The organism is Burkholderia oklahomensis C6786 (genome assembly GCF_000959365.1).
GTDB lineage: Bacteria > Pseudomonadota > Gammaproteobacteria > Burkholderiales > Burkholderiaceae > Burkholderia > Burkholderia oklahomensis.
This window is the reverse complement of the sequence record NZ_CP009555.1, coordinates 3,301,283-3,358,953: the sequence shown is the minus strand read 5'-3', so window position 1 is coordinate 3,358,953 and position 57,671 is coordinate 3,301,283. Positions and strand designations below refer to the sequence as shown.

The window sequence follows — 57,671 nt, the reverse complement described above, 5'->3', positions numbered from 1 at the left end:
ATCGGCGCGTGGTCCGCGCAGCTGCGCCGGCTGTACGCCGGCATCGCGCGCGCGCCCGACGCGCCGCTCGCGCGCATCTCGCTTCTCGACGATGCCGCGCGCGCGCAGCTCCTCGGCTTCGGCGACCGCCGCGCGACGCGGCTCGACGAGACGCTCGTCCACGACGCGATCGCGCGGCGCGCGCTCGCCGCGCCCGAGCATCCCGCGCTCGTCGCAGGCGGCCGCACGCTGCGCTACGCGGAGCTCGACGCCGCCGCGAACCGGCTTGCCCGCCAGTTGCGGGCGACGGGCGTCGGCGTCGAAACGGTGGTCGCCGTCGCGCTCGAGCGCTCGATCGACGCGGTCGTCGCGCTGCTCGCGATTCTGAAGGCGGGAGGCGTCTATGTGCCGATCGATCCGGAGCAGCCGCCCGCGCGCGTCGCGACGATCGTCGGCGAAGCACGGCCCGCGCTCGTGATCACGCGCGCCGAGCTCGCGCCGCGCTTCGCGGCAGCGGCCCGCGCGCTGCTGCTCGTCGATCGCGACGCGGCCGACATCGCCGCGCGCGACGCGTCGCCCGTCGATTCGCCCGCGCATCCGGACGCGCTCGCGTATGCGATCTTCACATCCGGTTCCACCGGCGTGCCGAAAGGCGTCGCGATCAGCCATCGCAGCCTCGCCGCATCGACGTCGGCGCGCATCCGCGCGTATCCGCCGGTGGCAAGCATGCTGCTCGTCCCGTCGCTCGCGTTCGACAGCTCGATCGCGACCCTCTTCTGGATGCTCGCGAGCGGCGGCACGCTGCATATCCCGGCCGCCGCCGATGCGCGCGATCCGCGCGCGCTCGCCGCCGCGGTCGAACGCGGCCGCATCGCCGGCTGGCTCGGCGTGCCGTCGCTGTACAAGCTCGCGGCGGACCTGAGCGGAGCATCGCTCGCGCCGCTCGAAGTCGTCGTGCTCGCGGGCGAGACGCTGACCGCGAACGTCGTCGACGCGCACTACCGGCGCGCCCCCGCTTGCCTGCTCGCAAACGAATACGGCCCGACCGAGGCCACCGTCTGGGCGAGCATGCAATTCGTCGACCGCACGCCGTCCGCGGGCGCCGCGGCGCCGATCGGCGCGCCGATCGCCGGCAGCCGCCTGCTCGTGCTCGACCGCCGCGGCGAGCTCGCGCCGATCGGCGTCGAAGGCGAGCTGTACATCGGCGGCAGCGGCGTCGCGCGCGGCTATCTGCATCGCCCGGCGCTCACGGCCGCGCGCTTCGTGCCGGACCCGTTCGCGCGCGGCGAGCGCCTCTATCGGACGGGCGACCGGGTTCGCTGGCGGCGCGACGGCGCGCTCGAGTTCATCGGCCGGCGCGACGCGCAGGTCAAGCTGCGCGGCAGCCGGATCGAGCTGACCGAGATCGACGCGTGCCTCGCGTCGCATCCGTGGGTGCGGCAGGCCGCCGCGCGCGTCGTGTCGCATGCGGACGAACGGCAGGAGCTGATCGCGTACGCCGTGCTCGGCGGCGGCGTCGACTCCGACGCGCGCGCGCACGATGTCGGACGGACGCTGCGCGCGCATCTCGCCGCGCATCTGCCCGCCGCCGTCGTGCCGGCGCGCGTGCTCGCGATCGACGCGCTGCCGCTCAACGCGAACGGCAAGCTCGACCGCGACCGCCTGCCCGCGCCCGTGCCGGAGCGCGCGGCCGCGCGCCGCGCCGCCGGCGGCCCGACCGAGGACGCGATGCGCGCACTGTGGGAAGACACGCTCGGCCGGCCGGTCGATTCGCTGCAAGCGGGCTTCTTCGAGCTCGGCGGCGACTCGCTGCTCGCCGTCAAGCTGATCGCGCGGATCGAGCGCCGCTTCGGCGTCGCGCTGCCGCTCGCCGCGCTCGTCGCCCACACGGGCATCGACGCGCTGAGCGCGGCCGTCGACGCGGCCGCGCGTGCGGCGGCCGGCCGCCCGCCGCACGCGGAATGCGCGTGCGGCGACGCGGTGATTCCACTCGCGGGCGACTCGCACGCGCACCGCGCGACGGTCGCGCTGCTGCCCGACATCTCCGGGTTCGTCGTGCCGCTCGTGCCGCTCGCCGCGGCGCTCGGCGAGCGCTACCGCGTGCTCGGCCTGCAAGCGGCCGGCCTCGACGGACACGCGACGCCCCTCGCCGACGTCGAGGCGATCGCCGACGCGCACGCGCGTGCGCTGCATGCGGCGGGCGCGGCCGACGCGCCGCTCGTTGTCGTCGGCTACTCATGGGGCGCGCCCGTCGCCGCGTGGGTCGCGCGCGCGCTCGAGCGCCGCGGCGCCGCGCCATGCCTCGTCGTCGCGCTCGACGCGCCGCCCGTGAGCGACGCCGGCTTCGCCGCGCGGATTCCCGCCGACGAGCCTCGCCTCCTCGAATACATGACGACCGCGCTCGCGCAGTCGCTCGGCCGCGACGTGCGGATCGACGCGGCCGAGCTCGCGCCGCTCGCGCACGCGCAGCGGATCGACGCGCTCGCCGAGCGGCTGCGAACGAGCGGCGTCGTGCCGCCCGAGGTGCCGGCGAGCCGGATCGCGCGCATGGTCGACGTGTACCGCGCGAATCTCGCGGCGGACAAGGCGCTCGCGAGCCGCCCGGCTCCCGCGGCGATCGGCTCGCCCGTCGCCGTGTGGGTGAGCGGCGACGGCGCGCGCCGGGCGGACGGCGGCGCCGACCTCGGCTGGTCCGCGCGCACGTCGGCGGGCGTGTCGGTGCATCGCGCGCCGGGCGACCACCTGAGCATGCTGCGCGGGCCGCATCTGCAGCCGCTCGCCGACGCGATCGCCGCGCGCATCGACGCGGCGATCGGCGTTCGAAACGCGGCGGCCGCGCACCGCGACGCGCTCTCCCGACAGGACGGCCGATCATGAAAGCGCCGTTCGTCAACGTCGCCTCGACCGGCCTGCGGCCCCGGCGGGCCGCAGCGGCACGTGCGGCAGGATTTCGACTCGTCCGCATCGGGGAGCGGCCCGTCGTCTACACGAGCTTCGGCGCCGCTCACGATCCGGGCCGCGCGTTCCACGCGCGGCCCGCACGCGCGATGCGCGACGTCGATGCGATGCTCGTCGCATCGCGAGCCCGTCGATGACGCGGCCCGAGCCGATCGCGTGGCCCGCCGACGCGCGCCGATCCGCGACGCATTCGCCTACGACCCACGACAAGGAGAAACGACCGTGTTCTATCCGCCCGAGCTGTTCACCGCCATCCCCGCCGTCGCACGCGGCTGGGAAACCATCCTGCACGAGCTCGACAACCTCGCGCAAACCGCGTTCACCAAGTGGCCCGAGACCAGCATCTACGACGGCAACTGGACGGTCTTTCCGCTCGTCAAAGCGGAGCGGCGCATCGAGCAGAACTGCCTGCTGTGCCCGCAGACGACGCGCCTGCTCGAATCCGTGCCGGGACTCGTCAACGCCGGCTTCTCGTCGCTCGCCCCCGGCACCTACATCGGCCCGCACTACGGCTACACGAACGAAGTGCTTCGCTGCCACGTCGGCCTCAAGCCCTCCGAGAACTGCGCGATCCGCGTGGGCCCGGAAGTGCGGAGCTGGAGCGCGGGCTCGTGTCTCGTGTTCGACGACACCACCGAGCACGAAGCATGGAATCGCGGCACGAAGACGCGGGTCGTGCTGCTGTTCGACTTCAAGCGCGACCCGTCGCGCGCCGTGACGTTCCCCGCCGAGTTCTACACCTACTGAGCGCGCGATCATGTCCGCGCGGCTCGTCACCGGCTCGGGCGGCCCGATCGGCTTCGAAGTCGTCGACACGCTCGCACCCGGCTTCATCCGCGCGTGCTCCGACGCGCCGCGCGCCGCCGAGGTCCACAACCTCGGCGGCGGCGCGGACAACAGCCTCTCGGCGATCGACGCGCTCGGCCGCGCGAGCGGGCGCAAGCCGGCCGTCATGTCCGTCGCCTGCGCGCGCATCGGCGACCACATCTGCTACCTCGGCGATCCAACGAGGGGCCGCACGCACACTCCGGACGGGCGCACGACGACGACGCCGTACGCGCTGATCGACGAAATGACCGACGGCCTGCGCGTCGCCGAAGGCGTTAGCCGACCGTCGTATCACGCGGGCGCTTCGCACGCGCGCGGCGCACGGCCCGCGCTCATGCGCGCTTGCCGCGCAGCTTCGCGCACGCCGCGAAAACCGATCGCGAAAGCCTCGACAGCAGCCGCGCGGACAGCGACTGCCAGTTGAGATCCATGTCGTGCCGGCCGTACGCGGCGAGCGCGCCGACGCTCGCCGCCTGCGCCGCATCCGGCTCGAAATAATGGCCGGGGCAGCGCAGCGTCGTATGCGACGCCGTCACGCCGCTTCGCTCGACGCACATCGTGAAGAAGCGCGGCCCGGTCGTCGCCGCGATCCGCACCGACGCGCTCGTGCGCAGACGCGCCGGCATGTCGTCGAGCGGCGCCGTCGCGCCGTCGCGAAGCGCGTCGAGCACCGTCCGCCACAGCGGATGTCCGGGCGCGCTGCCGATCAGCGCGTTGTTGTAGCCGCGCGTCGCCGACAGCACGAGCTCGTGACCGTCGAGCAGCGCATCGACGGGCCGCAGGCTCTCGATGTCGACGTCGGCGTACAGGCCGCCGAACGTGGCGAGCACGCAGTAGCGCGCGCTGTCGATGCGCTGGATGTCGTGCGCGAACGCGTCGTAGCGCGGCAGGAACCAGCGATGATGCGCGGCGACGTGCTCGCGCAGCGCGCGCGCATCCCAGAGGCGCAGCGTCCAGTCCGGATGGTTGCGCCGCCACGACGCCCGGTAGCGCCGATATTTCTCCGGCAGCGCATGCTCGCCTTGATACCAGATCTGATGAAGCGTCTTCGGGATCGGCCGGATCACGGTGTCCTCGTCGATGGTCGATTCATTGCGGCCCGCCGTCCGCCGGGCCGCAACCGCGCCGTCGATCGGGTCGCGTCGATCGGTACGTGCATCGTAGACGTCGCCGCGGTGCGCGTCTGCCGATGAATTGCGGGACATCGGCCGGGTCGCCGGCGCACAGGCGTCGCGTCGGGTGGCCGGGGCTACGCGCTGCGGACAGGCGCCTCGTCGATGCGCTGGCGCGCGGCGATCTCGCGCGCGCCGCTGCCATCGTCGCCGACGCCAACGCCTTCGCGGCCTCGGCCCTCGCCGTCACTGCCGTCGCCGCCGTCGTCACCATCGCCGCCGTCAAGCCCGCCGTCGCCGCGCGCCGGTTCGCCGACGCGCGGCGCGAACCGCTTCGACAGCCCCGCCTGCACCCCGTCCAGCACGACGAACGCGACGGGCACGAGCAGCAGGCTCAGCGCGGTCGACGTGACGAGGCCGCCGATCACGGTGATCGCCATCGCCGAGCGGAACACGTCGCCCTGCGCATCGAACGCGAGCGGCAGCAGGCCGGCCATCATCGCGAACGTCGTCATCGCGATTGGCCGCGCGCGCTTGCGGCATGCGTCGACGATCGCGTCGACGCGCGACAGCCGCCGCCGCTCGCGCGCGACGATCACGTACTGCACGAGCAGGATCGAGTTCTTCGTGCACAGGCCCATCAACATCAGCAAGCCGACGAGCGACGCGAGCGACAGGCTGAGCCCGCACAGCGCGAGCAGCGCGGCCGCCCCGCCGAGCGACAGCGGCAGCGCGACGAGCACCGTCGCCGGCAGCACGAAGCCGCCGAACAGCAGGACGAGGATCGCGTACACGCACGCGAGCCCGAACAGCATCGCGTAATAGAAGCCGCCGAACAGCTCGTCGAGCGATTCGGCGTCGCCGCTCGCGATTCGGCGCACGCCGGCCGGCAGATCGCGCACCTCGGGCAGCCGGTCGACCTGCGCGATCACATCGCCGAGCGGCCGGCCGGCGAGCCCGATATCGAGCGTCACATAGCGCTCGCCGTCGCGCCGGTCGATCTGCGCGGGCTCGCTGTCTTCCGTCAGACGCGCGACGCTCGACAGCGGCACGCTGCCGTCGCGGCCCGGCACGAAGAGCCGCGACAACCCATCGTCCGCGCCGGGCGCGCCGGGCGCGCCGGGCGCCGCATGCACGCGAACCGGCACCTGGCGACTCCCGACGTCGAGCCGCGGCAGACGCTCGGGCGCGTCGCCCATCGTCGCGATCCGCAGCGCGTCGCCCGCGGCCTCGCGCGTGACGCCGAGCGCCGCGGCCCGCGGCCCGTCGATCGCGATGCCGATCGCCGGCCGGCGCGCGCCCGCCGTCGAGCCGACCGCGCCGAGCCCGGGCGCCGCGCGCAGCGCCCGCTCGACGCCGCGCGCGGTCCGCTCGAGCAGAGCGCCGTCGCGGCTCGACAGCACCATCGACGCCACCTTGTCCGTCTGCTTGTCGCCGACCGTGAAGCGCACGCCCGGCACCGCGGCGAAGCGGCGCGCGAGCTCGGCCTCGACCTGCGCCTGCGACCGCGTGCGCGTGCCGGGCGGCGTCAGCGCGACGGTCAGCACGGCCGAATCGGCGGCGCCGCCGCCGGACGCCGAGCCGTCGCCGATCGTCGCGTAGATCGACGCGATTCCCGCGACGCCCGCCGCCGCGCGTCGCGCGGCCTCGACCGCCGCGCGCGTCGCATCGAGATCGCTGCCGGGCGGCGCCCGCACGCCGACGACGATCTCGGCGCGATCCTGCGCCGGCAGAAAGGCCTTCGGCAGCGACGCAAGCGCGGCGACCGACGCGCAGACGAACGCCGCGCCGAAGAACAGGCACCGCCATGGCCGCGCGACGCACCAACGCACGCACGCGAGATAGCCGCGCATCGTCCGGCTCTCGCCGCGCGGCGGCGGCGCGCGGCGCAGGCAATATGCGGACATCATCGGCGTGAGCAGACGCGCGACGACGAGCGACGCGAGCACGGCCGCCGCCGCGGTCCAGCCGAACTGCTTGAAATAGCGGCCGATCGCGCCGTTCATGAACGCGGTCGGCAGGAACACCGCGACGAGCGTGAGCGAGGTCGCGATGACGGCCACGCCGATTTCCCGCGCGCCGTCGAGCGCGGCGGCGAACGGCGGCTTGCCGTCGCCGAGGTGACGCGCGATGTTCTCGACCTCGACGATCGCGTCGTCGACGAGCACGCCGATCACGAGGATCAGCGCGAGCATCGTCAGCTGGTTCAGCGAGAAGCCGAGCCACGCCATCGCGAGGAACGCGGGCAGGATCGACAGCGGCAATGCCGACGCCGACACGAGCGTCGCGCGCCAGTCGCGCAGGAACAGCCACACGATCAAGACGGCGAGCACGCAGCCCTCGTACAGCGCGGACATCGCGCCGTCGAACACGCGCTGGATCGGCGCGACGTAGTCCGCGACGCCGCGCACGTCGATGCCGGGATGCGCGCGCCGCAGCGTCTCGATCGCGTCGCGCACGCCCTGCGCGACGCGAACCTCGTCCGCGCCCGGCGCCTGCATCACCTGCACGCCGACGACGGGCCGCCCGTCGAGCAGCGCGATCTGCTTCGGCGGCGCGAACGCGTCGTCGATCGCGGCGATGTCGGCGAGCGTCACGCGCCGGCCGTCGCCGAGCGACAGATCGAGCGCGCCGAGTTCCGCGACGCTCGTCTGCGCGTTCTCCATCCGCACCGACTGCGCGCGGCCGCCGACGTCGATGCGCGCGGCCGGCGTGTCCGCGAGCCGCGCGCGCACCTGCTGCGCGACGTCGCCCGCGTCGATGCGCAGCGCCTGCAGCGCGACCGGATTCAACGCGACATCGATCTGCCGGTCCACGCCGCCTTGCCGCTCGACCCGCGCGACGCCCGGCACCGCGAGCAGCGCCTTGCTGAGCGTCGAATCGACGAACCACGACAGATCGACGGGATCGAGCCGGGCGGACGACGCCGCGTAGGTCAGCAGCACGCGCTCGATGCGCTCCTGCGCGACGACGGGCTCCGGCATGTCCGGCGGCAGGCTGCCGCGCAGACGGCCGACGGCCGCGCGCACGCGTTCGAGCGCGTCGCGCGGGTCGGCCTCGAGCGCGAACTGGATCGTCGTATGCGAGCGGCCGTCGGTCACGCGCGACAGCACGCGCCGCGCCGCGCCGATCCCGGCGACGCCCTGCTCGATCGGCCGCGTGATCTCGCGCTCGACCTGCGACGGCGTCGCTCCCGGCAGGCTCGCGTCGATGGTGACGACGGGCGCGTCGACGCTCGGCAGCTCGGCGACGGGCAACGCGCGAAATCCGACCGCGCCGCCGACGCACAGCAGCGCGAACAGCAGAATCGTCGGCAGCGGCCGGCGGATCGACCACGCGAGGAAGTTCACGGACGGCCCCCGTTCGGCGCGACGCGCGCGGGCGCGTCCGCCGGGCCGGCCGTGGCGACGATCGTCACCGTGTCGCCGTCGTCGAGGAGCCCCGCGCCGGACGCGACGACGCGCTCGCCCGCGCGCAGCCCGGCGAGCACCTCGACGCGCCGGCCCTGCGCCCTGCCACGCACGAGCTTCACGGGATGCACGCGATCGTGCGCGTCGATCGTCCACGCGTAATGGAAGCCGTCGCGCGCGAGCACCGCCGAATCGGGCAGCGTGAGCGCGCGCGTGCGTCCCGTCACGATCGCGCCCGACACGAAACTGCCCGCCCGCAGCCCCGAATCGGCCGGCAGGTCGACGTAGACGATGCCCGTCAGCGTCGTCTTGTCGAGCACGGGCGACACCTGCCGCACGGTGCCGAGCGTCGTGCCGCCGTCGGCGCGCACGATCTCGGCCGGCTGCCCCGGGCGGATCGCGGCGAGCGCGCCCGCGCCCATCTGCGCACGCCATTCGAGGCGGCCGCCGCGGATCAGCTTGAACAGCGTCGCGCCGGCGGCGGGCGCCGCGCCTTCGATCGCGGCGCGGCTCGCGATGACGCCGTCGTCCGGCGCGCGCACGACCGCCTGGCGCAGTTGCAGCTCGACGCCCGCGAGACGCGCCCGCGCGCTCGCGAGCTGCGCGACGCCCACCGTCGCCTGCGTCTGCGTCTTGATCAGCTCCTGCCGGCTGATCGAGCCCGTCGCGTCGAGCGTCTTCGCGCCCTCGAGCTGCGCGCTCGCCTGCGCGAGCCTCGCTTTCGCCTCGGCGACGCCCGCCTGCGCCTCGGCGCGCTTCACCGCGAGGCCGGCCGTATCGAAACGCGCGAGCGCCTGCCCCTTGCGAACCCGGTCGCCGACGTGCGCGCTCACGTCCGCGAGCGGCAGGTCGCCGGGCGCCGTCAACTCGATCTCCTCGAACGCGGCGACGCTGCCGCTCGCATGCTCGCGCGTCTCCCAATCCCGCAGCTCGGGCGTGACGACGGTCACGCCGAGCGCGGCCGGCTCGCTCGCCGCGTTCTCGACCGGGTTCGTGGGCCGATGCTCGGGATGATCCGCGGTCTGAATCGCGGTCTGATCCCCGGTCCGATTCGCGACCGGATGCGCCTCCGACTGCCGCGACGGCCCGCAGCCGCCCGCGAGCGCCGCCATTGCCGCGGCGAGCGCCGCGACGAACCCGACGACGGACGATGCGCGCGCGCCCCTCATCGCGTCACCGTGCCGGATGCGCGCGCATCGCGCACGTCCGCCTGCCGCCAGCCGCCGCCGACCGCGCGATACAGCGCGATCCACGCCTGCGCGCGTTCGAGCCGCGCGGACGCGACCGACTGGCGGCTCGTCACGTATTGCCGGCGCGCCGTCTCGACTTCGAGCACGTCGCTCGCGCCCGCGCGAAACCGCCGCTCGACGGTCTGCGCATAGCGCCCGTAATTCTCCTGCGCGACGAGCGCGGCCCGTTGCCGCCCGAGCGACGCATCGATTCTCGCCAACGCGTTTTCGACTTCCATCACCGCCTGCCTGACCTTTCGTTTGTAGTTCGCGAGCGCTTCGTCGTAGCGGCCGCGCGCGCCCTCGACGCGCGCGGCGCCGCTGCCGCCGTCGAAGAGCGGCACGCTGAGCGACGGGCCGAACGACCACGGCCGCAGCGTCAGCGCCTGTCCCGTGACCCGGTACCGGTCGATTTCGATCGATCCGCCGAGCGACAGCGAAGGCAGGCGCGCCGCGATCGCCTCGCCGATCTCCGCGCTCGCCGCGGCGAGCGCACGCTCCGACGAGCGCACGTCGGGACGCTGTTCGATCGCGCGCGCCGGCAGCGCGTCGATCGCGCCGTCGCGCGGCTCCGGCACCGTCGCGCGGCCGGCCGCGAGCCGCGCGTCGAGCTCGCCTCTCGGCAAGCCGGTCAGCGCGACGAGCGCGTTGCGGTCCGCCTCGCATTCGGCGCGCTGGCGCTCGAGCACGTCGTCGCCCTCCGCGATCGACGCCTTCGGCAGCGCCGCGTCGGACGGCGACAGAAAGCCCGCCGCGACGCGCCGCCGCGTCACCGCGTCGGTCGCGATCCGCGAGCGCTGTTCGTCCTCCTGCGCGTCGACGAGCGACTCGCACGCGCGCGTGCGGAAATACGCGTCGGCCACGTCGGCCGCGACGCTCACGCGCGCGTCGTGCCAATCGGCGACGCTCGCGTCGATGCGCGCGTCGCCGGCCTGCATCCTGCGCCGCGTCTTGCCGAACAGATCGATTTCCCACGATGCCTGCAGTCCGCCGCGCGTCGTGTCGAGCTCGCCGCTCTCGATCGACGTCGAATGGCTCACGTCGCTCGACGTCACCGCCTGCGTGTTCGCGTTCGACCGGTTGAACGACGCGACGCCGTCGAGCTTCGGCAGCAGGCCCGCGCCGCTCGTCGCGCGGCTCGCCCGCGCCTGCCTCATGCGCGCGACGGCCGCGTCGATCGTCGGGCTGTCGGCCTGCGCGGCGTCGATCAGCGACGACAGCGCCGGATCGTCGAACTGACGCCACCAGCGGGCGAGCTCGACGACGCTGCCGCCATGCGGCAACGTCGCGTGCCATGCGTCGGGGATCTTCAGCGACGACGCGTCCGGCGGCCGGTACGACGGCCCGACCATGCAGCCCGTCAACGCGCAGAGCAGCGCGCCCGACATCGCAAGTGCGCGCCACCGCGTTTGCGCGCGCTCGACGCCAGGTACGGACGAATGCGAGGCGCGACGCGCGCTCGCCGCGTGCGACGCGCCCGACGCATCCACTTCGCGCGAGAACGCATGCATGACGCGCCCGTGCGACGGCTGCGCGCCGAATGCGTCCGAACGACGCGCGTCGCGGCTCGACGATCGATGTGACGCCCGCACGCGCTAGGCCGCCCGATCGACGACAACGCGCGCGGCGAAGCCCGCGGCGCGGGCGCGCGACGGCGTCGAACGGCGCGCATGCCCGGCGCACCGCCGGGCGGCGGATCGCGGATCGCGACGCGCAACGCGGCTCCGTGCGCGAACGGCCACGGCGCGGCCGACGCCGCGACGACGCACGCCCGTCCCGCCGCATGCGCGCAGCAACGCGCGACGCATGCGCTCGCTCGCGAGACCGCCGCTTCGTCGCGCGCTCATCCGTCAGCAGGCCTGAGCGTGCGCGTCGACGCGCCGCGACCGGATGAAGCCCGCGAGCGCCGCCGCCGTCGCGCCGCTCGCCAGCGCGCCGAGCTCGAACTCGATGCCGTAGCGCGACTTCAGTTCGACGAACGAGCGGATCAGCGCGAGCGACGTGCCGCCGAACGCGAAGAAGTCGTCGTCCGGCCCGATGCCCTTGAGCCCGAGGCGCTCGCGCCACACGCGCAGCACGGCCGCCAGTTCGTCGGACTGCCCGGCGTCGCCGCCCGCCTGCGCGGCCGGCGTCCACGCGGCCGTCTCCGGCGAGGGCAGCGCGTGCTTGTCGATCTTGCCGTGCGCGGTCAGCGGCAGGCCGGCCAGCACGACGTACGCGGACGGCCGCATGTAGTCGGGCAGGTGCGCGAGCGCGCGCGCCTTCAGGTCCGCGATCGCCGCCTCGCTCCAGCGCGACGCGTCGCGCGACGGCACGACGTACGCGACGATCCGTTGATCGCCGTCGCCGTAATCGTGCCCGCGCACGTGGCACGCGGACAGCCGCGCGCTTTGCATCAGCGCCGCCTCGATTTCGGCGGGCTCGATCCGGAAGCCGCGAATCTTCAGCTGATCGTCGGCACGGCCGACGTACACGTATTCGCCGTCGCCGCCGCGCATCGCGAGGTCGCCCGTCTTGTACGCGCGCACGAGCCCGCCGGTTTGCGGGCAGCGCAACTGCACGAAACGCTCGGCCGTCAGCTCCGGCCGGTTCAGATAGCCGCGCGCGACGCCCGCGCCCTCGACATAGATCTCGCCCGCGACGCCGTCCGCGACGGGCCGTCTGCGCTCGTCGAGCAGATGCAGCCGCAGGTGGGGCAGCGGCACGCCGATCGGGCTCGCGTTCGCGTGCGCGTCGCGCCGCGTGACCCGCTTGAACGACACATGCACGGTCGTTTCCGTGATGCCGTACATGTTGACGAGCGCGGGCTTCGCGTCGCCGTGGCGCTCGATCCACGGCGCGACGAGCGACGGCGGCAGCGCCTCGCCGCCGAAGATCACGTAGCGCAGCGCGAGCGGCTGCGGCGCGCCGCGGTCGACCGCGTCGAGATGGCGAAACGCGGAAGGCGTCTGGTTGACGATCGTCACGCCGGTGCGCGCGAGCCAGCGATGAAACGCGGCCGGCTCGCGCGACACCGGATACGGAACGACCGCGACGTGCGCGCCCGACAGCCACGCGCCCCACACCTCCCACACCGAGAAGTCGAAGCCGATCGAATGGAACAGCGACCACACGTCCGACGCGTCGAATTCGAACCATGCGCGCGATTGCTCGACGAGGCGCAGCACGTTGCGATGCTCGACCATCACGCCCTTCGGCTTGCCCGTCGAGCCGGACGTGTAGATCACGTATGCGAGATCGTCCGGGCCCGACGCGGCATCGGCATGTTCGTCGCCGGCCGGACGCCCGGCCGGCACGGGCCGCAGCGCGTCGACGGCGAGCACGCGCACGCGCGCGTCCCGCAGCTCGGCCGCCGTGTCCGACGTGCAGACGACGATCCCGACGCCGCTGTCCGCGACGATGTGCGCGATGCGCTGGCGCGGGTACGCCGGATCGATCGGCAAGTAGGCGCCGCCCGCCTTCAGGATGCCGAGCAGCGCGACCAGCATGTCGACGCCGCGCGCCATGTACAGGCCGACGAGCGCGCCGCGAACGACGCCCTGCTCGTTCAGCTCGCGCGCGAAGGCAGACGACAGGCGATCGAGCTCGGCATAGGTCAGTCGCCGCGTTTCGTCGGACGCCGCGACGCGATCCGGAAATTCGAGCGCGCGCATCCGGAACGCATGGTGAAGCGAACGGACCTCCGGATGACGACGAACGGGAACGCGACGATCATCTCGAACCGATTCGGAAAGTGGCACCGCGAGCCCTCCTGTCAGCGAACGGCGGATCGCCCGTGCGGGCGATCGCTTCATGCATCGGATGCGCCGATTTAAGCATCGGCGCATCGCGCTGTCTGTCGCAGAAATCTGGGACATTCGGCGCGCGCCGCACCGGATGCGTCAAAAATGCGCGCCGGCGATTCGGCCGGTTGTCCCGGCTATCCGTTACAGACGCATCCGCGACCGGGTGTTTAAATCACGCCGGCAGCCTTGCGCGCGCGAGCGCCGGTCCAACGTCACCAGGAATCCCCTCATGGAGTTCTACAGACTGTTTGCGCATGTCGGCGAAGCCATCTCGAGCAGCGGAAGCCGGCGCTTTCCGCGAATGATGTACAGCTTGATCTTCGCGGCGCTCCCGGTCGACGAGATCCGCATTTCGGAATTCGCGGTCGACGAAGCGCCGAACGGCGAACTCAGGGTGCGCAGCATCGGCACGGTCGGCGCGGCGATCGCGCAGTCCGGCGCGACGGCCGCCGCGATCGAGCCGCACGCGTCGCGGCCGTCCGCGAGCGGACGCCATCTGCACGTCGACGACACGCTCGCGTGTCACGGCCAGGTCCACGCGCTGCTCGATCGCTTCGTCCGCGCGCACGCGCCGATCGCGCCGCCCTGTCCGCAGTTTCACCTCGCGACCCGCAAGCGGGGCCGCTACTATCTGATCTCGCTGTATCGCGCGAGCCCGTTCGACGATTTTTCGCCGCAGGAGCGGACCTTCCTGAAAGACTTCGCTCACGTGCTGTTCCCGATCGTCGAGAGCCACGTCGCGGCGCTCGATTCGGACGCGCCGCTCGCGCGCCGCGACACCGCCGCGCCGTCGCCGGCGCCGACGCAAACCGGCCGGGAGCGCCTGCAGCGACGCTTCGCCGAGCGCCTGCTGCAAACCGGCGTGAAGCTCTCGGCGCGGGAGATCGAGGCGTGCACGGCGCTGCTCGCCGGCGACACCGTGCCCGCGATCGCGGATCGGTTCTCGCTGCGCGAAAGCACTGTCGAGACCTATCTGAAGCGCGCGGCGATCAAGCTCGGCGTCGCGGGACGTCATGGTCTCACTCGATGGATGCTCGACGAGCCGGGCGGCGGCGCGATGAGCATGGGCGGCGCGGCCGACGCGGGCGGTGCGCGGCCTGCGCGGCGCGACGGCGCGTCGCCGCGCATCGACGCGTGAGCGTGGGCGTCCGAGCGGGCCGGCGCGCGTCGGCGCGTCGCGGTCACCGCAGGCTCGAGAAGAACCGCAGCGCGAGCGACGTCGACGCGGCCGGCGCGCGGAACAGCCTCGCATGGCTGCCGCCCGCTTCCACTTCGAGCCGCGCGCCGGGCACCCGGCCGGCGACGAACACGGAGCCGCCGCAATGCGTGACGTCGTCGTCGTCGCCCGCGACGACGAGCGTCGGCACGCTCACCCGCGATAGCGACGACAGCACGTCGGCCTTGTTGAGCGCGTCGCTCAGCTTCGCATACCGATACATCAGCTCCGCGTTCGCATACGGATAGAGCGCCGCATGCGCGATCTCCGCGGGAACCGTGACGAGCGTCGATCGATCGGCGAACATCCGCTGCAGATCCCGCGCGGCGTCGCGCCCCTGCGCCGCCGCCTCCATCAGCCACGCATAGTTCTGCTGATGCTTCGTGCGCAGCGCGTCGTCCGACAGGTTGTAGTCGCCATACCAGAGGCTCAGCGACGTCGTCCGCTCGCGCCGCGCGACCGCCGCCCGCAGCGCGACGACAGCGCCGCCGCAGATGCCCATCACGTGCGCCCTTTCGACGCCGAAGCGATCCATCACCGCGAACAGATCGTCGACCTGCGCATCGACGTCGGACGAGACCCGGTCGAACGCGTCGCACGCGCCGAACATCGCACGTGTCTCCCACGTCAGCACGAAATGGCGCTCGGCGAGCGCGTCGAGCCATCGCAGACAGAGATCGAGCGGCATTCCGCACGGCAGCGCGAGCGCGACCGCAGGCCGGTCGCGTCGGCCCGAAGCATAGGCGGACAACGACACGCCCGCTTCGCGCGGAAGCGGTACCCGCTCGACGCCTGCCGGCAGCGCATGGAAGTCGAAGCGCTCCGCTTCGCGCCGCGCGCGGTCCGCATCGTCCGGCGTCCGGAAACGATCGTATCGGTAATCGAATGCCGCGCTGATTCGCCGGCTCATGAGCAATTCGAACGACGACAGTTGCGCCGCCCCGTCCGGCGCGAAGCGTGCGTCGGTCACGCCGATGCGCGCGAACGCGACGGCGACGAGCCGCTGCGCGTCGATCGCATCGGATGCCGAACGAAGCTCGCACGCGTCGTCGAAGAGGCACAGACGGACGGGCCCGGGCAGGCTCGCGGCGAGATGACGGAACGCGCCGATCGTGCGAAGCACGCGCAAGTCGATCGTAGAGTCGTCCGGCACTGCGGCATTCGATTCGTGCATGAAGGGATTCCCGGCGGTAAGTGGCGGAAACGTGCCGCGGCGCGGCGCAACGCGGCGCAGGCGGGGACGGCGGGTGCGCCTGCCGATCCGCGCGACGCGTCGATTGAAGCACCCGTGCGATGGGATGTCTGCAATGGGAAGCCGGGACAGGCACTGTCGGTACTGTCGGCGTTGTCGGTGCTGTCGGCGTTGTCGGTGCTGTCGGCGTTGTCGGCGTTGTCGGCGTTGTCGGCGTTGTCGGCGTTGTCGGCGTTGTCGGCGTTGTCGGTGCTGTCGGTGCTGTCGGCGTTGTCGGCGCTATTGGCGTTGCCCTGACCATCGGCGTCGGCGGACACGCGGCCGCGATGCGATCCGGCGCGCGCGTCGACGTGGTCCGCACGTTTGCGACGGAGCCGTCCGTCAGGCCGCCGAAGCGCACGGCGCGCAATCGTCGATCATCCATCTCGTCAGGCCGTGCCGCCCGCTGATGCCGAGCTTGACCGCCGCGCGCTTGATGTACGTCTCGACCGTGCTCTCCTTCACGCCGAGCTCGCCGGACATCTCGCGCAGCGTCTTGCCGGCGAGCAACCCCAGGCACACCTCGCTTTCACGCGCCGACAGCGCGACCGCCGCGCGCTCGAGCCGCGACTCGAACTCACGCCGCAGCGCATCGAGCCCCGATGCGTTCGCCGCCGGATCGCGGCACGGCACGCGTTCGTGCGCGCCGTGCCGCCGCGCCGCCGCGTGCCACTCGACGAGCGGCAACAGCGTATCCGCGAAGTTCTTGAGGAACGACATCTCCTGCAGCGAGAAGTCGCGATGCGAAAACGTGCGATGCAACGAGATCACGTAGCGGCGATTCGCCTTGCACGACACGAGATGGCACTGGAATCCCGCGCCCGTCCCGCGAAGCGGCACGGCGTCGTTGCCGTCGCCGTCGCCGCGACGCGCGGGCGGATTGATGTGAATCAGTTGCCGATCGCAGGCGGTCAATATCCGGTTCAATAGCGGATGCCCGGCGCAAGCGCGTTCGCCGGGCGCCGCGGGCAGCGCGATCGGCGCGTCGTCGCGGGGCGCACCGAACGCACCGAGCGACTGCACGCGGACGACCTTGCCCGCCGGCTCGTTGAACGTCCATTCGGTGATCTTCGTGATGCCGAGCGGAATCGACTCGGCCAGCAACGCGTGCATGTCGGATGCGAACCGCTCGCTTCCCGCGCTCGAAATCACTTTTCCGAGCTTCGCGAAGATCTCGACCATCTGACTCTCCTTGTTTGCGTGCTTGTCGGCAGCGGCGCGCCGTCCCGACGCGCAGGCGACGCGGATTGGGCCGCGCGCGCTCCGTCGCGCGCGCGACGCCCCGCCCATCGTCGTTTTGCGCCGATGCGTTCGACGAACGCGCTTCCGTTTCAGTCCGGCACGGCACCGAACGCATGCGGGGCCGCGGGCGCGGCGACAGCGACGGCGTCGTCGCGCACCGCGCGCTGCCACCATTGCGCGAACTGGCCGACATGCGGCGGCCGCAGCATCGTGTAGTGATTGCCGGGACAGCGCCATACGGTCATCCGCGGCATAAAGCCACGCCAGCCGGACAGCGCGTCGTCGGACGCGAGACGACGGCCGGCGTCGTCGCAGCCGGCGGCGAGCACGAGCGTCGCACGCCCCGTGTAGACGGCGGACGGACGGTATGCGGTGCGCAACGCCGTCCCATACGTGCGCACGATGCCCCGCAGATCGTGCGGCCCCGAACCGCGGCGGATGATGCGCGCGTCGACCATGCCGCGATGGAGCATCGCCCATTGCGCGGATCGGGGCGCGTCAAGCAGCGCATCGCGCTCGATGCCGAGCGATCGGCCGGTCGCCGCCTCCAGCGCACGCACGAGATTCCAGACGACGCGCTCGAACGTGTACGACTGGCCAAGCCTGCCGTCCGACGCCGGCGCCTCGGTATCGACCACCGTCAGCGATGCTGGCGAGCGGCCGCTCGCCTGCAGCCGGCATGCGATCTCCATCGCCACCCATCCGCCGAACGAATGGCCGATCAGATGCACGGGCTCGCGCGCGTCGGCCGCGAGCCGCTCGACGACCGGCAGGTAGGCCCGCGCCGCCGCCTCGACGCTCGCATGCGGCGCGAGCACGCCGTCGAGGCCCCGCGGCTGCAGACCGTGAATCGGCCAGCCCGGCTCCACCGCGCTCGCGAACGGCACGAACGTCGCGACGTTGTCGCCCGCGCCCGGAATCAGCACGACGGGCGCGCGGCCTGACGTCCCGCGCTGAATCGGCATATGCGGGTGATAGTCCGCCTCCGGCGAGCGCCGCTTCGGGTCGCGCGCGCCGTCGGCCGCCGTGCGCCGCGCGTCCTGTAGCGCACGCGCGATTGCTCGGCCGATCGCCTGCGCGACGTCGCCCGCCGTCGGCGCGAACTGCGCCTGCGCCGGCACGTCGACGAAGCGGATCTCGCCTTGCTGCAGCCGCGCCGTCCAGCCGTCGGCGCGATCGCGCGGCGCGGCGAAGGCCGCGTCGGGACTGCGCAACTCGAACACGTGGACGGGCAGCGACAGCGGAAACGGCTCGTAGTGCGCGAGCGCGTGATCGAGCGCCGTCCAGCGCTCGAGCCATTGCAGCAATTGCGCATCGGTCAGGTCGCGCAACGCGGGCGGCAGCAATCCCGCTGCGCGGCACCGGGACGCGATCTCGTCGAAACCGAGCGTCGCCGACGCGCCGGCGAGCGCGTTGCGCATATCGCGCGCATCGGGCGAGCACATGCGGGCCGCCCGGCCGTCGCCGTCGCCGTCGAACAGCCGCAGCCATTCGGCGTTGCGCATGTCGCGCGGCCGGCCGGTGCCGCAGCCGCTGCGGATCAGTTCGGCGAGACGCGCGCCAGGCGCCGCATCGACGCCGCGAGCGAGCCGGGCGGCCGCCTCCGCCGTCAGCAACGGCGCATCGACGAGGCCGAGAAATTCGACGGCCTCGTCCCGCCCCGTCAGCTGAACCGCGACTTCGTACGCAAGAATGCCGCCGGACGACCAGCCGGCGAGCCGGTACGGCCCGTGCGGCTGGAGCGTGACGATTCGCTCGAGCAGGCGCGCGGCAAGCCGCTCGACGGTCGGCGGCGCGTCGTGCGACGGCTCGCCGTCCAATTCGCACACGCGCCAGTCCGCGCCGAGATGCTCGGCGCCGCGCCGCGCGCCGTCGGACAAGCGAGCGTATCCGGCAATCCAGAACACGCTGCACGCGTGCGATCGATCCTCGGGGGCGGCGACGGCCGTCCCGTCGCCGACGGTCGAAAGGCTCGATGACAAGCATGAAGCAGGCACGCTGTTCCCTCCTTGATCGACGCGCCATGCGGGCGGCGTCGACTTGATTGATCGATCGTTACTGGCGAATGCTGCGCAAGGCCGACGAGACGATTCCGTTCGTCGAGCTTTGCTGAACGAAGTCCGGCCATTGCCGGACTCGATGAAGACTTGGATCGGGAAATGCGGGAAATCCCCGTACTCCCAGCACTTTCGGCGAATCAAACGGAGCGGAATTATCGAAAAACAGCACCACTCGACGCGTTAAATTCAATCCAGGAATACTCTGCCCACACATGATAACGACGAACGAGGACATTTGCATCTGGAAAACAACGCCTACTCAACCCTCTAAACAATGCGCCGTACCAAATCCGACGAATCGGGTAATCCATCGATCCGATCATCGATACGACTGGTAAATTCTCCATTGATATCCAATGGAATTCGGTAATATTCAGCCATGCGCCACGTGCACGATCCTATCCTCGCCAGCGTGCCTCACGCTACCGCCGAAGCAGCCGACTCGCTTGTCACAAGGCGGTCACCGATCAACCTCCGATCATCGGTCGTCGGTCGATTGTTTCGACTCGTTCAACGATCGAATTGTGCGATCGACAAATGCCGGCGTTATTCCCCGACACATTCCAAACAATAATTTTCAATTTATTTTTATTTCCATGATTGATTTTTAAATATGCATTCCGAGCGAATTTAACCAGGCAACGGACCTGCCATCATCTCATGAATTAATTGATTAATTGTTGATATTTATCGAGAAATGCATTTCCTTCTGCTGAATATGCATAAATTCAATAATCGACGCTCGCCACAAAATCACCCCATGGAAATAGCGATCGAGGAAGGAATTTTCGGAAACTGTGAGCGCGGCGCTGAAAATCGCACCCCGAATGATCGGCGCGCGCTTTTTCGCAACGGGTTGTCGCGACGAAGCGCGGGTCGCGATTGCTCAGGCGGCCGGCAACGGATCGCCCTGGCATTTTGCGCAAGCGCTTGTCGGCATCAGGAAAGGACGCGTCGGTGAGTAGCCGGCCGGCGAGATAGGCGGCGTCGGATCGCGCTTCCGTCGCCGCCTCTCAAAGCAAGGCGATCGCAAACGATGGAAGCGCGGCAATGCCGAATGTGTCGGCCCGCCCATGGCGAGACTGGACGTCGTGAACGACGGACTCGGGTGACGACGTCGCCATCGATTCGCAGCACGGTGACGCCAACGATAAAGTCAAAGGGACCCGGCCCGCTTCCTCGGCGTCTCCGTGGCATCCACGGAACTTGATAAGGCCAGGGCCATCTCCTGGGAGGCACGGCGGCCTACGCGTCCTGTGGTGGTATCAGCGACAACCCTTGAGCCTGCAGCGCAACTGGCGGAGCGCTTGGTCGTCCCTGCCGAGGACGATTCGGCCTTTAACGTCGAGGCTGCCGCCAAGCTGGGCTCGAACCTCGAGATCCGCGTCTCCGATGAAAACGAGCGTTGGTCTGCGTATCGGGAGCGCGACGACCAAACGCTGAAGGCTATCCGCGAGCTGGATACGTATGCGACGGAATTCGGCAACGGAAAACTTGGACGGGCACGAGCCGACAAGGTGGCCCTCGAAGAAGACGCTGCCGCGGCGACAGCACGCGCGGAGTCCCTCGAATCGCTCTCGCTTGAGTGGGATGAGAAGGCTCAAGGGCTCGAGCTGCAAACCCAAGCCGCCGATGCGAGAGGCCAGGCTGCACTTCTGTCTTCCTCAGCAGTTCGCACGTTCCAGAACGAACACGAAGCCGGCCATGCGGAGCGCGTCCGCCGACTGGCGGACGTAGCGCAAGGCATCACCGCAGCACAGGAGAGCAAGTCCGCAGCCGATGAGGGCCTTGAGCGACTGCAGGGTGAACGCGACCGCGACCACGGTTTGCGCGTGAGCATTGACCATGAACTCAAGGTTGCGGGCGAAGAGCGTGCGGGCGTTGCTCACTACGACAAGGACTAACCGGCTCACGAACAGCTGTTGCAGAACCCGCGACCGGTAGAGACGTTGCGCCGCATCTACAGCGATGCAGAAGCGGCCTATCTGGCCGAAGAACGGAAGCGACTGGGGCTGTTGGCGCATAAGCTGGAAGATGCTCGAAAGCGCCGCGAGGACAAGGCCAAGGAGTTCACGCGCGAATACAAGGGTGTTCAGATGGCGGACCTTGCCCCCTTCCTGGACGTGAACCATGAAGATGCGTTGGCCAACGTCGAGACCGCGCTGGAGGCGGCCAAGCCAGAGCAGGTGAACGCCGCTTCAAATCCGCAGGTCGTGAACGGCGAGTCAAGAAAGTGGTTGGACTCAAACAAGACGAACCTCGGCCCCGCGGTACCTGCTCACGAGGCTTTGGATCTGGATGCTCTGGCCGCTCTCATGGCTGAGGCCGAGAACCGCGCGAACGCGGCGTTGGAACGGATGCGTGCGGCCAACGAAGCCGCGAACCAGGCCGCGGACCGAGCCAATCGGAAGCGCACGGCCGCGGAGGCCGACGGGAAGGATGCCGTCGGCGCCGCTGACGGTATCAAGCAAGCCCATCCGCATGCTGCCCGCACATACCGTCAGAAATACCGTCAAATGACGGTTGCTCGGCCTCCACGCAGGGCGCAGGCGAAGGTTGACAATCTCCCTAGCGATCAAGGACTTACGGACCTGCGCTCGACAATTTAGAATCGGGCATGCGTGATTTATCGACCATCGCAAGCCATTGATTCAAAAAGGAATTTCAAGCCCCTCTATTCCCACTCGATCGTCGCCGGCGGCTTGCCCGACACATCGTACACGACCCGATTGATCCCGCGCACTTCGTTGATGATCCGATTCGACACGCGGCCGAGCAGCGCATACGGCAGATGCGCCCAGTGCGCGGTCATGAAGTCGGTGGTCTGCACGGCGCGCAGCGCCGTCACGTAGTCGTACGTGCGGCCGTCGCCCATCACGCCGACCGACTTCACCGGCAGGAACACCGCGAACGCCTGGCTCGTCAGGTCGTACCAGCTCTTGCCGACCTGCGACGGCTCGCAGAGGCCCGCCGCCGCGTCCTGCTCGGTCGCATGCGTCGCGCGGAGTTCTTCGATGAAGATCGCATCTGCGCGGCGCAGCAGTTCCGCGTAGTCGCGCTTCACTTCGCCGAGGATCCGCACGCCGAGGCCCGGGCCCGGGAACGGATGGCGGTACACCATCTCCGCCGGCAGGCCGAGCGCGACGCCCAGCTCGCGCACCTCGTCCTTGAACAGGTCGCGCAGCGGCTCGAGCAGCTTCAGGCCAAGCGTCTCAGGCAGGCCGCCGACGTTGTGATGGCTCTTGATCGTCGTCGCCTTCTTCGTCTTCGCGCCGCCCGATTCGATCACGTCCGGGTAGATCGTCCCTTGAGCGAGCCATTTCGCGTTCGTCAGCTTCTTCGCCTCGGCCTGGAACACCTCGACGAACTCGCGGCCGATGATCTTGCGCTTGGCCTCCGGGTCGGTGACGCCCGCGAGATGGCCGAGGAACTGCTCGGACGCGTCGACGTGCACGACCTTCGCATGCAGACGGCCTTCGAACATGTCGAGCACCATCTTGCCTTCGTTCAGGCGCAACAGGCCGTGATCGACGAACACGCAGGTCAACTGATCGCCGATCGCGCGGTGGATCAACGCGGCCGCGACGCTCGAATCGACGCCGCCCGACAGGCCGAGAATCACTTCTTCATCGCCGACCTGCTCGCGAATCAGCGCGACCGCTTCTTCGATGTGATCGCGCATGATCCAGTTGGGCGCGGCTCCTGCGATGTCGAGCACGAAGCGCTCGAGCAGCTTGCGGCCCTGCAGCGTGTGCGTGACTTCCGGATGGAACTGAACCGCGTAGTAGCCGCGCGCCTCGTCGGCCATGCCGGCGATCGGGCAGCTCGGCGTCGACGCCATCAGCGCGAAGCCGGGCGGCATCCCGGTGACCTTGTCGCCGTGGCTCATCCACACCTTCAGCATCCCATGGCCTTCCGGCGTCGCGAAATCCTGGATGCCGTCGAGGAGACGCGTGTGGCCCTGCGCGCGCACTTCCGCGTAGCCGAACTCGCGATGGTCGCTCCACTCGACCTTGCCGCCGAGCTGCACGGCCATCGTCTGCATTCCGTAGCAAATGCCGAGCACCGGCACGCCGAGATCCCACACCGCCTGCGGCGCGCGAAGCTGCTGGTCCTCATAGGTGCTCGCGTGGCTGCCGGACAGGATCACGCCCTTCGGCGCGAATTCGCGAACGAAGTCGTCGGTGACGTCGTTCGGGTGGATCTCGCAGTAGACATGCGCTTCACGGACGCGCCGCGCGATCAGTTGGGTGACTTGCGAACCGAAGTCGAGAATCAGGATTTTGTCGTGCATGGCAGCGGACGGGAACAAGAACAATGGAATAACAAAAGCAGCGCCCGAGGCGCTGCATCGAATACGTATCCGGGCGATCGCGCGGCCGCGACGCGCGGCGGCCTGACAGTCGGGAGAGCCGGGCCGCTCACGGTTGCGACGGCGGTCGCGCCGCGTCGCCGACGCCGCTCGTCGCGGCGCCTTCGCGCTCGGCCGGCGCCGCGCTCGTCGCGCCCGCGCCCACCGGCGGCGTCGCGCCTGCGCCCACCGTCGATGCGGCGCTCGCCGCTCCGGTCGCGACGCCTGCGCGCGACACGCTCGGCTCGATCCGCGCGGCGGCGGGCGGCGTCGCGGCCGGCTCCGCGGCGCGCTTCGACGCGACGCGCGCATCGGCTGCCTGCGCCTTCTCGCGCCGCCGCACCACGGCCGCGAGCCGCACGCCGCCGAAACCGATCACGAGCAGCACGGCGCCTGCGGCCACCGACACGAATTGCCCGAACGACGACAGTTGGGGCGAACGGATCGCGATCAGCCAGACGAGCATCACGACGCCCGTCAGCCAGTTCACGTGCCCGACCGCGCGTGCGACGCCCGCGGTCAGACCGCCGTTGAAGGCCGCGTGCATCGACAGCCACGCGAGCCCGAGGAGCGCGATGCCGAACGCCTGCCCGACCATCGCGGGATCGACGGTGACGAGTTGCAGCGCGTCGTACAGCGCTTTCCACGGCGTCAGCACGAACAGGAGGCCGAAGCCGGCAAGCAGTACGGCATCGATGAGGAGAACGGCGCGCAGCAACGGTTTCATCGGCGATCAGTCCACGTGATAGTTGGGGGCTTCCTTCGTGATCTGCACGTCGTGCACGTGCGACTCGCGCATGCCGGCCGCGGTGATCTGGACGAACTCGGCCTTCTCGTGCAGCTCGGCGATCGTCTTGCAGCCGCAGTAGCCCATGCTCGCGCGCACGCCGCCGATCAGCTGGAAGATGATCGCGTTGACCGAGCCCTTGTACGCGACGCGGCCTTCGATGCCTTCCGGCACGAGCTTGTCGATGTTCGCGGAGTTGTCCTGGAAGTAGCGGTCCGCCGCGCCGTCCTTCATCGCGCCGACGGAGCCCATGCCGCGGTACGACTTGTATTGGCGGCCCTGATACAGGAACACGTCGCCCGGCGATTCTTCGGTGCCGGCGAACATGCTGCCCATCATCACGGCGTTCGCGCCGGCGGCGAGCGCCTTCGACACGTCGCCCGAGAAGCGGACGCCGCCGTCGGCGATGCACGGCACGCCCGTGCCGCGCAGCGCGTCCGACACGTTCGCGATCGCGCTGATCTGCGGCACGCCGACGCCCGCGACGATCCGCGTCGTGCAGATCGAGCCCGGGCCGATGCCGACCTTCACCGCGTCCGCGCCGTATTCGACGAGCGCCTTCGCGGCGGATGCCGTCGCGATGTTGCCGCCGATCACCTCGACCTTCGGGAAGTTCTGCTTGACCCAGCGCACGCGCTCGAGCACGCCCTTGCTGTGGCCGTGCGCGGTATCGACGACGATCACGTCGACGCCCGCCTGCACGAGCAGTTCGACGCGCTCCTCGTTGTCCGGACCGACGCCGACCGCCGCGCCGACGCGCAGCTTGCCGTGTTCGTCCTTGCACGCTGCCGGGTGCTCGGTCTGCTTCGTGATGTCCTTGACCGTCATCAGGCCGCGCAGCTCGAACGCGTCGTTGACGACGAGCACGCGCTCGAGACGGTGGCTGTGCATGAGCGCCTTCGCGTCCGCGAGCGGCGTGCCTTCGGCCACCGTCACGAGACGCTCGCGCGGCGTCATGATCGACTTGACCGGCTCGTCGAGGCGGGTTTCGAAGCGCAGGTCGCGGTTCGTCACGATGCCGACGAGCTTCGGCCCCTCGACGACCGGGAAGCCCGAGATACCGTGCTGGCGCGACAGCGCGATCACGTCGCGCACCTTCATGCTCGGCGGAACCGTGATCGGATCGCGCACGACGCCGGATTCGAAGCGCTTGACCTTCGCGACTTCACGGGCCTGCTCGACGGGGGTGAGATTCTTGTGGACGATGCCGACGCCGCCTTGCTGCGCCATCGCGATCGCGAGGCGACCTTCGGTGACCGTGTCCATCGCGGCGGACACGAGCGGCATGTTCAGGGAGATGTTGCGGGTCAGCTGGGTCTTGAGGCTGGTGTCGCGCGGCAGAACGTCGGAGAACGCCGGGACGAGGAGCACGTCATCGAACGTGAGTGCTTTTTGGATCAGACGCATGGCAAATCCTATAGGCGCAAAAGCGAATTATACGCGAAGCTCGGCTAATTTTCACAACACGAACAACGGCTTAGGCGTTGTCGGGCAATTGGGGCCCCGAATCGTTCGGATCCCGGTTCGAGTCGTTTTCGATCCGGTTTCGTTTCGCGCGGGCGCGCGTCCGTTCGCGCGGGGCCCGGCCGCGCGGGGACGGCGGGACGCGGCGGCGCGCGCGAAGCGGCGCGACAGCCCGTCCCGGCGGGCGGGCGCGCGTCCTCGCGCCGCCGCTGCCGGGCGCTCGCCAGGCCGTCGTCCGGCCCGGCGGTCCTGCAGCCTTCGCAGCCCCTGCCGACTCCAGAGCCTCGAGCGCATCTGCCCCGTCGGCAACGCGCCGGGCGAGCGCCCTGCCCGCCCTTGCCCGGCGCCGCCCGCATCGCATGCGGCGTCATCCGATCCCGACCGCTCGCGCAATCAGGATCATCCCCGCCCCGACAATGACGCCCCCGACGGCTCGCGCGGCGCGCTCGCCGGCCGGCGCAAGACGTTCGACGGCGATGGCGGCCGTCACGGCGGCCATCGCACGCAAATCCATGATCCCGATGACGAGCAGGCTCGCGGTGAGGCCCGCGCTGTTGCAACAGCAGTGCAAACCGAAACGCGCGCCTTGTCGCCAAGCTGCGCCGGCGCTCCCGGGCAGCGCGCCGAAGCACCCCGGCGCCGCGCGGCAACACGCCAGACGGCGCGCCTTCCACGCAGTGAACTGAAGCGCGCCGGCGCTCAGCACGACCGCACCGGCCGCGACCGGGACGGCGCGCGAAAGCGCCGGCGCGCGCATCACGACCGCCGCCAGCGCGGCGCCGACCGCGTAGACGACGATGCCGGCCGCGGCCCACACGAAGGAATACCCGGCCGCGACCGACGCGGCCCGCGGCCAGGCGCGCGCTTCGCGCATCCAGCCGGCCGCCCGTGCGCTGCGCCACAGCATCGGCGCGAACGACGGCAGCATCATTGCCGTCATCATCGCGATCCACATGCCGACGAACGACGCCGACGCGCCCGCCCACGTCCGCCCGCACGTCCGCGTCCAGATCGTCGACATCGCCCAGCCGCCCGGCATCGGCATCTCGCCCATCGCGGGCATCGACGCGAGCCATGCGACCGCCGCCGCGACACCGGCCGCGAAGACGGGCGCCAACGCGCCCCCAACGGCTCGCCGCGCAGCGCGCGCGGAAATCGCGCGCGGCAACATCCCGCGCCGGGGGTCGCGCCGGCGCGGACCGCGCGCGGGCTCAGCGCTCGCCGTACTCGTCATGGCGGCGCCACCAGACACCCGTTTCGTTGCGCCCCTTCGGCGCGCGATCGAGCCACTGATACATGCCCCAGAGACCGTCGAGCCCGCGCGCGTACGTCGAATACGTGTGGTAGACGACGCCGTCCTCGAGCACGAACGCGCTCATGCCCGGCCGATCGCGCGTGTACGTGCGCGCGTCGGTCCCGCAGGTGGCGGCGAACTCGGCGACGGGCGCGGGCGCGGGCGTCGTGTCCATCGCATGGCCGCCGCGCCGGTAGTTGTATTCGACGCTCCCGTCGCGCTGCTGCGCGTCGGTGAACGACACGTTGAAGTCGTAGTTGAAATCGCTGTCGAGCGACGATGCCCACGGAAACGTCCATCCCATGCGCTTCCTGTATGTCTGCAGCTTCGCGAGCGGCGCGCGCGACACCGCCGACAGCGTGACGTCGTGATGCGCGAGATGAACGACGAAGCCGTCGAAGCCGTCCGCGATCGCCGAGCACGACGGGCATCCCGCCGTGTAGTCGGGTCCGAACATGAAGTGGTAGACGAGCAGTTGCGAGCGGCCGCGGAAAAGGTCCGCCAGCGACGCGCCTCCTTCGTCCGTCTCGAATCGATACGTCTTGTCGACGCGCACCCAAGGCAGCGCCTGACGCTGCCGCGCGAGCTCGTCGCCGCGCCGCGTGTGCGCTTTCTCCGCATCGAGCAGTTCGAGCCGCGCGGCGAGCCATTCTTCGCGCGTCCCGGTCATGTGTGTCGCCATCGCTCGTCCCTCCTTTCCGTGTCGCGCGCCGGCCGCTCGATCTCCGATCCGGCGCGCGGGTTGCGTGATCGTGGTGGTAGATTAGTGCCGGGTTTCGAACGGTGGGAGTGACAAGTGTGGCGGGATTCCGATGGACTCGCTGATCACGGCCGCGGCGCGCGCGCTCGCGGCGGGTGATCCGCTCGGCGCGCTGAACCGGGTCGCGCTGCGCGACGACGCACCCGCGCTCGCGCTGCGCGGCATCGCGATGGCGCAGCTCGGCGATTTCGTCCGCGCGAAGGCGCTCGTGAGGAGCGCCGCGCGCGCGTTCGGCGCGAAGCAAGCCGTCGCCCGCGCGCGATGCGTCGTCGCCGAGGCCGAGATCGCGCTCGCGTCGCGCGAGCTCGGCTGGCCCGCGAAGGCGCTCGACGCCGCGCGCATGACGCTCGAAGCGCACGGCGACCGCATCAACGCCGCGCATGCGCGATATCTCGAAGTGCGGCGCCTGCTGCTGATCGGCCGTCTCGACGAAGCCGAGCGCTCGCTCGCCGCGCTCGACCCCGCCGCGCTCCCGCCCGCATTGCAAGCCGCGCACGAGCTGATCGTCGCGGGAATCGCGCTGCGGCGCCTGCGGACGCCGACCGCGCGCGCGTCGCTCGCGCGTGCCGAACGCGCCGCGCGCGCGGCCGGCATCCCCGCGCTGACGGCCGAAGTCGAGCACGCGTCCCGCATCCTCGACACGCCTGCGGCGCGCCTGATTGCGCGCGGCGAAGAACGACTGCTGCGGCTCGACGACGTCGAAGCGTGGCGCGCGTCGGAATCGCTCGTCGTCGATGCGTGCCGCCACGTCGTGCGCGACGCGCGCACGACGGTCTCGCTCGCGAGGCGCCCGGTGCTGTTCGCCCTCGCGCGCACGCTTGGCGAAGCGTGGCCGGACGACGCGCCGCGCGACGCGCTCGTCGCGCGCGCGTTTCGCGCGAAGCATGCCGACGAATCGCATCGCGCGCGCCTGCGCGTCGAAATCGGGCGGCTGCGCGCGATGCTCGGAACGCTTGTCGAGATCCACGCGACGAAGCGCGGTTTCGCGCTGACGCCGCGCCGCGCGCGCGACGTGGCCGTGCTCGCGCGCCCGGTCGAAGACGCGCATGCGGCGGTGCTCGCCCTCCTCGCCGACGGCGAGTCGTGGTCGAGCTCGGCGCTGGCGCTCGCGCTCGGCGCGAGCCAGCGCACCGTGCAGCGCTCGCTCGACGCGCTCGCGACCGCGGGCAAGGCGCAGTCGTTCGGTCGCGGGCGCGCGCGGCGCTGGACGACCCCGCCCGTCCCCGGATTCGCGACAACCTTGTTACTCCCGGCCCCGCTGCCGGGCGATTAGGATGGCGCCATCGAGCGACCGGGAGGCAAAGACATGAAACGAACCGCAGCCGAGATCATTCAGGAATACGGCCCGTTTCCGGGCGTCGACGGCGTGCACGGCGTCACGTACGACGGCCGGCAAGTGTGGTTCGCGTCGGGCGACAAGCTGAACGCGCTCGATCCGGCGAGCGGGGCGACGCTGCGGTCGATCGACGTCGCCGCGCATGCGGGAACCGCCTATGACGGCCGGCACCTGTACCAGATCGCCGAGAACCGCATCCACAAGATCGATCCGGACACGGGCCGCGTGCTGGCAACCATCCCGGCGCCCGGCGGCGGCGCGGACTCCGGGCTCGCGTGGGCCGAGGGCACGCTGTGGGTCGGACAGTATCGCGATCGCAAGATCCATCAGGTCGACCCCGAAACGGGCGCGATTCTTCGGACGATCGAGTCGAATCGCTTCGTCACCGGCGTCACGTGGGTCGACGGCGAACTCTGGCACGGCACCTGGGAAAGCGACGAGAGCGAATTGCGCCGCATCGATCCCCGGACGGGCGACGTGCTGGCAGTGCTCGCGATGCCGGCCGGCGTCGGCGTGTCGGGGCTCGAGTCCGACGGCGGCGACCGGTTCTTCTGCGGCGGCGGAAACAGCGGGACAGTGAGAGCCGTCCGCCGCCCCGCGCGAAGCGCCGCGGCACAAGGCGGCACCGGGCGCGCGGCCGATTCCTCCGGCGAATAGCCGCGGCGGCGGCCCACGCCCGCCGAAAAAGCCTCCGGCACCTTGCGCGAGGGCGCTCCGCGCCGCCTGTCGTCGAATGGCGGCACCGCAACATCGACACGAAACGAGCCCCCGCCCCGCCGGACGACCTCGACGCGCGTGCCGGCCGGGCATCTGCGCCGCCCGCGCATCTTTCCGACCGAGTGCAGGAATGGACAAGACAGACGCGGCCGCGCGCCGCTAAGATGCGCGCTCGTCAGTGAAATGGTCGGAGAATTCGATGCAGCGCGGTGTCGTGTACGGCGTGTTGGCAGGCGCCTTGTGGGGCATGGTGTTTCTCGTGCCGCGGGCCCTGAACGATTTTTCGCCGTTGCTGCTGAGCGTCGGCCGCTACGCGATGTACGGCCTCGTGTCGCTCGCGGCCGCGTTGCCGGCCGCCCGCTCGCTCGCCGCGCGCCTCACGCGCGACGATCTCGTCGCGCTCGTCAAGCTCGCGCTCGTCGGCAACGTCGCCTACTACATGCTGCTGTCGAGCGCGGTGCACCTGATCGGCATCGCGCCCAGCTCGCTGATCGTCGGCGTGCTGCCCGTCACGGTCACGCTCGCCGGCCTCGGCGACCACGGCGCGGTGCCGCTCAAGCGGCTCGCGGGCCCGCTCGCGCTCGTCGTCGCCGGCATCGCGTGCATCAATGTCGATCTGTTCACGTCCGAGGCCGCGCGCGCGACGACGCTCGCCCAGAAGCTCGTCGGCATCGGGTGCGCGACGGCCGCGCTCGCGAGCTGGACGTGGTACGCGGTCGCGAACGCCCGCTACCTGCAGCGCCATCACCGTTTCGACGGCAACGAATGGTCGGTGCTGTGGGGCGTCGTCACGGGCCTGATCGGCGGGCTGTGCTGGATCGGCATCGCCGCGCTCCCGGCCGGCACGCTGCAGCCGGCGCTGCCCGCGTCGCGCTGGCAGTTGTTCTGGCTGCTGAATCTCGGCCTCGCGATCGGCGCGTCGTGGCTCGGCAACGGGCTGTGGAACGCGGCGTCGAAGCGGCTGCCGCTCACGCTGTCGGGCCAGCTGATCGTGTTCGAAACCGTGTTCGCGCTGCTCTACGGCTTCGTCTTCGATCATCGGCTGCCGCGCGCGCTCGAAATCGCGGCACTCGTGCTGCTGCTCGCGGGCGTGTACGGATCGGTGCGCCGGCACGGCGGCGACAAGCGCGCGGCCGACGATCCGCTCAGCGCGAACCTCGGCGCGCACTGAGCGCGGCGTTCGTCGGATGAATCGTGCCGCGGCCCGCGCCGCTCAGCGCGAGTCCTTCGGCTGCCACTTGCGGCCTTCGATCGAGCCCTCGCGGCGGGTCTTGTCGACGCGGCGCTGCCGCGCGACCTTCGGATCGACGATGAGCGGACGGTAGATCTCGACGCGATCGCCGTCCGCGACGGCCGCGTCGAGCGCCGCGAGCTTGCCGAAGATGCCCGTCTTCAGCTTCGCGAGGTCGATGTCGGGATAAAGCGCGAGCACGCCGCTCGCGTCGATCGCGTCGCGCACGGTCGCGCCGGCCGGCACGTCGACGGCGACGAGCGCCTGCCGCTCGGGCAGCGCATAGCAGACCTGGACCTTCGGCACGTGCATCACCCCTTGCCGTAGCGCTGGTCGGCGCGCTTCACGAACGATTCGACGAACGTGTTCGCGATGTGCGTGAATACGGGCCCGATGATCTTCTCGAGGATCACGCTCGAGAACTCGTAGTGCAGCGCGAATTCGATCTTGCACGCGTCCGCGCGCAGCGGCGTGAAGCGCCAGTAGCCGGTGAACTTGCGAAACGGGCCGTCGGTGAACTCCATGTCGATCCGGGTCGGGCGCTGCTGCGTGTTGCGGGTCGCGAAATGCTGCTTGATGCCCTTGAAGTTGATGTCGATCCGCGCCTCCATTCCGGTTTCGTCGCGACGACGAATCTCGACGCCGCCGCACCACGGCAGGAAGTTCGGGTAATCGGCCACGTCGGTGACGAGGTCGAACATCTGTTCCGCCGAGTGGCGGATCAATACGGTTTTCTGGACATCTGCCATAAATCGCGCGGCATCGCAAAGGTAAACGAGCAAGCCGGGCCAACACCGCCCCGCTTTGCTAAAATCGTGATTTTAAACGAGTTGGCCATTTCCCTTCATGAGCATCATCGACAACAGAAAAGCATTCTTCGATTACCACATCGAAGAACGCTACGAAGCGGGGCTCGTGCTCGAGGGGTGGGAGGTCAAGGCGCTGCGCGCCGGGCGCGGACAGATCAAGGAAGGCTACGTCGTCGTGAAGAACGCGGAGATCTTCCTGATCGGCACGCACATCAGCCCGCTGCCCGAGGCCTCGACACACATCAAGCCCGATCCGGTCCGCACCCGCAAGCTGCTGCTGCACCGCGACGAGATCAAGAAACTGATCGGCAAGGTCGAGCAGCGCGGCTATACGCTCGTGCCGCTGAACTTCCACTACAAGGGCGGTCGCGTGAAATGCGAGATCGGTCTCGCGAAAGGCAAGAAACTGCACGACAAGCGCGAAACCGAAAAGAAGCGCGATTGGGAGCGCGAGAAAGCGCGAATCATGCGTTCTGCACCATAACGCGCGGCACTTTGCGGCAAAGTGCCGCACGCCGCCGGCGCATGCGTCGCGCGATGCGCCGAAATCGAAACGGCCCGCCTCGAACGATTCGAGGCGGGCCGTTTCTTCATGGGGCAACGCGCGACGCTCAGCCCTTGCTCGCGCCCGAGGCGGCGACTCCCGGCGCGCCGCGGTTCACGATCGTCAGGGCCGACGCGATCGCGGTGCTCAAGTCCGACATGTTCGACGGCACGATCAGCGTGTTGCCCGCCTTCGCGAGATTGCCGAACGCGCCGACATACTGCTCGGCCACCTTCAGGTTCACCGCATCCATCCCGCCCTGCGACTGGATCGCCTGCGCGATCTTCTGGATTGCCTGCGCGTTCGCCTCGGCCACCGCGAGGATCGCGGCCGCCTCGCCCTGCGCCTGGTTGATCGCCGCCTGCCGTTCGCCTTCCGACTTCTGGATCGCCGCCTCGCGCGCGCCCGACGCGAGGTTGATCTGCTCCTGCTTGCGGCCTTCCGACGCGGCGATGAGCGCCCGCTTCTCCCGCTCCGCGGTGATCTGCGCCTGCATCGCGTGCAGGATTTCCTTCGGCGGCGTCAGGTCCTTGATCTCGTAGCGCAGCACCTTGACGCCCCAGTTCGCAGCCGCTTCGTCGAGCGCCGACACGATGCTGTGATTGATGAAGTCGCGCTCCTCGAAGGTCTTGTCGAGTTCGAGCTTGCCGATCACCGAACGCAGCATCGTCTGCGAGAGCTGGGTAATCGCGAGCACGAAGTTGCTCGAGCCGTACGACGCCTTCATCGGGTCCATCACCTGGAAGTACAGCACGCCGTCCACCTGCAACTGCGTATTGTCACGCGTGATGCAGATCTGGCTGGGCACGTCGAGCGGAATCTCCTTCAGCACGTGCCGGTACGCGATCCGGTCGATGAACGGCAGCACGATGTTCAAGCCCGGCGACAGCGTCGCGTGATAGCGGCCGAACCGCTCGAGCACCCACGCATGCTGCTGCGGCACGATCTTCACGGTCTGCGACACGAGCACGAACACGATGATGAGCAGCACCGCCCAGACGATCAATGAATCCATGAAGCTGGTCCTCCTTGTTGGAATTTGTAAACAAACGAGTCGAGGGCGCTCACTTCGCGGATTTCGCCGCGACGACGAGACAACTGCCGCGCACCGCGCGCACTTCGTACAGATGCGCGTCCTCGCGCTCGCCGGCGGCAAGCTCGACGTCCCACTGCGCGCCGCGATACTGCGCGCGCGCCCGGCGGTCGTGCCAATGCTTGACCGCGATCGTCGCGCCGATGTCGATGTTGATGTCGGGATTCGCCGACGCGTCGCGCTTTTGCTTGCGGCCGAGCCCCGAGCGCCTGAGCGCGATCACGGCGACGAGGGCGACGAGCGCGGCGGCGGCGAACTGCCAGGCGACGGGCGCGCCCGCGAGGTGCACGAGGCCGCCCGCGAGGAAGCCGAGCGCGATCATCAGCAGGTAGAACGTCCCCGTCAGCAGCTCCGCGACGACGAGCACGCCGACGCCGATCCACCAGAAAAACTGCCCTGACACCATCGCCCCTCCCGTTGCACAAAGAAAAACACCCCGGCGTTACCGGGGTGTTTATAGCACGAACCTTGCAATTTGCCTTCATTCGGACGGCGATTCGACGACCGCCGTCCGAACGGGCGATTACCGCCGATTACTGCTTCGACGCGAGCGCCTGCCACGTTGCGATGACCGTGTCCGGGTTCAGCGAGATCGACGCGATGCCTTCGTCGGCGAGCCACTTCGCGAAGTCCGGGTGATCGGACGGGCCCTGGCCGCAGATGCCGACGTACTTGTCGAGCTTGCGGCAGGTGTCGATCGCGCGCTTCAGCATGAACTTCACGGCCGGATCGCGCTCGTCGAAATCGACCGCGAGCAGCTCCATGCCCGAGTCGCGGTCGAGGCCGAGCGTCAGCTGCGTCAGGTCGTTCGAGCCGATCGAGAAGCCGTCGAAGTGCTGCAGGAACTCTTCGGCGAGGATCGCGTTCGACGGCACTTCGCACATCATGATGAGGCGCAGGCCGTTGCCGCCGCGCTTCAGGCCGAACTTCGCGAGCAGGCCGACGACACGCTCCGCCTGCTTCACGGTGCGCACGAACGGCACCATGATCTCGACGTTCGTGAGGCCCATCTCGTCGCGCACGCGCTTGAGCGCGATGCACTCCATCTCGAACGCCTGAGCGAAGTCCTCGGCGATGTAGCGCGACGCGCCGCGGAAGCCGAGCATCGGGTTTTCCTCGTCCGGCTCGTAGCGCGAGCCGCCGATCAGCTTCTTGTACTCATTCGACTTGAAGTCGGACAGACGCACGATCACGGGCTTCGGATAGAACGCCGCCGCGATCGTCGCGATGCCTTCCGTCAGCTTGTCGACGTAGAACGCGCGCGGCGACGCGTGGCCGCGCGCGACGCTCTCGACCGCCTTCTTCAGATCCGGATCGACGTTCGGATACTCGAGGATCGCCTTCGGGTGCACGCCGATGTTGTTATTGATGATGAACTCGAGGCGCGCGAGACCGACGCCCGCGTTCGGCAGTTGCGAGAAGTCGAATGCGAGCTGCGGGTTGCCGACGTTCATCATGATCTTGACCGGCACGGGCGGCAGCTCGCCGCGCTGCACCTCGGACACTTCGGTCTCGAGCAGGCCGTCGTAGATCTTGCCTTCGTCGCCTTCCGCGCACGACACGGTGACGAGCGCGCCGTCCTTCAGCACGTCGGTCGCGTCGCCGCAGCCGACGACGGCCGGCACGCCGAGCTCGCGCGCGATGATCGCCGCGTGGCAGGTCCGGCCGCCGCGGTTCGTGACGATCGCGGACGCGCGCTTCATCACCGGCTCCCAGTTCGGGTCGGTCATGTCGGCGACGAGCACGTCGCCCGGCTGCACGCGCTCCATTTCCGAAGGATCCTGGATCACGCGCACGGGGCCCGCACCGATCTTCTGGCCGATCGCGCGGCCGGTCGCGAGCACCTGCGACTGGCCCTTCAGCTTGAAGCGCTGCTCGACCTTGCCGTGCGCCTGGCTCTTCACCGTTTCGGGGCGCGCCTGCAGGATGAAGATCTTGCCGTCGCGGCCGTCCTTGCCCCACTCGATGTCCATCGGACGCTGGTAGTGCTTCTCGATGATGACCGCGTACTTCGCGAGCTCGATCACGTCTTCGTCGGTGATCGAGTAGCGGTTGCGCTGCTCGTGCGGCACGTCGACCGTCTTCACGCGGCCCGGCTCGCCCGGCTGCGTGAACTCCATCTTGATCAGCTTCGAGCCGATCGAGCGGCGGATGATCGGGTACTTGTCCTGCGCGAGCGTGGTCTTGAACACGTAGAACTCGTCCGGATTCACCGCGCCCTGCACGACGGTTTCGCCGAGGCCGTAGCTCGCGGTGATGAAGACGGCGTCCTTGAAGCCCGATTCGGTGTCGATCGTGAACATCACGCCGGCCGCGCCGACGTCCGAGCGGACCATCCGCTGCACGCCGGCCGACAGCGCGACTTCGGCGTGCGTGAAGCCCTTGTGCACGCGGTACGAGATCGCGCGGTCGTTGTAGAGCGACGCGAACACGTGCTTCATCCGGTCGAGCACGTCTTCGATGCCGACGACGTTCAGATACGACTCCTGCTGGCCGGCGAACGATGCGTCGGGCAGGTCTTCGGCGGTCGCCGACGAGCGCACGGCGAACGACAGCTCGCCGGGCGAGCCGTTCTTCAGGATCTCGAACTGCGCGCGGATCTCCTGCTCGAGACGCGGCTGCATCGGCGCGTCGACGATCCACTGGCGGATCTCGGCGCCGGCTTCGGCGAGCGCCTTCACGTCGTCGATGTCGAGCGACTCGAGACGCTGCGCGATGCGTTCGGTGAGATGGTTGTGCTGGAGGAAGTCGCGGAAGGCGAGCGCAGTCGTCGCGAAACCGGTGGGCACGCGTACGCCTGCCTCAGCCAGCTGACTGATCATTTCGCCAAGCGACGCATTCTTGCCGCCGACGATTTCGACATCGGTCATTCGCAACTGCTCGAACGGAATTACATACGCCTGATCCTTTGCGACGTTTGCTGCGTTAGTCATACAAGCCCCTAAGTGTGAAAAAAATGCTCGATCGTGCAACGGGCTCGAGCGCGGCCGCTTGCAAAAAGCGGGACACGCATTGCACAACCTGTCGGATAAGCCTTCGCGGGAGCCGGACGATTCTGGCGCACTTGCAAAAATCCCGGCAGAAAGGCGAATAAAGCAGACAAATCGCCGAACTTGCCGGGAATCCGTAGCGCATCGCGATCAAAGGCGCGGCCGCGCCGCGCTTCTGCCGCAAGGGCTTATCCAACAGGTTGCCGCTATTCTACCGTGCCGGCCAGCGGATGTGGCGCAACCCGCTCGCAGCGGGGCTCTAGCGCGCGGTTTCGACGCGGCGGGCGGGCCGGGATGCCTTGCCGGCACGGGCTTGTCGATCTGTCGCTTTCTAGCGGGGCGTTCCGGCACTCCGGCGCTTCGCGCTTCCACGGCGGCGCCCCGAGCGCCTCGCGGCCATCCTGCCGCGCGGTCCCGCACCGCCGGCCCGGCGCCTTCGGGAACGCGCGCCGGGACGCGCCAGCCCGGAACGCCGATGCCTCGCGCGTCAGCGTCCTCCCGCCGGCCCGTCGATCAGCACGTAGCCGCGGCTGCGGCCGCCGTTGTCCGCATCGGCCGTGTTCATCGCCGCGTACAGGTCGGCCGTCTTCACCCAGACAGGCGGGTATTTGTAACGGGACACGTCGAGGATCAGGAAGCTGTCGGCCGCGGCATCGTACGCGCCGAGCGGCGAGATGTGGCCGCCCGTCTGCTGGCCGAGCCGGCTGCGCAGGTAGTTGACGAGCACGTAGCGCCCCGAACGGCCGAGATGTGCGGCCGCGTCCGCGCGAAACGCGTCGACCGACACGTCCGAAGCATGGCGCACGTCGCCGCTCGCGCCGAGCGCGTTCGCGAGCGCGCCGAGCTGATCGAGCGTCATTCCGCGCTGCTCGATCTGCAGCCGCGGGCGAATCTGCTCGGTCGCGTCGTTGAGCACGTTGTCCTGCGTGAAATAGTGGAACGGCGGATATTGCGCGGCGGCGGGCGCCGGCACGCGCAGCGCGTTCAACACCATCACGAGCGACGCGACGCCGCAATAGCTCTCGGTCTTCTGCGTGACGAAATGACTGCCGAGCGGCACGTACGCGCTGCGCGCGCCGCTCTCGGCTAGCATGCGCTCGCCGGCGCTGCTGCCGAGATCGATCAGGCTGCCGGGCAACGGCAAGGTTTGCGCGGCCGCGCGGCCGATCAGCGCAAGCGCGACGAGCACGACGCCAACGAATCTTTTTGTCACGATCGATCCTTTGTCGTTTGACGAGCCGAGCGCCGCCTTCGCGGCGCCCGCACGAGCATAGCGCGAAGCCGGCGGCGACGCCGCGCGAGGGGCGCGAGGAGGCGCATCCCGCCCGCGCCGCCGCCCCGCGACGAGCGTCGCGCCGCCCGCGCGCCGAGACTCAACGGGCGAAGTCCGCCGTCTTCTTCGCGAATGCGGCCAGATTCCCGATGTCGAGGCTGCCGAAGCCCGTCACCGGATCCCAGCCGGTGCCCGCCTTGTAGCCGTAGCCGCCCGAGCCGTTGTTGCCGGATCTCACGTCGTGCACCAGCGCGCCATTGGACGGAACGTAGCGATAGAGACTCGCGAGCGGAAAGCCGAGCCGATTGCCGTTGTCGGATTGCACGCGCGCCCAGATGCCGGTGAAGATCGGCGCCGCGAGGCTCGTGCCGCCCCACTGCTCGGTCTGGCCGTTCACGTGGACGTGCGCGCCACTGCGGCCGTCCGCATCGAACGCGATATCGGGCAGCGCGCGCGTCTTGCCCGACGTGCCGAGCACGCCCCGCTGCCAGGCCGGCGCCGCTTCGTTCTTGCTGTAGCCGCCGCCCGTCGCCCACAGGCGCTGCGTGCCGTCGTAGCTGCCGTACGGGTCGTACACGCCGATCGGCTGCAAGCCCTCGTTCCACGCGACTTCGCCGGCGTACGCGCCCGTCGACGTGTCGGTCGACAGCGTCGTGCCGCCGACCGCGACGACGTACGGCGACGTCGCGGGCTCGCTCACCGAATAGTCCGACCGCGCCGGCACGCCCTGCCCGCCGGAAATGCGGCTCACGCTGCACTCGTATGCACCGGCGTCGCCCGCCGCGACGACGAACGTCTGCCCCTGCGCGACGGCGCTCTTGAAGATCCGGTCATCGGCCGCCTGCGTGCCGGACGAGCGCGCGCCCGCCTCGCACACGCCGAGCGACACGTTGATCACCTTGGCGACGTTGTCGACGACCGCGCGGTTGTACGCCTCGGTGATGTCGGTCAACAGCATCGACGGCGCCGCGTAGAACACGAGCCCCTTCACCTCGCCGCCCGCCGCGCCGACGATCGCCTGGCTGTCCATGTCCCACTCGCTCAAGCCCGAGTTGTCGCTGTAGTCGCTGCCGGGCGGCCCGGTGCGCGTGACGGTCGCCGCCACGCGCGCGAGCCCCGCTTTCGCGGTGAACGCGTCCAGATCTCGCAGCACGGGCCTCGCGTCGCCCGCCATGATGACGCCGACCGTCGTCTGCGACGCCGTCGGCGTCGAGCCCGCGCGATAGATCCGCGAGAACTCGAGCGGATCGTGGCCCGTCACGACGGGCGTGCCGCTCGCGGCGGCGGTCGCTTCGCTCGCGCGCGCGGCGAGCGACGCCTTCGCGCCGCCGACGGCGCCCGTCACGGCCGCCTGGCGGTTGTACGTGTGTGCGAGCGTCGCGCTGTCGAGCCCGAGCACGGCGCCGACGATGCCGCCGAGCTCGGTCGGCACCTGAGCCGCGTCCTGGTTCGCGTACACGCGCCGGCCTTCGAGCGTGAAGCTCTTGAGCCGCGTGTTGAACGCCGTCTTGACCGCCGCGGCGGTTCCCGTCGCCGAGATCAGCAGCCGATTCGGCGACACCTGGATGTCACGAAACCCGGATTTGCGCAAATGCGCTTCGACGAGCGCGACCTGCCGTTGCGTCGGCGCATACTGCGCGGCGAATTCGGCAGGCGTCAGATGCTTGCCGTACGCAGCGCTGCCGACCGTATGCAGATCGCGAAGGAAGCGGTCGAGCTTCGCCTCGTCGTTGAGATTGAGACTGACGACGACCCGCACCGGCTGGCCGGGCGCCGTATCGATCGCCTTTCCGGCCGCGGACGTCGCCGCGGACGCCTGCGAAGCGGCGAGCGCCTGCTGCGGAAAAGCCGGATACGCGCGGGTCTGCGTGTCGACCCACGCCGGCGCCGCGGCGTGCGCCGTCAGCGTCGTCGCGGCAAAAAACGTCGCCGCGTAAATCGTACGCTTCGATTGCGAAGCGCGAGGCTTGGCCCATCTTCTTGACGTCATTTCGTCGTCCCTCGTTTGATTTGAATAAAGTCAAAACACCATGAAATCGAACCGCCGGACTGCTCGAGCATCACTGCCGACACGACTGCTGTCCGCACGCGGGCAGGCCCGCTCTCCCGGCCCTGCCTGCGCGACGGCAAACGAACGCACGCGCTTCGCCCTCGGCCCTCGCTTCGGGCCGATCCGTCGATTCGCCCATTAAGAAGGATTCCGAATCGATCGAAACGGTTGAAACGATTCGACGTGCTGAACACCGAAACGGAAACAATCGCGTGACGATACGAATCCGGCCAGCGTTACCGTCTTTCGAACAGCATTACGGAATATTACAGACCATTTCGATGAATGCGCGCATCGACTATTGCTTAATCCGCAAATGCTTATCGTTCAATCCGGATTAATCGTTCGCCGCGAGCGCCGACGGCAGGACGCTCGGCCATCCGCCGCCGCGCGCGCCGCCGTCGCGCCGAACGGCGCGCCCGCGCCTGCTAAAATGACCGTCTTCCGGCCGCGCGCGGCCGCCACGCACACGCTCGACGCTTCGATTCATGCTTCCAACCGTATTCATCGTCTCCGACGGCACCGGGATCACAGCCGAAACCTTCGCGCATTCGATCCTGTCCCAGTTCGACCAGAAATTCCGGCTCGTGCGCGTGCCGTTCATCGATTCGCTCGAGAAGGCATACGGCACGGTCCAGAAGATCAACGACGCCGCGCAGCACGACGGCCGCCGGCCGATCGTGTTCACGACGCTCGTCGACGGCGAATCGAACGAGATCGTCAAGCGCTCGGATGCGCTCGTGCTCGACATGTTCCAGCGTTTCGTCGAACCGCTCGAGCAGGAACTGCAGCTGAAGTCGAGCCATGCGATGGGGCGCGTCCACCAGAACGCGGACACCGAGGAATACAAGACGCGGATCGAAGCGATCAACTTCTCGCTCGCGCACGACGACGGCCAGTCGAATCGCAATCTCGCCGATGCCGACGTGATCCTGATCGGCGTGTCGCGCAGCGGCAAGACGCCGACGAGCCTCTACCTCGCGATGCAGTACGGCGTGAAGGCGGCGAACTATCCGCTGATCCCGGAAGACTTCGAGCGCGGCAAGCTGCCGACGCCGCTCAACCCGCATCGCGACAAGTTGTTCGGGCTGTCGATCGATCCGTTGCGGCTCTCCGAGATCCGCAACGAGCGCCGCCCCGGCAGCAAATACGCAGCGCCGGAGAACTGCCGCTACGAAATCAACGAAGCGGAAGCGATGATGCGGCGCGAAGGGATCAAGTGGCTGTCGTCGACGCACAAGTCGATCGAGGAGATCGCGACGACGATCCTGCAGGAAATCAAGCTCGAGCGGCAGTCGTATTGACGTCGGGCCGCGATGCGCGGCGACGCGTTTCGAGCGCGTCGCGGCATCGCGCCGCGCTCGCTCGGGCTCGGCAATAGCGCGAATGCGCGTCGCCCGCGGCTCCGCCGGTCAGAAGCGCGACGCCGGCTTCACGGGCATCGCGCGCCAAGCCGCGCACCAAGCCGTGCGCCGCCGCGCGTTCGAGACAAAAAGGGAAAAGGAAGCGCGCGAGCGTCACGCGCCGCGCACGCGTTGCTGCCGGCACTGCTCGAACAGACAAATTGCCGCCGCGGCAGCCACATTCAACGATTCCATCCCGCCCGGCTGCGGAATCGTCACGCGATGCGTCGCCGCATCGCGCCAGCGCGCGGACACGCCCGCCCCTTCGTTGCCGAACACCCACACGACCGGCCCGGACAGGTCGCAGTCATCGATCGCACGCGCGCCGTGCGAGTCGGTCAGCGCGACCGGAACCGCGAGCCGCTCGATCAGCGTATCGACATCGACGTCCTCGTGAATGTCGAGCAGGAAATGCGCGCCCATCGCCGAGCGCAGCACCTTCGACGACCACGCGTACGCGGTGCCCGGTGCGCAGAACACCTGCTGCACGCCCGCCGCGGCCGCGCTGCGCAGGATCGAACCGACGTTGCCCGCATCCTGCACGCCGTCGAGCACGACCGACGTGTCCACGACGCGCTCGGGCAGCGCGGGCGCCGGCCGCTCGACGAGCAGCAGCAGGCCGACGCCGTTGACGACGTTCGACAGCTGTCCGAACAACGCATCGGGCAGCGTGACGAGCCGCGCCGGCTCGACGCGCCCGACGATCTCGCGCGCCTCCGCGTGCGCGAGCGCGCCGTCGGTGACGACGCACAGCTCCGGCTGCCCAGCCGTGTCGAGGTACGCGCTCGCGAGATGGAGGCCCTCGAGGAGCGCCTGGCCGCCGCGGCGCTGCTGATGGGTCGAGCCCGCGAGCGCCTTCAGTCGCTTGTACAGCGGATTGTCGCGAGAAGTGATCGCTTTCATCGAATCAGATCGAGCGCCGCGCGCACGGGCGCGAACGAACGGCGGTGATGCTCGCACGGACCGTGCTCGCGCAGCGCCGCGAGATGCCGCGGCGTGCCATAGCCGGCGTGCACGTTGAACCCGTACATCGGAAACAGTTGATGCAGATCGACGAGCATCCGGTCGCGCGTGACCTTCGCGAGAATCGACGCTGCCGAGATGCTCGGCACGAGCGCGTCGCCGCCGACGATCGCCACGCTGCGGATCGACAGCGTCGGGCAGCGGTTGCCGTCGATCTTCGCGAGCGTCGGTCGCATCGCGAGCCCTTCGACCGCGCGCTTCATCGCGAGCATCGTCGCGTGCAGGATGTTGAGCGTATCGATCTCCTCGACGCTCGCCGATGCGACGCAGTACGCGAGCGAATGCGCGACGATCTCGTCGAAGAGCCGCTCGCGCTTCTTCGCTGACAGCGCCTTCGAATCGTCGAGCCCTTCGATCGGCCGCGCCGGATCGAGCACGACCGCCGCCGCGACGACCGGCCCGGCAAGCGGGCCGCGCCCGGCTTCGTCGACGCCGCAGACGATCTCGCCCGGCGCGTCGAAATCGAGCGCCGGCTGCGCCGCACCGCCCGCGGCCCCACGCGGGTTGCGAGTCGTGACCATCAGCGCGGCCTCCTGCTTTCGATCACGCGCGCGACGGCCTCGGCCGCGCGCTGCGCGGTGTTCTGGCGCAACGCGAGATGCATGTCGGTGAAGATTTCGGTGAGCGTGCGGCGGTTCGCGTCGTCGCGCAGCTGCGTGAGCGTCGCGTCGGCGAGCGCGTCGGGCGTCGCGAAATGCTGCAGCAGCTCGGGCACGACGAAGCGGCCCGCGAGAATGTTCGGCAGTCCGACGTACGGCAGATAGCCCTGGCGGCGCATGATCTGCCCCGTGAGCCAAGGCACCTTGTACGAGATCACCATCGGCTTCTTGAGGAGCGCCGCCTCGAGCGTCACGGTGCCGCTCTTCACGAGGATCGCGTCGGCCGCCGTCATCGCGACCTGCGCGCGGCCCTCGGTCAGCATGACCGACAGTTTCGGATGTGCGTCGACGAGCGGCTGCAGCAGCTCGCGCAGCGCGGGCGTCGCGGCCGGCACGATGAAGCGCACGCCGGGCTCGCGCTGCTGCATCAGCTCCATCGCCGCGAAGAACGTCGGGCCGATCAGCTCGATCTCCGAGCGGCGGCTGCCCGGCAGCACCGCGATCACGGCGCCGCTTTCCGGCAGGCCGAGCGCGATCCGCGCGCCGTGCATGTCGGGTTCGAGCGGAATCTCGTCGGCGAGCGGATGACCGACGAACGTCGCCGCGACGCCGGCCTTCTCGAGCAGCTCGGGCTCGAACGGAAACAGGCACAGCATGTGGTCGACGGCCTTGACGATCTTCTTGATGCGTCCGCCGCGCCACGCCCAGATCGACGGGCACACGAAGTGGATCGTCGGAATGCCGGCGCCGCGCAGCGCCTGCTCGAGACCGAAGTTGAAGTCGGGCGCGTCGATGCCGACGAACGCATCGGGCGGCTCCGCGAGCAGTTGGCGCTTCAGCTCGCCGCGAATGCGCAGGATCTCGGGGATGTGCCTGAGCGCCTCGACGTAGCCGCGCACCGCGAGCTTTTCCATCGGCCAGTGCGCGTCGAATTCGACGGCGGTCATGCGCGGCCCGCCGATCCCGTAGTAGCGGGACGATGCGGGCAGCTGCGCGTGCAGCCCGCCCATGAGCGACGCGCCGAGCAGATCGCCCGACGGCTCGCCCGCGACGAGCGCGACGCGCAGCGGTGTGGGTTGGAACACCATCGCGTCAGCGAATGATGCCGCGCTGCGACGTCTCGACGAAGTCGACGAGCGCCTTGACGGCCACGTCGCCGTCGCCGCCCGCTTGTGCGAGCTCGCGCAACTGGACCTTCGCCTCTTCGAGCGACAGGCCGTTCTTGTACAGGATCCGATACGCGCTGCGCAGCGCGGAAATCGCATCCGGCGAGAATCCGCGGCGGCGCAGCCCCTCAACGTTGACCCCGTGCGGCTCGGCCTTGTTGCCCGCCGCGATCACGAACGGCGGAATGTCCTGCACGAGCGCCGACGCGCCGCCCAGCATCGAATGCGCGCCGATCCGCACGAACTGATGGACGCCCGACATCCCGCCGACGATCGCCCAGTCGCCGATCTCGACGTGGCCCGCCATCTGCGCGTTGCTCGACAGGATCACGTGGCTGCCCACGCGGCAGTCATGGCCGATGTGGACGTACGCCATGATCCAGTTGTCGTCGCCGAGCGTCGTGACGCCCGCGTCCTGCACGGTGCCCGTGTGAATCGTCGTGAATTCGCGGATCGTGTTGCGATCGCCGATCACGAGCTTCGTCGGCTCGCCCTGGTACTTCATGTCCTGCGGGCGGCCGCCCACCGACGCGTAATGGCCGATGCGATTGTCTTCGCCGATCGTCGTATGGCCTTCGATCACGCTGTGCGAACCGACCGTGGTCCGCGCGCCGATCGTCACGTTCGGACCGACGATCGCATACGGGCCGATCTCGGCCGTCTCGTGGATCTGCGCGCCCGGCTCGATGACCGCCGTGGGGTGAATCCTGCTCATGCGCCGTTGCCTCTCAATGTGTGTGTCGCGTTGCGTAGCCGTTGCGTGCCGCGCGCGCTCAGGGCGCCGCGTCGGCCGTCTTGACCGTGCACATCAGCTCGGCTTCCGCCGCGACCTTGCCGTCCACTTCCGCGACGGCCTTGAACTTCCAGATGCCGCGAATGTAGCGCTCGAACGTCACGTTCAGGATCAACTGGTCGCCCGGCTCGACGACGCGCTTGAAGCGCGCGTTGTCGATGCCGACGAAGTAGTACAGCGTGTTCTCCGGATCCTTCGGCTCCGCCTCGGCGAACGTGAGGAGCGCGGCCGCCTGCGCGAGCGCCTCGATGATCAGCACGCCCGGCATCACCGGCCGCTTCGGGAAGTGGCCCGTGAAGAACGGCTCGTTGACCGTCACGTTCTTCAACGCTTTGATGGACTTGTGCGGTTCGAGTTCGAGCACGCGATCCACGAGCAGAATCGGGTAGCGATGCGGTAGCAGCGTGAGGATCTTGTGGATGTCGAAATTGATTTTTTCAGTGCTCATGATGGTTCGTCTCACGCAATGGCTGCGCGGTGATGACTGCAAATGCTGATGCGGGCCGCGTCGGGGAAAGCGGCGCGCGGTTCGGTCGACCGGCGCGGCGGGCAGCCTGCGAGCGCTGCCCGCCGCGGCCCGGTCGACGTGAATTCATGCGCCGCCGGCGTCGCCTTCCCGCGCGGCCAGCGCGGTCTCGAGCGCCTTGATCCGATCGCGCAACTTGTCGAGATTGCGCACGAGCGCCGCGCTCCTGTTCCAGTCGCCGTGCTCGACGGCCGGAAACGCGCTCGTGTAGATGCCCGCCTTCGGCAGCGACTTCGATACGCCCGACTTCGCGGTGACGATCACGTAATCGCCGAGCGTCACGTGCCCGGCGATGCCGACCGCGCCGCCGATCATGCAATGCCTGCCGATCGTCGTGCTGCCCGCGATGCCCGCGCAGCCGGCGATCACGGTGTACGCGCCGATCCGGCAGTTGTGGCCGATCTGCACGAGGTTGTCGATCTTCACGCATTCCTCGATGACGGTGTCCGCCATCGCGCCGCGGTCGATCGTCGTGTTCGCGCCGATCTCGACGTCGGGGCCGACCTTCACGCCGCCGACCTGCGGAATCTTGACCCAGGCGCCCGTGCGCGCGTCGCCTTCGCCGACGAAATCCGGCGCGAAGCCGAAGCCGTCGGAACCGATCACGGCGCCCGAATGGACGATCGCGCGCGGCCCGAGCGTGCAGCCGTGATAGATCGTGACGTTCGGATACAGGTGCGAGTCGTCGCCGATCCGCGTGCCGCGGCCGACGAACGCGTTCGCGTCGAGCTGCACGCGCTCGCCGATCACGGCGCCCGCCTCGACCGTCACGTGCGGGCCGATCACGGCGCTCGCGGCGATCTGCGCGGCGGGATCGATCGTCGCGCTCGGATGCACGCCCGCGGCGCGCTGCGGCGCGGCGAGATCAATGAACATCTGCGCGACGCGCGCGAAATAAGCGTAGGGATTCGGCGTGACGATGAAATTGCGGCCGTTCGCGGCCGCGCCGAGCTTCTCGAGATCGCGCGGCGCGATCAGCACCGCGGCGGCGCCCGTCGTCTCGACCTGCGCCAGATACTTCGGATTCGCGAGGAACGCGAGCTGCTGCGGGCCTGCCTGATCGAGCGGCGCGAGACCGCCGACCTCGCGCCCGCCGTCGCCGACGATCTCGCCGCCGAACCGCGCGACGAGCGCCTCAAGCGTCAATGCCATTCGACGTTCGCTCCGTTCAGTTCGACAGGCTGGAAGGCGACGCGAGCGCCTTCAGCACCTTGTCGGTGATGTCGATGCGCGGACTCACGTACACCGCTTCCTGCACGATCAGATCGTAGTTCTGCTGCTCGGCGATCTGCTTGATCACCTTGTTCGCCTTGTCGAGCACCGCCGCGAGCTCTTCGTTGCGGCGCTGGTTCAGATCCTCGCGGAACTCGCGCTGCTTGCGCTGGAAATCGGTGTCGAGCTGCGAGAGATCGCGCTGCTTCTGCGCGCGGTCGGCGGCCGACATCGTCTGACCGTTCTTGTCGAGCGAATCGGACAACGACTTCAGGCGCGCGGCCATGTCCTGCAGATCCTTGTCGCGCTTCGCGAACTCGGCCTCGAGCTTCGTTTGCGCGGCCTTCGCGGGCGCCGACTCGCGCAGGATCCGGTCCGAATTGACGGCCGCGATGCGCGCGACGTCCTGCGCATGCGCGACCGTCGCGCCGAGCGCGGCGGCAAGCGCCAGCGCGCACATCACTCGTTTCGAAAACTTACCGGTTAGCAAGATTACCCTCTCGATGCTGTAGTCAGTGCCTGATCGATCAGAACGCCGTCCCGATCTGGAACTGGAATTTCTGATATTGATCGCCTTCGTGCTTCTGCAGCGGGAAGCCCAAGCTCAGCTTGAGCGGCCCGATCGGCGAGATCCACGCGAGACCGATACCGTAGCCGTAGCGCAGGCCGTTCGCGCCCGTGCTCGTGCCGCCCGGCGCGTTGCCCCAGACGTTGCCGCCGTCGAGGAACGTGAACACGCGCAGCGTACGGTCGTAGCCCGTGCCCGGCAGCGGGAACGTCAACTCGATGTTGCCGACGATCATCTTCGAGCCGCCGATCGGATCGTTCGTCCTGGTGTCGCGCGGGCCGAGCGAACTCGGCTCGTAGCCGCGCACGGAGCCGATACCGCCCGCGTAGTAGTTCTTGAAGATCGGGTACGGATTGCCGATGCCGTTGCCGTAGCCGCCTTGCAGGTTCAGGCCCAGGATGAAGCCGCGCGCGAACGAATAGTAGTACTGCGCCTGCACGTCCGCCTTGTAGTACTGGATCTTGCCGACCGGCACGCCGTATTCGACGTTCGCCTGCGTGAAGTAGCCGCGGCTCGGGATCAGCGCGCTGTCGCGCGCGTCGCGCGACCACGCGACAGTCAGCGGCACCGTGTTCGACACGCGTCCGAACTGCTGCACGTAGTCCTGATACGACTGCGGCGTGTTCGAATCGACGTCGAGACGGTTCTGCTCGAAGCCCGCGCCGAAGTACACGGTGTCGGTTTCCGAGAACGGGATGCCGAACTTCAGGTTGCCGCCCGCCGTGATGATCCGGAAGCTCGAATTCGTCGAGTAATAGAGCGGCTGGTACGTGCGGTAGAACACGTCGGTGATCCGCTTGATGCCGTCGACCGTGAAGTACGGGTCGACCTGCGTGACGGTCAGCGTGCGGTAGCTCTTCGCGGTGTTCACGTTCACCGAGAGGCTCGTGCCCGAGCCGAACACGTTGTCCTGCGAGATGCCCGCCGACAGCACGACCTTGTCCGTCGACGAGAAGCCCGCGCCGAGCGTGATCGCGCCCGTCGGCTTTTCGGCGACCTTCACGTTCACGTCGACCTGGTCGTTCGTGCCTTCGACGGGCAGCGTCGTCACGTCGACGTCGGTGAAGTAGCCGAGACGATTGATCCGGTCCTTCGACAGCGCGAGGCGGCCCGAATCGAACCACGAGCTCTCGAGCTGGCGCATTTCGCGGCGCACCACTTCGTCGCGCGTGCGCGTGTTGCCGACGATGTTGATCCGGCGCACGTACACGCGCCGGCTCGGATCGACGACGAGCGTGAGGCCCACCTTGTGCGTCGCCTGGTCGATCTCCGGCTGCGCGTTCACCGCCGCGAACGCATAGCCGTATTGGCCGAGCTTGTCGACGATCGCCTTCGTCGTCTGCTGCAGCTTCTCCGCCGAGAAGCGGTCGCCCGGCTTGATCTTGATGAGCTTCTCGAGCTCCGCCTGGCGGTCCAGCAGATTGCCCGCGAGCTTCACGCTCGATACCGTGTACGGCTCGCCTTCGTGCAGCGTCACCGTCAGGTACATGTCCTTCTTGTCCGGCGAGATCGACACCTGGGTCGACTCGATGTTGAACTCCAGATACCCGCGGTTCAGGTAGTACGAGCGCACGTTCTCGAGGTCGCCCGTCAGCTTTTCCTTCGAGTACAGGTCGTTCTTCGTGTACCACGAGAACCAGTTCGGGGTCGACAGCTGCATCTCGTCGCGCAGCGTGCCCGTGCTGAACGTCTTGTTGCCGATGAAGTTGATCTGGCGGATCTTCGCGCTCGGACCTTCGGCGACCGAAAACAGGATCGACACGCGGTTCGCGTCGACCGGCGTGACCGTCGTCGACACTTCCGCCGCGTAGAAGCCGCGCGTCAGGTACTGGCGCTTCAGCTCCTGCTCCGCCTTGTCGACGAGCGACTTGTCGTAGTAGCGGCCCTGCGACAGGCCCACGGCCTTCAGCGCCTTGTTCAGGTTGTCCTTGTCGAATTCCTTGATGCCGGTGAAATCGATCGAGGCGATCGCCGGACGCTCCTGCACCTGGACGATCACGACGCCGCCCTGCGTCGCGATCCGCACGTCGTTGAAGAAGCCCGTCGCGTACAGCGCGCGAATCGCTTCGGATGCCTTGTCGTCGGTGAACGTGTCGCCCTGCTTGATCGGCAGGTACGCGAACACGGAACCCGCTTCGACGCGCTGCAAGCCTTCGATCTTGATGTCCTGCACCACGAAGGGCGCCGTTGCGTGTGCCGCGAGACCATGCGCGGCGAGCGCCGCGGCAGCAACCGTCTTAGGTACGAAGCGATGAGGTTTGAACAACATGCATCCCCAGTGTTTAAGCTTGCATCAGATCAGGCGGCCGCCCTTGCGGCTGCCGCCCGACGCGTCAAAAATGGATTAACCGAGCCAGATCGTTGAACAGCGCGATCGCCGACAATGCGACGATGCAGATCAATCCCGCTCTTTGCAGAATCAGTTGCCAGCGCTCCGATACGGCCTTGCCGGTCGCGGCTTCAACCAGATAATATAACAGATGCCCCCCGTCCAAAACGGGAATCGGCAGCAAGTTCAGCACGCCGAGGCTAATGCTGACAAGGGCGAGAAACGATAGGAACGCCGACAATCCGAGCCGCGCGCTCTTGCCCGCGTAGTCCGCGATCGTCACCGGCCCGGACAGATTCTTCAGCGACGCTTCGCCCGTCACCATCCTGCCGAACATCTTCAGCGAGTACACCGCGATGTCCCACGTGCGCCGCGCGCCGAGCCCGACGCTCTCGAGCGCGCCGTAGCGCACGTCGACGGACGGCGTCCGCAATGCGAGCGCCGCGCCGATGCGGCCCACCTCCTTGCCCGTTTCGTCGTCGCGCTTCGCTTGCGGAACGATCGACACCGTGCGCTCGACGCCCGCGCGCTCGATCCGCAGCGACAGCGTGCGGCCCGCGTGCGCCTTCACGTCGTCGATGAAGCGCGTCGAGCCGCCGATGCGCGCGCCGTCGAGCGCGACGAGCTTGTCGCCCGGCTGCAGCCCCGCTTGCTGCGCGGCACCGCCCGGCAGCACCGACGTCACCGTCAGCGAACCGCCGCCCGGCTCGAAGCCGAGACGCGTCATGAAATCGTCGTCGATCTCGCGATCGGCGATGCCGTGCAGATCGACGCGGAAATCGTACGTCGCGCCGTCGGCGCGATTGCGCGCGCCGAGCACGACGTCCCTGCGATCGAATGCGGCGCCGAGCAGCTTCCAGCGCAGCTCGGACCACGAACGCACCGGCTCCGCCTCGCCGCCATGGGCGTCGCCAGCGCGCGCGTCGCGGATCGACACGATCGTCTCGCCGCCATCGAGGCCCGCGAGCGCAGCGGGCGTGCCGGCCGCGGGCGGCGCGACGATCGCCGCGGGCTCCGTCACGCCGGTCGCGAACACGAGCGAAAAGAGCGCGATCGCGAGCAGGAAATTCGCGATCGGCCCCGCCGCGACGATCGCGATGCGCTTGCCGACCGATTGCCGGTTGAACGCGCGCGGCAGCTCGTCCGCGCGAATGCCGTCGCCGGGATCGCGCTCGTCGAGCATCTTCACGTAGCCGCCCAAGGGCAGCGCGGACAGCGTCCACTCGGTGCCCGTCTTCTTGCTGACCCAGCGCGCGACGGGCGCGCCGAAGCCGATCGAGAAGCGCAGCACCTTGACGCCGCACCAGCGTGCGACGCGGTAATGCCCGTACTCATGCACGACGACCAGCACGCCGATCGCCACTGCAAACGCGATCAGTTCGACCAGCACGTTCATGACAGCCCCATTCAGACGGCGCGCTCCACGCCGGGCGCGCTCAGCTTTTCGATGAACGCCGTCGCCGCGCGGCGTGCGTCGGCGTCGGCCTCGACGACGTCGTCGAGGCCGCTCGGCGTGCGGTTGGCGAGCCCGTTCAGCACGGCCTCGACCGTCTGCGCGATCGCCGTGAAGCGGATGCGGCGCGACAGGAACGCGTCGACCGCGATCTCGTTCGCCGCATTGAGCGCCGCGCTCGCGACGCCGCCCGCGTCGAGCGCCTGGATCGCGAGCGCGAGACACGGGAAGCGCGCGTAGTCGGGCTTCTCGAACGTGAGCGCCGCGATCTGCGCGAGATCGAGCTGCGCGACGCCCGCGTCGACGCGCTCGGGAAACGCGAGCGCGTGCGCGATCGGCGTGCGCATGTCGGGATTGCCGAGCTGCGCGAGCACCGAGCCGTCGCGATACGACACGAGCGAGTGGATCACGCTCTGCGGATGGATCAGCACGTCGATGCGCTCGCCCGACAGGCCGAACAGCCAATGCGCCTCGATCACCTCGAGGCCCTTGTTCATCATCGTCGCCGAGTCGACCGAAATCTTTCGGCCCATCACCCAGTTCGGATGCTTGCAGGCCTCGTCGGGCGTCACGTCGGCGAGCGTCGCGGGCTCGCGCGTGCGGAACGGGCCGCCCGACGCGGTCACGATGATCTTCGCGATCCCGCCGCGCTCGGCCGCGTCGCGCGGCATGCACTGGAAGATCGCGTTGTGCTCGCTGTCGACGGGCAGCAGGATCGCGCCATGGTCGCGCACCGCGTCCATGAAGATCGCGCCCGACATCACGAGCGATTCCTTGTTCGCGAGCAGGACGCGCTTGCCCGCGCGCGCGGCGGCGAGGCTCGGCGCGAGCCCCGCCGCGCCGACGATCGCCGCGACGACGGTGTCGCAGCCGTCGCTCTTCGACACGTCGATGAGCGCCTGCCGGCCGTACGCGACCTGCGTCTTGCTGCCCGCGGCGCGCAATTGGGCTTCGACCCGCGCGGCGGTTTCGGCGTCGCCGACCACCGCGACGTCGGGCGCAAAGCGCAGGCACTGGGCGACGAGCTTGTCGCCGTTGCGGTGGGCCGTGAGCGCGTGGACCGCGAAGCGCTCCGGATGACGCGCGACGACGTCGAGCGTGCTGTCTCCGATCGAGCCCGTCGAACCGAGCAATGTCAGACGTTTTTGCATAATGGTGTCTAGTTTTAACCGAGCAGCAACAGTGCGAGAGGCAGCACGGGCAGCAGCGCGTCGACGCGGTCGAGCACGCCGCCGTGGCCCGGCAGCAGGCCGCTCGAGTCCTTCACGCCCGCCTGGCGCTTCAGCAGCGACTCGAACAAGTCGCCGACCACGCTGAACGCGACGAGGAGCGTCAGCGCCGCGAATGCGCCCGCCGCGCCGTAATGCGCGACGAACGCCGAATAAAGGGTCGGTTCGAAGGCGTGCGCCGCGACGGCCGCGCCGGCGACGATCATCACCACGAGCCAGCCGCCCGCCGCGCCTTCCCAGGTTTTGCCGGGGCTGACGGACGGCGCGAGCTTGTGCCTGCCGAACCTCTTGCCGGCGAAGTATGCACCGATATCGGCGAGCCATACCACCACCAGCAGCGACAATACGAAGGGTACGCCTTCCGCGCGCGCCGCGACGAGCGCATGCCAGCATGCGGAAAAGACGACGAGGCCGGCCGCGAGCAGGAACGGCTTCCACGCGCGCTCGGCGAGCGCCGGCTTGCGCCAGAGCGCATACGGGCCGGCCAGCAGCCAGAACACGCCCGCCGCCTCGAAGAGCGGCCGCGCGGCCTGCGCGCCGATGCCGAGCCGCGTGCTCGCCGCGAGCGCGAGCGCCGCGACGACCGCGTAGACGACCGGGCCGACCCCGCCCAGCTTCAGCAGCCGTCCCCATTCCCACGCGGCGAACACGAGCACGAGCGCGATCAGCGCGCCGAACGCGGAAAGCGGCGCGTACAGCGTCACGGGCAGCAGCACTGCCAGCAGCACGAGCGCCGTGATGACACGGGTCTTCAGCATGAAAGGGAATCGGCGTCCTGAGCCTGGGGTTCGAGCTGCGCGCTCGTGCGGCCGAAGCGGCGTTCGCGGTGCGTGTACGACGCGAGCGCCTCGGCGAGCGCGTTTGCGTCGAAATCCGGCCAGAATTTGTCGGTGAAGTAGAGCTCGGTGTACGCGAGCTGCCAGAGCAGGAAATTGCTGATTCGCTGCTCGCCGCCCGTGCGGATGAAGAGATCCGGCTCCGGCGCATAGGCCATCGCCAGATGGCGGGCGAACGCGTCCTCGTCGACTTCGGCTGCACGCCCTTCGCGCGCCGCCTCGTCGACGAGCCTCTGCGTCGCCTGCAGGATGTCCCAACGACCGCCGTAGTTCGCGGCGATCGTCAGCGTGAGGCGCGTGTTGCGCGCGGTCTTCGTTTCCGCGCGGCGGATCAGCGCCTGGATGCGCGGCTCGAACTTCGACAGATCGCCGACGACGCGCAGCCGGATGCCGTTCGCGTGCAGCTTGCCGACCTCGCGCTCGAGCGCGGTGATGAACAGGCGCATCAGGAACGACACCTCGTCGTTCGGCCGGCGCCAGTTCTCGGAGCTGAACGCGAAGAGCGTCAGGTATTCGACGCCCGCCCGCGCACATCCTTCGACGACCGAGCGCACGGCGTCGACGCCGCGCGTGTGTCCCGCGACGCGCGGCAGGCGGCGCTCGGTCGCCCAACGGCCGTTGCCGTCCATGATGATCGCGATGTGGCGCGGCACGGCGGCGGCGTCAGGCACGCGAACGGTAGAGCTGGTATAAGTCATGGCCGCTGAGACTGTAGCTGCAGGAAAAAGTGCGACTCAAGGCGGCGTCAGACCGTCATGATCTCCGCTTCCTTGCTCTGGACGAGCTTGTCGATCTCCGCGACGTGCTTGTCGGTCAGCTTCTGCACGTCGTCGCCCGCACGGCGCTCGTCGTCCTCGGAGATTTCCTTGTCCTTCACGAGCTTCTTGAGCGCTTCGTTCGCGTCGCGGCGCAGGTTGCGGATCGCGACCTTCGCGGTCTCGCCTTCGCTCTTGACGACCTTCGTCAGCTCGCGGCGGCGCTCTTCCGTCAGCGCCGGCATCGGCACGCGGATCAGGTCGCCCGCCGTCGCCGGGTTCAGGCCCAGATCGGCTTCGCGGATCGCCTTCTCGACCTTCGCGACCATGTTCTTTTCCCACGGCTGCACGCCGATCGTGCGCGCGTCGACGAGCGTCAGGTTCGCGACCTGCGAGATCGGCACCATCGAACCGTAGTAGTCGACCTGCACGTGATCGAGCAGACCGGCGTGCGCACGGCCCGTGCGGATCTTCGCCAGATCGTTCTTGAACGCTTCGATCGAGCGCTGCATCTTCTGCTCGACGCCCTTCTTGATATCAGCGACACTCATTTCAACCTCCGAACCTTCCAAACTTCAAAACGATGCGGGCAATGCCCAACGGGCGGCGCACGGCGCCGCCGGCTGCCCGCATCGACGAGAGTTTACACGTGGACGAGCGTGCCCTCGTCCTCACCTTGCACGATACGTTTGAGCGCACCCGGCTTGTTGATCGAAAACACGCGGATCGGCAGCTTCTGGTCGCGGCAGAGCGCGAACGCCGTCGCGTCCATCACCTGCAGGTTGCGGCCGATCGCTTCGTCGAAGCTGATCGACGAGTAGCGCGTCGCGGACGAATCCTTCTTCGGATCGGCCGAATAGACGCCGTCGACCTTCGTCGCCTTCAGCACCACTTCGGCGCCGACTTCCGAGCCGCGCAGCGCGGCCGCCGTGTCCGTCGTGAAGAACGGGTTGCCCGTGCCCGCCGCGAAGATCACCACCTTGCCCTCCTCGAGCTGGCGGATCGCGCGCGGGCGGATGTACGGCTCGACCACCTGGTCCATCCGCAGCGCCGACTGCACGCGCGCCTCGATGCCCGCGTGGCGCATCGCGTCCTGCAGCGCGAGCGCGTTCATCATCGTCGCGAGCATCCCCATGTAGTCCGCGGTCGCGCGATCCATGCCGGCCGCACCGCCCGCGACGCCGCGGAAGATGTTGCCGCCGCCGATCACGACCGCGAGCTGCGTGCCGAGACGCACGACTTCCGCGATGTCGGCAACCATCCGCTCGATCGTCGCGCGATTGATGCCGAAGGCATCGTCGCCCATCAGAGCTTCGCCGGAAAGTTTGAGGAGGACGCGTTTATAGGCATTGGGCATAGGGACTTCCGAGCGACGAGAGGATGACAAGCACGAACTGTAGGGGCGAAATGCTGATTCGAGCAAGCGCCGCCGGGCCGGGCTGGCTGAAAGCCCCGTCCGGCGGCGCTGCCGGCCGCGGCGGAACGGTCGTCCGCCGCGGGTCAAGCGTACTGCTGGTTACTGCTTTTACGACTGGTTACTGCTGCTTGGCGGCGGCGACCTGCGCGGCCACTTCCGCGGCGAAGTCGTCCTGGCGCTTCTCGATGCCTTCGCCGACGACGAAGAGGGCGAACTTCTGCACCGCCGCATTCGCGGCCTTCAGCATCTGCTCGATCGTCTGCTTGTCGTTCTTCACGAACGGCTGGTTCAGCAGCGACACTTCCTTCAGGAACTTCTGGACGCTGCCGTCGACCATCTTCGCGACGATCTCGGCCGGCTTGCCCGATTCCGCGGCCTTCTGCTCGGCGACGCGGCGCTCCTTCTCGATCAGCTCGGCCGGGACTTCCTCGGACGACAGGGAGACCGGCTTCATCGCCGCGACGTGCATCGCGACGTCCTTGCCGACCTGCTCTTCCGCGCCCGTGTACTCGACGATCACGCCGATGCGGCTGCCGTGCAGGTACGTCGCGAGCTTGTTCGACGTCTCGACGCGCACGAAGCGGCGAATCGAGATGTTCTCGCCGATCTTGCCGACGAGTGCGAGGCGCACTTCGTCGACCGTCTTGCCGTCGAGCGGCAGCGCCGACAGCGCGGCGACGTCGGCCGGGTTCTGCGTCGCGACGAGTTCCGCGATGGTCTTCGCGAACGCGTTGAAATCGTCGTTCTTCGCGACGAAATCGGTTTCGCAGTTCAGTTCGACGAGCGCGCCCGCATTGGCGCCGACGAACGATGCGACGATGCCTTCCGCCGTCACGCGCGACGCGGCCTTGCTGGCCTTGTTGCCGAGCTTCACGCGCAGCAGCTCTTCAGCCTTGCCCATGTCGCCGTCGGCTTCCGTCAGCGCCTTCTTGCATTCCATCATCGGTGCGTCGGTCTTCGCGCGCAGTTCTGCCACCATGCTTGCGGTAATTGCCGCCATCATTCGCTCCTTGAGTCTGTATTCACAACGCCGCCCGCACTTCGACGCAGGCGGCAGGCATTCGTTTCCGGGCTTCCGCGCATTTTTCGCTTGGCGTCGGCCCGGATCGGCCGCCCGAAAAAAAGCGGCTTAAAAAAAGGGGGCCTGTTGAGAGCCCCCTTTTTGCGCCGGCTCGGGGCCGGTTACGCGTTTTCCTCGACGTATTCGTCGTCGCCGCGCGCCGCCTGGACCACTTCGTTGACCGCGTTCGCACGGCCTTCGAGGATCGCGTCGGCCACGCCTTCGGCGTACAGCGCGACAGCCTTGCTCGAGTCGTCGTTACCCGGGATCACGTAATCCACGCCTTCCGGCGAGTGGTTCGTATCGACCACGGCGATGACCGGCACGCCGAGCTTGTTCGCTTCGGTCACGGCGATCTTGTGGTAGCCGACGTCGACGACGAAGATCGCGTCCGGAATGCCGCCCATGTCCTTCACGCCGCCGATCGACTTCTGCAGCTTCGCGATTTCGCGTTCGAACAACAGCGCTTCCTTCTTGCTCATCTTCTCGAGCTCGCCCGCCTCGACCGCCGCTTCCATGTCCTTCAGGCGCTTGATCGACACCTTCAGCGTCTTGAAGTTGGTCATCATGCCGCCGAGCCAGCGGGCGTTCACGTACGGCATGCCCGCGCGCAGCGCTTCCTGGGCGATCGTGTCGCGCGACTGGCGCTTCGTGCCGACGAAGAGGATCGTGCCCCGATTCGCCGCGAGCTGACGCACGTACTTCTGTGCGTCGTTGAACATCGGCAGCGTCTTTTCGAGGTTGATGATGTGAATCTTGTTGCGGTGACCGAAGATGAAGGGAGCCATCTTCGGGTTCCAGAAGCGCGTTTGGTGACCGAAGTGGACACCGGCTTCCAGCATTTGGCGCATCGTGACTGCCATTTGTATTTCTCCACGAGGGTTTGGGTCTTAAGCCGGCTGCCGTATCATGGCGCGACGGCGGGCACTGCCCCGCTCCGTTCGCGCCGCGACACCCTGGGTGCGCCGGCTTGCGATTCGGCGCGCACTTCGAAAACCATTCGAAAGCTTCGCGCCGCCAGCCTTCGCCGCGACCGCCGCGCCTCGAACGAAAACTCCAACGTTCCCGCGCCAGGCAAAATAGCGATTTCAGCGTCGACTTAGCCAATAAGTATAGCATGCGAGCATGGCGGCTCTCAAGTCACCCGCCGCTTGCCGCCGCGCGGGCGGGCGCGCGGCCCGCTGCGCGACGACTTCCGCGCGGCCCGCGCCGCTGCGCCGGATTTCGCGCCGCGCCCGCCCGCGAAAGGCTGCGACAGCAGGAATAAGGTGCGATAATTGCCGAATTCACCGCATTTCAGGCACCGACTCATGGCCATTACGCTCAAAAACGAACACGACATCGCACAGATGCGCATCGCCTGCCGTCTCGCGAGCGAAGTGCTCGACTACATCACGCCGTTCGTCGTCGCGGGCGTGACGACGGGCGAGCTCGACCGCCTCTGCCACGAGTACATGGTGAACGTGCAGGGCACGGTTCCCGCGCCGCTCAACTACCAGCCGCCCGGCTACCCGCCGTTCCCGAAGGCGGTCTGCACGTCGGTCAACGATGTG

General features: G+C 68.9%; 49 protein-coding genes and 1 pseudogene (2 of these 50 running past the window's edge). 14 read left to right on the top strand and 36 right to left on the bottom strand.

What is annotated here, in order from left to right:
- The 4 genes from BG90_RS15040 to BG90_RS32880 all read left to right on the top strand — a co-directional run.
- Positions 1–2,856: the final stretch of a non-ribosomal peptide synthetase gene (locus tag BG90_RS15040; protein WP_045568198.1), read on the top strand. 6,318 nt of this gene lie to the left of the window's left edge; 2,856 of the gene's 9,174 nt are visible here — the last part of the coding sequence; its start codon lies beyond the left edge, outside the window; it ends in the stop codon at positions 2,854–2,856.
- Positions 2,853–3,074, top strand: a complete 222-nt coding sequence (locus BG90_RS15035) for a hypothetical protein (RefSeq protein WP_010122723.1) — start codon at positions 2,853–2,855, stop codon at positions 3,072–3,074. Before BG90_RS15040 ends, BG90_RS15035 begins: the two co-directional genes overlap by 4 nt.
- Positions 3,075–3,159: 85 nt before the next feature.
- Positions 3,160–3,684 carry an aspartyl/asparaginyl beta-hydroxylase domain-containing protein gene (locus BG90_RS15030; RefSeq protein ID WP_010110933.1) on the top strand — a complete coding sequence of 175 codons (525 nt, stop codon included), beginning with the start codon at positions 3,160–3,162 and terminating at the stop codon, positions 3,682–3,684.
- Positions 3,685–3,694: 10 nt separating this feature from the next.
- Complete coding sequence (locus BG90_RS32880; protein WP_010122725.1) at positions 3,695–4,189, top strand: Rossmann-fold NAD(P)-binding domain-containing protein; 495 nt, start codon at positions 3,695–3,697, stop codon at positions 4,187–4,189.
- Here BG90_RS32880 and BG90_RS15025 read toward each other — a convergent pair.
- The 5 genes from BG90_RS15025 to BG90_RS15000 all read right to left on the bottom strand — a co-directional run bounded on the left by BG90_RS15025 (position 4,098) and on the right by BG90_RS15000 (position 13,169).
- Positions 4,098–4,970, bottom strand: coding sequence for a glycosyltransferase family 32 protein (locus BG90_RS15025; RefSeq protein WP_010122726.1), 873 nt, complete (start codon positions 4,968–4,970; stop codon positions 4,098–4,100). The genes BG90_RS32880 and BG90_RS15025 overlap by 92 nt on opposite strands.
- Positions 4,971–5,014: 44 nt before the next feature.
- Entirely contained in the window at positions 5,015–8,227 is a 3,213-nt protein-coding gene (locus BG90_RS15020) for an efflux RND transporter permease subunit (protein ID WP_175658654.1), read from the bottom strand.
- On the bottom strand, positions 8,224–9,456 hold the full coding sequence (locus BG90_RS15015) for an efflux RND transporter periplasmic adaptor subunit (RefSeq protein ID WP_052712367.1): 1,233 nt from the start codon (positions 9,454–9,456) through the stop codon (positions 8,224–8,226). The genes BG90_RS15020 and BG90_RS15015 overlap by 4 nt, the downstream gene beginning before the upstream one ends.
- Positions 9,453–11,027, bottom strand: coding sequence for an efflux transporter outer membrane subunit (locus tag BG90_RS15010; protein WP_081470044.1), 1,575 nt, complete (start codon positions 11,025–11,027; stop codon positions 9,453–9,455). The genes BG90_RS15015 and BG90_RS15010 overlap by 4 nt, the downstream gene beginning before the upstream one ends.
- A gap of 339 nt (positions 11,028–11,366) precedes the next feature.
- Positions 11,367–13,169, bottom strand: coding sequence for an amino acid adenylation domain-containing protein (locus BG90_RS15000; RefSeq protein WP_010122479.1), 1,803 nt, complete (start codon positions 13,167–13,169; stop codon positions 11,367–11,369).
- A 361-nt stretch (positions 13,170–13,530) separates the two neighbouring features.
- Between BG90_RS15000 and BG90_RS14995 the strand changes: the two genes are divergently transcribed.
- Entirely contained in the window at positions 13,531–14,439 is a 909-nt protein-coding gene (locus BG90_RS14995; protein WP_038802671.1) for a helix-turn-helix transcriptional regulator, read from the top strand.
- Positions 14,440–14,482: 43 nt separating this feature from the next.
- Here BG90_RS14995 and BG90_RS14990 read toward each other — a convergent pair whose 3' ends face one another.
- On the bottom strand, positions 14,483–15,670 hold the full coding sequence (locus BG90_RS14990) for an alpha/beta fold hydrolase (RefSeq protein WP_235363850.1): 1,188 nt from the start codon (positions 15,668–15,670) through the stop codon (positions 14,483–14,485).
- 135 nt (positions 15,671–15,805) lie between these two features.
- On the opposite strand from BG90_RS14990, the gene BG90_RS37340 reads away from it, so the two are divergent.
- Positions 15,806–16,006: a hypothetical protein gene (locus BG90_RS37340; protein ID WP_124072263.1), complete on the top strand. Its 201-nt coding sequence runs from the start codon at positions 15,806–15,808 to the stop codon at positions 16,004–16,006.
- Positions 16,007–16,090: 84 nt separating this feature from the next.
- On the opposite strand, the gene BG90_RS14980 is transcribed toward BG90_RS37340, so the two are convergent.
- Complete coding sequence (locus BG90_RS14980; RefSeq protein ID WP_025990471.1) at positions 16,091–16,930, bottom strand: helix-turn-helix domain-containing protein; 840 nt, start codon at positions 16,928–16,930, stop codon at positions 16,091–16,093.
- Positions 16,931–17,079: 149 nt separating this feature from the next.
- Positions 17,080–18,870, bottom strand: a complete 1,791-nt coding sequence (locus BG90_RS14975; protein WP_232355031.1) for a thioesterase domain-containing protein — start codon at positions 18,868–18,870, stop codon at positions 17,080–17,082.
- A gap of 1,487 nt (positions 18,871–20,357) precedes the next feature.
- Between BG90_RS14975 and BG90_RS35120 the strand changes: the two genes are divergently transcribed.
- Entirely contained in the window at positions 20,358–20,954 is a 597-nt protein-coding gene (locus BG90_RS35120) for a hypothetical protein (RefSeq protein WP_124072262.1), read from the top strand.
- Positions 20,955–20,972: 18 nt separating this feature from the next.
- Positions 20,973–21,659, top strand: a complete 687-nt coding sequence (locus tag BG90_RS35115; RefSeq protein WP_124072261.1) for a hypothetical protein — start codon at positions 20,973–20,975, stop codon at positions 21,657–21,659.
- A gap of 65 nt (positions 21,660–21,724) precedes the next feature.
- Here the strand turns inward: BG90_RS35115 and guaA are convergent, their stop codons facing one another.
- The 5 genes from guaA to BG90_RS14935 form a co-directional block, all read right to left on the bottom strand.
- Positions 21,725–23,344, bottom strand: a complete 1,620-nt coding sequence (guaA, locus tag BG90_RS14955; protein ID WP_010121572.1) for a glutamine-hydrolyzing GMP synthase — start codon at positions 23,342–23,344, stop codon at positions 21,725–21,727.
- 127 nt (positions 23,345–23,471) lie between these two features.
- Positions 23,472–24,128: a hypothetical protein gene (locus BG90_RS14950; RefSeq protein ID WP_038802675.1), complete on the bottom strand. Its 657-nt coding sequence runs from the start codon at positions 24,126–24,128 to the stop codon at positions 23,472–23,474.
- A 6-nt stretch (positions 24,129–24,134) separates the two neighbouring features.
- Complete coding sequence (gene guaB / locus BG90_RS14945) at positions 24,135–25,595, bottom strand: IMP dehydrogenase (protein WP_010104499.1); 1,461 nt, start codon at positions 25,593–25,595, stop codon at positions 24,135–24,137.
- A gap of 424 nt (positions 25,596–26,019) precedes the next feature.
- On the bottom strand, positions 26,020–26,769 hold the full coding sequence (locus BG90_RS14940) for a DUF2182 domain-containing protein (RefSeq protein WP_010115908.1): 750 nt from the start codon (positions 26,767–26,769) through the stop codon (positions 26,020–26,022).
- Positions 26,770–26,863: 94 nt separating this feature from the next.
- Positions 26,864–27,628: a DUF899 domain-containing protein gene (locus tag BG90_RS14935; RefSeq protein ID WP_010104508.1), complete on the bottom strand. Its 765-nt coding sequence runs from the start codon at positions 27,626–27,628 to the stop codon at positions 26,864–26,866.
- A gap of 130 nt (positions 27,629–27,758) precedes the next feature.
- Between BG90_RS14935 and BG90_RS14930 the strand changes: the two genes are divergently transcribed.
- The 3 genes from BG90_RS14930 (at position 27,759) to BG90_RS14920 (ending at position 30,930) form a co-directional block, all read left to right on the top strand.
- Positions 27,759–28,979 carry a hypothetical protein gene (locus BG90_RS14930; protein WP_010115909.1) on the top strand — a complete coding sequence of 407 codons (1,221 nt, stop codon included), beginning with the start codon at positions 27,759–27,761 and terminating at the stop codon, positions 28,977–28,979.
- Between the two features lie 33 nt (positions 28,980–29,012).
- A complete protein-coding gene (locus tag BG90_RS14925; RefSeq protein ID WP_010115910.1) occupies positions 29,013–29,699 on the top strand; it encodes a Vgb family protein in 687 nt (228 codons plus the stop codon).
- A 259-nt stretch (positions 29,700–29,958) separates the two neighbouring features.
- Positions 29,959–30,930 carry a DMT family transporter gene (locus tag BG90_RS14920; RefSeq protein WP_010115911.1) on the top strand — a complete coding sequence of 324 codons (972 nt, stop codon included), beginning with the start codon at positions 29,959–29,961 and terminating at the stop codon, positions 30,928–30,930.
- Between the two features lie 42 nt (positions 30,931–30,972).
- Here the strand turns inward: BG90_RS14920 and BG90_RS14915 are convergent, their stop codons facing one another.
- Both BG90_RS14915 and BG90_RS14910 read right to left on the bottom strand, forming a co-directional pair.
- Positions 30,973–31,296 carry an RnfH family protein gene (locus BG90_RS14915; RefSeq protein WP_010104518.1) on the bottom strand — a complete coding sequence of 108 codons (324 nt, stop codon included), beginning with the start codon at positions 31,294–31,296 and terminating at the stop codon, positions 30,973–30,975.
- Positions 31,297–31,301: 5 nt separating this feature from the next.
- On the bottom strand, positions 31,302–31,739 hold the full coding sequence (locus BG90_RS14910; RefSeq protein WP_010104519.1) for a type II toxin-antitoxin system RatA family toxin: 438 nt from the start codon (positions 31,737–31,739) through the stop codon (positions 31,302–31,304).
- 97 nt (positions 31,740–31,836) lie between these two features.
- Here BG90_RS14910 and smpB point away from each other — a divergent pair, with 97 nt between their 5' ends.
- Entirely contained in the window at positions 31,837–32,283 is a 447-nt protein-coding gene (smpB, locus tag BG90_RS14905) for an SsrA-binding protein SmpB (protein WP_010104520.1), read from the top strand.
- Positions 32,284–32,410: 127 nt separating this feature from the next.
- On the opposite strand, the gene BG90_RS14900 is transcribed toward smpB, so the two are convergent.
- From BG90_RS14900 to BG90_RS14880, 5 genes and pseudogenes are all read right to left on the bottom strand, one after another.
- On the bottom strand, positions 32,411–33,358 hold the full coding sequence (locus BG90_RS14900; RefSeq protein WP_010104581.1) for an SPFH domain-containing protein: 948 nt from the start codon (positions 33,356–33,358) through the stop codon (positions 32,411–32,413).
- Positions 33,359–33,407: 49 nt separating this feature from the next.
- Entirely contained in the window at positions 33,408–33,842 is a 435-nt protein-coding gene (locus BG90_RS14895) for an NfeD family protein (protein WP_010104582.1), read from the bottom strand.
- Between the two features lie 127 nt (positions 33,843–33,969).
- On the bottom strand, positions 33,970–36,369 hold the full coding sequence (gene ppsA / locus BG90_RS14890) for a phosphoenolpyruvate synthase (RefSeq protein WP_025989878.1): 2,400 nt from the start codon (positions 36,367–36,369) through the stop codon (positions 33,970–33,972).
- A gap of 544 nt (positions 36,370–36,913) precedes the next feature.
- Positions 36,914–37,738, bottom strand: a pseudogene (locus BG90_RS14885) (phytochelatin synthase family protein); the annotation flags it as partial.
- A gap of 61 nt (positions 37,739–37,799) precedes the next feature.
- Positions 37,800–39,689 (bottom strand): S53 family peptidase, encoded by a 1,890-nt coding sequence (locus BG90_RS14880; protein ID WP_010115914.1) that lies wholly within the window; start codon positions 39,687–39,689, stop codon positions 37,800–37,802.
- A 548-nt stretch (positions 39,690–40,237) separates the two neighbouring features.
- Between BG90_RS14880 and ppsR the strand changes: the two genes are divergently transcribed.
- Positions 40,238–41,053, top strand: coding sequence for a posphoenolpyruvate synthetase regulatory kinase/phosphorylase PpsR (gene ppsR, locus BG90_RS14875; protein ID WP_010104596.1), 816 nt, complete (start codon positions 40,238–40,240; stop codon positions 41,051–41,053).
- Between the two features lie 213 nt (positions 41,054–41,266).
- Here ppsR and BG90_RS14870 read toward each other — a convergent pair whose 3' ends face one another.
- The 16 genes from BG90_RS14870 to rpsB all read right to left on the bottom strand — a co-directional run bounded on the left by BG90_RS14870 (position 41,267) and on the right by rpsB (position 56,981).
- The gene (locus BG90_RS14870) at positions 41,267–42,055 is read right to left on the bottom strand and encodes a TrmH family RNA methyltransferase (RefSeq protein ID WP_010104597.1); all 789 of its coding nucleotides are present in this window, start codon (positions 42,053–42,055) and stop codon (positions 41,267–41,269) included.
- A complete protein-coding gene (gene rnhB / locus BG90_RS14865) occupies positions 42,052–42,696 on the bottom strand; it encodes a ribonuclease HII (protein WP_010104598.1) in 645 nt (214 codons plus the stop codon). The genes BG90_RS14870 and rnhB overlap by 4 nt, the downstream gene beginning before the upstream one ends.
- Positions 42,696–43,862: a lipid-A-disaccharide synthase gene (gene lpxB / locus BG90_RS14860; protein WP_010104599.1), complete on the bottom strand. Its 1,167-nt coding sequence runs from the start codon at positions 43,860–43,862 to the stop codon at positions 42,696–42,698. The genes rnhB and lpxB overlap by 1 nt, the downstream gene beginning before the upstream one ends.
- A gap of 4 nt (positions 43,863–43,866) precedes the next feature.
- Positions 43,867–44,655: an acyl-ACP--UDP-N-acetylglucosamine O-acyltransferase gene (gene lpxA / locus BG90_RS14855; protein ID WP_010104600.1), complete on the bottom strand. Its 789-nt coding sequence runs from the start codon at positions 44,653–44,655 to the stop codon at positions 43,867–43,869.
- A gap of 58 nt (positions 44,656–44,713) precedes the next feature.
- Positions 44,714–45,181 carry a 3-hydroxyacyl-ACP dehydratase FabZ gene (gene fabZ, locus BG90_RS14850; protein WP_006026072.1) on the bottom strand — a complete coding sequence of 156 codons (468 nt, stop codon included), beginning with the start codon at positions 45,179–45,181 and terminating at the stop codon, positions 44,714–44,716.
- A 144-nt stretch (positions 45,182–45,325) separates the two neighbouring features.
- Complete coding sequence (gene lpxD / locus BG90_RS14845; protein ID WP_010104602.1) at positions 45,326–46,411, bottom strand: UDP-3-O-(3-hydroxymyristoyl)glucosamine N-acyltransferase; 1,086 nt, start codon at positions 46,409–46,411, stop codon at positions 45,326–45,328.
- A 16-nt stretch (positions 46,412–46,427) separates the two neighbouring features.
- Entirely contained in the window at positions 46,428–46,931 is a 504-nt protein-coding gene (locus tag BG90_RS14840; protein ID WP_010104604.1) for an OmpH/Skp family outer membrane protein, read from the bottom strand.
- 67 nt (positions 46,932–46,998) lie between these two features.
- A complete protein-coding gene (bamA, locus tag BG90_RS14835; protein ID WP_045568194.1) occupies positions 46,999–49,308 on the bottom strand; it encodes an outer membrane protein assembly factor BamA in 2,310 nt (769 codons plus the stop codon).
- Between the two features lie 64 nt (positions 49,309–49,372).
- The gene (gene rseP, locus BG90_RS14830; protein ID WP_010115917.1) at positions 49,373–50,764 is read right to left on the bottom strand and encodes an RIP metalloprotease RseP; all 1,392 of its coding nucleotides are present in this window, start codon (positions 50,762–50,764) and stop codon (positions 49,373–49,375) included.
- Positions 50,765–50,775: 11 nt separating this feature from the next.
- Positions 50,776–51,972 (bottom strand): 1-deoxy-D-xylulose-5-phosphate reductoisomerase, encoded by a 1,197-nt coding sequence (locus tag BG90_RS14825; protein WP_010115919.1) that lies wholly within the window; start codon positions 51,970–51,972, stop codon positions 50,776–50,778.
- Positions 51,973–51,986: 14 nt separating this feature from the next.
- A complete protein-coding gene (locus tag BG90_RS14820) occupies positions 51,987–52,808 on the bottom strand; it encodes a phosphatidate cytidylyltransferase (protein WP_010115921.1) in 822 nt (273 codons plus the stop codon).
- Positions 52,802–53,584, bottom strand: a complete 783-nt coding sequence (gene uppS, locus BG90_RS14815; RefSeq protein ID WP_010115923.1) for a polyprenyl diphosphate synthase — start codon at positions 53,582–53,584, stop codon at positions 52,802–52,804. The genes BG90_RS14820 and uppS overlap by 7 nt, the downstream gene beginning before the upstream one ends.
- Before the next feature lie 47 nt (positions 53,585–53,631).
- Complete coding sequence (gene frr / locus BG90_RS14810; RefSeq protein ID WP_010104616.1) at positions 53,632–54,192, bottom strand: ribosome recycling factor; 561 nt, start codon at positions 54,190–54,192, stop codon at positions 53,632–53,634.
- A gap of 92 nt (positions 54,193–54,284) precedes the next feature.
- On the bottom strand, positions 54,285–54,998 hold the full coding sequence (gene pyrH / locus BG90_RS14805) for a UMP kinase (RefSeq protein ID WP_010104618.1): 714 nt from the start codon (positions 54,996–54,998) through the stop codon (positions 54,285–54,287).
- Between the two features lie 178 nt (positions 54,999–55,176).
- Positions 55,177–56,058: a translation elongation factor Ts gene (gene tsf, locus BG90_RS14800; RefSeq protein ID WP_025989882.1), complete on the bottom strand. Its 882-nt coding sequence runs from the start codon at positions 56,056–56,058 to the stop codon at positions 55,177–55,179.
- A gap of 182 nt (positions 56,059–56,240) precedes the next feature.
- Entirely contained in the window at positions 56,241–56,981 is a 741-nt protein-coding gene (rpsB, locus tag BG90_RS14795) for a 30S ribosomal protein S2 (protein ID WP_010104624.1), read from the bottom strand.
- A gap of 447 nt (positions 56,982–57,428) precedes the next feature.
- Between rpsB and map the strand changes: the two genes are divergently transcribed.
- On the top strand, positions 57,429–57,671 hold the 5' portion of the coding sequence (gene map, locus BG90_RS14790) for a type I methionyl aminopeptidase (RefSeq protein ID WP_010115925.1). Its footprint extends 573 nt past the window's final position; the window shows 243 of its 816 coding nt (coding positions 1–243); the start codon lies at positions 57,429–57,431; the stop codon falls past the right edge of the window.

Coding starts and splice junctions, on each gene's coding strand:
- lpxA (WP_010104600.1), bottom strand. CDS start 44,655: ATGAGCAGGATTCACCCCACGGCGGTCATCGAGCCGGGCGCGCAGATC.
- BG90_RS15015 (WP_052712367.1), bottom strand. CDS start 9,456: ATGAGGGGCGCGCGCGCATCGTCCGTCGTCGGGTTCGTCGCGGCGCTC.
- rpsB (WP_010104624.1), bottom strand. CDS start 56,981: ATGGCAGTCACGATGCGCCAAATGCTGGAAGCCGGTGTCCACTTCGGT.
- bamA (WP_045568194.1), bottom strand. CDS start 49,308: ATGTTGTTCAAACCTCATCGCTTCGTACCTAAGACGGTTGCTGCCGCG.
- BG90_RS14935 (WP_010104508.1), bottom strand. CDS start 27,628: ATGGCGACACACATGACCGGGACGCGCGAAGAATGGCTCGCCGCGCGG.
- guaB (WP_010104499.1), bottom strand. CDS start 25,595: ATGCGTCTGATCCAAAAAGCACTCACGTTCGATGACGTGCTCCTCGTC.
- BG90_RS32880 (WP_010122725.1), top strand. CDS start 3,695: ATGTCCGCGCGGCTCGTCACCGGCTCGGGCGGCCCGATCGGCTTCGAA.
- fabZ (WP_006026072.1), bottom strand. CDS start 45,181: ATGAGCACTGAAAAAATCAATTTCGACATCCACAAGATCCTCACGCTG.
- BG90_RS14880 (WP_010115914.1), bottom strand. CDS start 39,689: ATGACGTCAAGAAGATGGGCCAAGCCTCGCGCTTCGCAATCGAAGCGT.
- lpxD (WP_010104602.1), bottom strand. CDS start 46,411: ATGGCATTGACGCTTGAGGCGCTCGTCGCGCGGTTCGGCGGCGAGATC.
- frr (WP_010104616.1), bottom strand. CDS start 54,192: ATGAGTGTCGCTGATATCAAGAAGGGCGTCGAGCAGAAGATGCAGCGC.
- BG90_RS14980 (WP_025990471.1), bottom strand. CDS start 16,930: ATGGTCGAGATCTTCGCGAAGCTCGGAAAAGTGATTTCGAGCGCGGGA.
- guaA (WP_010121572.1), bottom strand. CDS start 23,344: ATGCACGACAAAATCCTGATTCTCGACTTCGGTTCGCAAGTCACCCAA.
- uppS (WP_010115923.1), bottom strand. CDS start 53,584: ATGACTTATACCAGCTCTACCGTTCGCGTGCCTGACGCCGCCGCCGTG.
- BG90_RS15025 (WP_010122726.1), bottom strand. CDS start 4,970: ATGTCCCGCAATTCATCGGCAGACGCGCACCGCGGCGACGTCTACGAT.
- rseP (WP_010115917.1), bottom strand. CDS start 50,764: ATGAACGTGCTGGTCGAACTGATCGCGTTTGCAGTGGCGATCGGCGTG.
- BG90_RS14900 (WP_010104581.1), bottom strand. CDS start 33,358: ATGGATTCATTGATCGTCTGGGCGGTGCTGCTCATCATCGTGTTCGTG.
- pyrH (WP_010104618.1), bottom strand. CDS start 54,998: ATGCCCAATGCCTATAAACGCGTCCTCCTCAAACTTTCCGGCGAAGCT.
- lpxB (WP_010104599.1), bottom strand. CDS start 43,862: ATGGTGTTCCAACCCACACCGCTGCGCGTCGCGCTCGTCGCGGGCGAG.
- smpB (WP_010104520.1), top strand. CDS start 31,837: ATGAGCATCATCGACAACAGAAAAGCATTCTTCGATTACCACATCGAA.
- BG90_RS14920 (WP_010115911.1), top strand. CDS start 29,959: ATGCAGCGCGGTGTCGTGTACGGCGTGTTGGCAGGCGCCTTGTGGGGC.
- BG90_RS14925 (WP_010115910.1), top strand. CDS start 29,013: ATGAAACGAACCGCAGCCGAGATCATTCAGGAATACGGCCCGTTTCCG.
- BG90_RS14840 (WP_010104604.1), bottom strand. CDS start 46,931: ATGTGCGCGCTGGCGCTTGCCGCCGCGCTCGGCGCGACGGTCGCGCAT.
- BG90_RS14950 (WP_038802675.1), bottom strand. CDS start 24,128: ATGAAACCGTTGCTGCGCGCCGTTCTCCTCATCGATGCCGTACTGCTT.
- BG90_RS15010 (WP_081470044.1), bottom strand. CDS start 11,027: ATGCATGCGTTCTCGCGCGAAGTGGATGCGTCGGGCGCGTCGCACGCG.
- BG90_RS15035 (WP_010122723.1), top strand. CDS start 2,853: ATGAAAGCGCCGTTCGTCAACGTCGCCTCGACCGGCCTGCGGCCCCGG.
- BG90_RS14930 (WP_010115909.1), top strand. CDS start 27,759: ATGGACTCGCTGATCACGGCCGCGGCGCGCGCGCTCGCGGCGGGTGAT.
- BG90_RS14895 (WP_010104582.1), bottom strand. CDS start 33,842: ATGGTGTCAGGGCAGTTTTTCTGGTGGATCGGCGTCGGCGTGCTCGTC.
- BG90_RS14870 (WP_010104597.1), bottom strand. CDS start 42,055: ATGAAAGCGATCACTTCTCGCGACAATCCGCTGTACAAGCGACTGAAG.
- ppsR (WP_010104596.1), top strand. CDS start 40,238: ATGCTTCCAACCGTATTCATCGTCTCCGACGGCACCGGGATCACAGCC.
- rnhB (WP_010104598.1), bottom strand. CDS start 42,696: ATGGTCACGACTCGCAACCCGCGTGGGGCCGCGGGCGGTGCGGCGCAG.
- ppsA (WP_025989878.1), bottom strand. CDS start 36,369: ATGACTAACGCAGCAAACGTCGCAAAGGATCAGGCGTATGTAATTCCG.
- BG90_RS14910 (WP_010104519.1), bottom strand. CDS start 31,739: ATGGCAGATGTCCAGAAAACCGTATTGATCCGCCACTCGGCGGAACAG.
- BG90_RS14820 (WP_010115921.1), bottom strand. CDS start 52,808: ATGCTGAAGACCCGTGTCATCACGGCGCTCGTGCTGCTGGCAGTGCTG.
- BG90_RS15000 (WP_010122479.1), bottom strand. CDS start 13,169: ATGCGCGCGCTCGAATTTCCGGATCGCGTCGCGGCGTCCGACGAAACG.
- tsf (WP_025989882.1), bottom strand. CDS start 56,058: ATGGCGGCAATTACCGCAAGCATGGTGGCAGAACTGCGCGCGAAGACC.
- BG90_RS14825 (WP_010115919.1), bottom strand. CDS start 51,972: ATGCAAAAACGTCTGACATTGCTCGGTTCGACGGGCTCGATCGGAGAC.
- BG90_RS14995 (WP_038802671.1), top strand. CDS start 13,531: ATGGAGTTCTACAGACTGTTTGCGCATGTCGGCGAAGCCATCTCGAGC.